The organism is Nonomuraea sp. NPDC050540, from assembly GCF_044457485.1.
Taxonomy (GTDB): Bacteria; Actinomycetota; Actinomycetes; order Streptosporangiales; family Streptosporangiaceae; genus Nonomuraea.
Genome location: NZ_JBITHA010000024.1, coordinates 1 through 57,090, shown reverse-complemented (window position 1 = coordinate 57,090; position 57,090 = coordinate 1). Strand labels below are relative to the sequence as shown.

Genomic DNA, 57,090 nt, shown 5'->3' with positions numbered 1-57,090 from the left:
CACCTCCCGCTGCAACGTGGTCTGCCACAGCACGCCGAACACGTCGAAGCAGATCCCGAGCAAGAAGGCCCCCGCCACCACCACCCACAGCGGCGCGTCCACCCCCAGCAGGAGGTACGGCAGCGCCGACGGGAAGCACAGCAGCGTGGCGACCAGGATGGGCCGCCTCGGCCGCAGCCGCAACGCCACCACCACACCGACCAGCGTGCCCACGGCCTCCCCTGCGAGCACGGCCGACCAGGCGCCCGCGCCGCCGAGATGCTCCTTGGCCAGCAGCGGCCCCAGCACTCCGTGGGCCGCCTGCAGGGCCATGACCATGACGGAGAACTGGGCCACCACCACCCACAGCCACTGCCGGGAGCGGAACTCCGTCCACCCGTCCTTCAGGTCGCGCAGCACCGAGGGCCGCGCGGCGCCGGCCCGCACGTGCGGCGGCAGGCGGAGGAACTGGATCAGCAGCCCGGAGACGCCGAACATCAGCCCGCTCACCGCCAGCGCCCAGGCCCCGCCGACCAGCGTCACAGTGATGCCGCTGAGCACCGCCCCGGCCACGCGGGAGGTGTTGGCGCCCAGGCCGAGCAGCGCGTTGCCGGTCTGCAGCCGGTCGGCGGGCACGACCTCGGGGATGATGCCGGTGAGGGCGGGGAAGAGCACGGCCATCGCGATGCCGCCGAGGGCGGCGGCGGTGGCCAGCGCGGGCAGGGGCGTCCAGCCGGTGAACAACATCGCGGCCAGCGCGGCGTAGGCGGCGCAGTTGACCCACTCGCCGGTCATCATGACGAGCTGCCGGGGGAAGCGGTCCGCGATCACCCCGCCGACCAGCATGAACAGCACCATCGGCAGCGACTGGGCGGTCAGCACCACCGACAGCGTGGACGCGTTCGCCCCGGGCAGCCCGAGCACGCCGAACGCCAGCGCCACCGGCGCGAAGGCGCTGCCGAGGACCGAGATGGTCCTGGCCGACAGCAGGAGGGTGAAACGGTGATCCCGGAGAAGCCCGAGATCCTGGCGAAAGCTCTGCACTCGCGCCATTGTTCCGCCTGCCTGCGGCATTTCTGTCGGCGGGTAACAAGACCGGCTTTGGAATGTGCAGGCGATTGGCAAGAAACGCGGTGCTATCTGCCGTAATTTGCTGGATCGTGAGCGTGCTGATACGGCGAGTCGCCCGATGGGCCAGGGAGATTCCCGACGCGCCCGCCTATACCTTCGTGGACCATCTGGGCGACGGTGCGTGGCACACGCTCACCTGGCGGCAGGTGGACCGCAGGGCCCGCGCGCTGGCCGTACGCGTGCGGGAGCTGGCCGGGCCCGGTGACCGGGTGGCCATCCTCGCGCCCCAGGGGCTCGACTACGTCGTGGCCATGATCGGGACCCTGTACGCCGGGGTCGTCGCGGTGCCGCTGTTCGCCCCCGACCTGCCCGGCCACGCCGAGAGGCTGGCCCGCGCCTACACCGACGCCGAGCCCGCCCTCACGCTCACGACCACGCCCGCGCTGCCCGGCGTGCGGGCCTTCGCGGACGGCGCGGCCGTACTCGCCGTGGACACCGTCTCCGACCTGCTCGCCGAGGAGTGGGACGAGGTGGCGCTCGGGCCTGACGACCTCGCCTACCTGCAGTACACCTCCGGCTCCACCCGGCAGCCCACCGGCGTGGAGATCACCCACGGCAACGTGGAGGCCAACGCCCTGCAGCTCTGGGAGGCCTTCGACGCCAAGCCGCGCTCGTCCGTCGCCGCGCTCTGGCTGCCGCTCTTCCACGACATGGGGCTGATCGCCACCATCGCGCTGCCCATCGTCGGGGGCAACCAGGTGGCGTTCATGGACCCGGTCGCCTTCGTCATGCACCCGGTGCGCTGGCTGCGGTTGCTCAGCGCGTTCGACGACGTCTACACCGGCGGGCCCAACTTCGCCTACGAATACACCGCCGCGCGGGTGAGCGAGGCCGACAAGGACGGGCTGGACCTGTCCGGCGTGCGGGTCATGCTCAACGGCGCCGAACCGGTCAGGCCCGGCACCGGCGCAGCCTTCCACGCCGCGTTCGCGCGCTGCGGGCTGCGGCCGCAGGCTCACACTCCCGCGTACGGCCTGGCCGAGGCCACCGTGTTCGTCTCGGCCGTCGGTTGTGACGAGGTCGCCAAGGTCACCGAGTTCGACCGGGAGGCGCTCGGGGAGGGGCGGGCGGTGGCGTACACGTCGGGTGCCAAGAGCACGCTCGTCTCCTGCGGGCGGCCGACCGGGCAGCTGGTCCGCGTCGACGCGCCGGACGGGCACGTCGGCGAGATCCGCGTCCAGGGGCCGAACGTCGCCCGCGCCTACTGGCGCGACCCCGAGCGCAGCGCCGAGGTGTTCGGGTCGGGCTGGTTGCGCACCGGCGACCTCGGAGTCATCCACGAGGGCGAGCTCTACGTGACCGGGCGGATCAAGGACCTGATCATCGTCGACGGGCGCAACCACTACCCGCAGGACATCGAGGCCACCGTTCAGGAGGCGTGCGAGGCGGTGCGGCGCGATCACGTGGCCGCCTTCGCGGTGCCGGGCGAGCAGGGGGAACGGGTCGTCGTGGTGGCCGAGCGTTCCCGGCGCGGGCTGGAGGCGGAACCGGCCGAGGTGACCAGGCTCGTACGGGCCGCCGTGGCCAGGAAGCACGATCTGGCCGTGCACGACGTGGTGCTGGCGGCGGCGGGAGCCGTACCGAGGACATCCAGCGGGAAGATCGCGCGGCGGGCCTGCCTGCGGGCCTACCTGGAGGACGCCTTTGTTTGAGTCGGCCGGGCGGATCGTCTATCGCGGCAGGTGGACGCTGCTGGTGCTGAGCCTCGCCCTGGCGGTGCTGGCCGCGCCGTTCGGCATGGAGTTGTTCGGGCGGATGGTGGACGGCGGGTTCGAGGACCCCAAGGCCGACTCGACCACGGCCGCGCGCTGGAACGACGCCTGGTACAGCGGCAACTCGCCCGACGTCGTCGTCCTGTACCGGCATCCGAAGGTCAGGGTCGCCGACCCGAGGTTCAAGAAGGCGGTGCACGACTCGCTGCGCCGCCTGCCCGCCGCGCACGTGCGCAAACTCGCCACCTACTGGACCACCGCCTCCCCCCGGATGGTCTCCAAGGACGAGCACGCCACCTACGCGCTGATCACCCTGCGTGGCGGCCCGCAGACCAAGCAGCGCGCCTACGCCGAGATCAGGGACCGCCTCGCCGTCGAGAACCTTCAGGTCAAGGTGGGCGGTTCGGTGCCCCTGGTCAAGGAGCTCAACGACCAGACCGGCCGCGACCTGGCCAGAGCCGAGGCCATCTCGATGCCGGTGCTGCTCGTGCTTCTGGTGATCGTCTTCGGCAGCCTGGTCGCCGCGGGGCTGCCGCTGCTGGTCGGGCTGCTGTCCGTGCTCGGCGCGCTGGTCCTGCTGCGGCTGCTGACCGAGGTGACCGAGGTCTCCGTCTTCTCGCTCAACGTCGTCACCATGCTCGGGCTGGGGCTGGCGATCGACTACTCGCTGTTCGTGCTGAGCGCCTTCAGGGAGGAGGTACGGCGGGGCGCCACCAACGAGCAGGCCGTCGTACGCACGATGGCCACGGCCGGGCGGACCGTGGCGTTCTCCGGGCTCACCGTGGCCACCGCTCTGCTGGGGCTGCTGCTGTTCCCGCAGATGTTCCTGCGCTCGATCGGGCTCGGGGCGGCGGCGGTGGTGCTCGTGGCCATGCTGTCGGCGCTCGTGGTGCTGCCCGCGGTGCTGGGGGTGCTGGGGCGGCGGGTGGACGCGGTGCGGGTGGTCCCGGTCTTCACCGGAAACGGCACCTTCTGGCGAAGTATCGCCGCCAGTGTCATGAAAAGGCCCGTTATCTACCTTGTTGGGGTGATGGCGGTGCTGGTGGCGCTGGCCCTGCCGTTCGCCCACGTGAAGTTCGGCAACGTCGACCACCGCGTCCTGCCCGCCGCCGCCGAGTCCCGCCAGGTCGCCGAGGCCGTCGACCGCGACTTCGCCCGCAACTCCATGGCCGCCATCGACGTGCACGTCCTCATCGAACGCCACTTCGCGGCCGAACCCGTCACCCCCGGGCCGGTGGGTCAGGGGTACACGCCCGTCTCCGCCCTCACCCCGGTCAGCCCCCTGGACGCGAAGCCGTTCGCCGACCGCATCGACGCCCTCGACGGCGTCACCGGCGTCGACCTGGCCGGAGTCTCCCAGGCCAACGGCGCCGTCCGCCTGTCGGTCCGCTACGACGCCGACCCCATGTCCGCGCGCGCCCAGCGGATCGTCACCCTGATCCGGTCCATGGCGCCCGAGCCCAACACGCGCGCCGTCATCGTGGGTGGATCCACCGCGGCCCAGATGGACCTGATGGCCAGCCTCGCCGCCGTCCTGCCGTGGATGGCGCTGGTCGTGGGCGGGGTGACGTTCGTGCTGTTGTTCATGGCGTTCGGCTCGGTGGTGCTGCCGCTGAAGGCCCTGCTCATGAACGTCCTGTCCATCGGCGCCTCCTTCGGCGTCATCGTCTGGGCCTTCCAGGACGGGCACCTGGCCTCCGCGCTCGGCTTCACCCCGACCGGAACCATCGAGGCGACCGCGACCGTGCTGATCCTGGCGGTGGTGTTCGGGCTGTCGATGGACTACGAGGTGTTCTTGTTGTCCCGGGTGCGCACCGAGTGGCTGCGCACGGGGGACAACGCCGCCGCTGTGGCCCTCGGGCTGGAGAAGACCGGCGGGCTCATCACCAGTGCGGCCTTGCTGCTTCTTGTGGTGATCGGGGCGTTCTCCACGGCGGGGATCACGATCGTGAAGCTGCTGGGCGTGGGGATGTTCGTGGCCATCGTCGTGGACGCCACGCTGGTACGGGCGTTGCTGGTGCCCGCGACGATGCGCCTCATGGGCGGGGTCAACTGGTGGATGCCCCGCTGGCTCCAATCCCTCCACACCCGCCTCCCCGACCCCCATGGGGGCGAGTCGGCCGGTGGAGTGTCGGCCCGCTCGCCTGGAGCTTCGGGCGGTTCGCCGGGGGTGCTCGCCGGCGGCTTGGCCGGGGCCGGCCGGGGTGTGATGGCGGGGGTTGAGGGTGGGCCTCCCCGCGCTCTTGGCGCCGGGTCGGCGGGTCGGGACGGCGGTGGAGCTCGGCGCTCTGGTACGGCGGGCGCCGCGGGTCATGCGGGTGCCGCGGGTGATGAGGCACCGGCTCGGGTCATCCGGCCGAATCCCGACGGGCCCGGGTGGTATTGGGAGAGCACGGGCGAACCCGCGGCGGATGGAGCGGAGCGCGCCCCTGGTGACCGGGCTCTGGGTGACCGGGGTTTCGAGGGAGGGGTAAGCGGGCGGGTGGTGTTCGGGGCCGATACCGACCCTGAACCCGTGGCGGCGGAACACGAGCCGGAGCCCGGGGTGGCCGGGGGTGAGGCGGAGCTGCCGGCCGGGCGCGTACCGGGGTCCGGGATGGCCGGGGCCGGGCGCGCGCAGGGGCTTGGGGTGGCCGGGCCCTCGCGGAAGTTGCCCTACTCGCGGAGGGAGGTTCCGGCGCCGGTCAAGGAGGTGGAGGTGGGGTGGGTCAAGGTTGCGGCCGGCCGTACCCGGGTGGTCAGGGCTGTGCCGGGTGGGTGGGTTTGGGTGGAGGTCGAGTCGTGACGGTCGCCGCCACCCGGGTGGAGGGGGCCTGGGCCGGGCTGTTCGGGGTGGTGGGGCTGGCGGGGTTCGTGACGACGCTGGACAACACCGTGGTGACGGTCGCGGTGCCCACGATACGGCGGGAACTGGGGGCGCGGCTGGCGGCCATGGAGTGGGTGGGCACGGGGTACGTGATCACATTCGCCGGGCTGATGCTCGCCGGGGGGCGGTTGGCGGATCTGTGGGGGAGGCGGCGGGTGCTGGTGGCGGGGATGGCGGTGTTCAGCGCCGCTTCGCTGGTCGCGGGATTGGCCGGGACCGTGGAGGTGCTGGTGGGGGCTCGGGTGGTGCAGGGGGTGGGGGCGGCGATGGTGTTGCCTGCCACGTTGGCCGTGCTGGCGGGTTCCGGGGAGCGGCGGCGGTCGGCGGGGATCGCGGTGTGGATGGCCTCCGGGGCGGCGGCGCTGGCGCTCGGGCCGGTGGTCGGCGGGTATCTGAGCGAGTACGCGCACTGGGGATGGGTGTTCCTGATCAACGTGCCGCTGGGGGCGGTGGTGATCGGGCTGGCGCTCGTGGCCCTGCCCCAGGACCCCCAACCCAACTCCGACTCCAGCTCCAGGACCGACGCCGGTCCCAGTCCGGGGTCCGGCTCCGGGAGCGATGGTGGTTCTGGTTCGGGTGGCTCGCGTTCTGGCACCGGGGGTGGGTTCTGGGGTGGGGTGGATGTGCCGGGGGTGGTGTGTTCTGGGGTGTTTCTGGGGGCCGGGACCTTTGTGCTGATCCACGGGGTTGAGTACGGCTGGGCCCGGCCGGTCATCGTCGCGGGCCTGGTGGTGAGCCTGGTCGCCGGGGTGGCGTTCGTGGTGGTGGAGCGGCGGGCGGCGCGGCCGATGGTGGATCTGGCGCTGTTCCGGGTCCGGAGCTTCAGCGGCGGCGTCGTGGCGCAGGTGCTCTGGGGGCTCGGGGTGAACGGGGTGTTCTTCTACACCGCGATCTTTCTGCAGGACGTTCTCGGGTTCACGCCGTCGGCCTCCGGGCTGGCGTTCGTGCCGCTGGCCCTGCTGGTGGTGGCGGCCGCGCCGCTGGTGCCGTGGGTGGAGCGGCAGGCGGGAGCGGGGCGTACCGTCGCGGCGGGTCTTTTGCTGGTGGCGGCGGGGATGGTGGTGGCGGCCTTTCTGCGGCCGGGGGACGGGTGGGGGGATCTGCTGCCCGCGGTCTGCGCGATCGGGGTGGGGTCGGCGTTGACGATGCCGCTGGGTTCGGCCGTGCTCGGTGCGGTGCCGGAGGAGCGGGCCGGGGTGGCGGGCGGGGTGTTCAGCGTGAGCCGGGAGATCTCCGGGCTGTTCGGGATCGCGGGGGTGGGCGGGGTGGTGCACGCCGTGGGGACGTTCGCCGCCGGGTACACCGTCGGGTTGCTCGCCGCTGCCGCGCTGGTCCTGGGCGGGGCGCTGGTCAGCCTGTCGAGCCTGCCGTGAGGGTCCGGTGAGGGTGGCCGTGCTGGGTCTGGGGTCGCGGGGGGACACGCAGCCCTGTGTGGCGCTGGCCCATGGGCTGGCCGGGCGCGGGCATGACGTGGTGGTCGTGGCGGCGCGGCGGTATGCGCCGCTGGTCAAAGACGGGGTGGGGTTCGCGGGGCTCAGCGTGGATCCGGTGGAGGTGGCCGGGAGCGCCGAGGGGCGGGCCTGGCTGGAGAGCGGGCCGCTGGGCTTCGTGCGGGGGTTCAGAGCCGTGGTCGAGCCGCTCGCCGAGACGCTCGTGAGCGAGGTGGACGCGGCCTGCCGGAAGGCCGATCTGGTGCTCGCTCCTGCTCTGGGCGCCTTCGGCAGGCATCTGCACGACCGGTACGGCATGCCGTACCGCATCCTGCATTTCCAGCCCGGCCACCCCACGACGGCCTTCCCGAACCCGCTCGTCCCCGCGCGGACCCTGGGCCGTCTCGGGAACAGGGCCAGCTACGCCCTGGTCGAGCGGCTCGGCTGGCTGGTGCTGGGCCGGATGGTGAACCGGCTGCGGGCGCGGACGCTCGGGCTGGGCAGGTTGCGGGGAAGTCCGTTCGCGGCCGATCGGCGGGATCGGGTGCCGGTTTTGTGTGGGTTCAGCGGGCATGTGGTGCCGCGCCCGGCGGACTGGCCCGACCAGGTGCGGCAGACCGGCTACTGGACGCGGGGCGGCGGGGAGCTCGGGGATGAGCTGACCGCGTTCCTGGAGGCGGGGCCGCCGCCGGTCTACGTGGGGTTCGGGAGCATGGTGCCGGGTGATCCGGCGCGGACGGCCGAGCAGGTTCGGGTGGCGCTCCGGCTGGCCGGGGTGCGGGCCGTGGTTCAGGGGCTGCCGGTGGAGCGGTCGGAGACGGTGCTGCCGGTGGGGGAGGTGGCGCACGAGGCGTTGTTCGCGCGGGTCCGGGCCGTGGTGCACCACGGTGGGGCGGGGACCACGGGCGCGGCGCTGCGGGCGGGGGTGCCGGGCGTGGTGTGCCCGTTCTTCTCCGATCAGCCGTTCTGGGGGCTGCGGGTGGCGGCGCTGGGGGCGGGGCCGCCGCCGTTGCCGATCTCGCGGTTGGTGGCGGGGGAACTGGCTGCGCGGCTGCGGGCCGTACCGCAATATGAGGAAAAATCGCAGCACATCGGGCGGTTACTGCGCGCTGAAAACGGAGTGAAGAACGCTGTGGATCTCATTGAAGAGAGCTGATCGTCCCAGTAGTGTGCTTCATGCCCCCTTGATCCTCCCAGAGTAGGTGCCATGCGACTTCGTCCGCTCATCGTCACCGGACTCGCACTGTCGATGCTGGGGATCGGGATCCCCGCCTGGTCGGCGGACGACCCCCGCAGCTGCAACGACCTCATGTCGAGCGACACGCCCGCCTACGTCATGTGCACGTGGCTGGCCACGCCCGAGGAGGCCGCCGACATCGCGAGGTTCTGGCTGGACAACGACGGCGAGAACATGAAGAACGCCGGGCCCAACAGCGAGGTCGGCGTCGACTGCAGCGAGGCCGAGAACGCCTGCGACCCCAACCTCGAAGGCGACGGCGAGATGCACGACGTCGGCTCGCCCGACGTGGACGGGGCCGAGGACGGCGGTACGCCGGACGCCTGCCCCGACGGCACCAAGTGCCACATCGACCCCGACGAGGTCTCGGCGACCGAGGCCGCCGCCGCCGAGAAGACCGCGGCCGGGCAGAGCGCCAAGACCGCGCGCGCCGACGGCATGCGGGTGTGGATCGACGCCGAGCTCGCCGACGACTGGAAGGCCGGCAAGCTGGCCGAGGCCGCCAAGAAGGTCGCCGCCCTGGCAGCCCAGCCGGGCGTGGTGGGCGTGCGGTTCAGTTCGCAGGTCGGCTACAACAAGACGCTGCAGACCGCCGAGGAACTCGACAAGTTCCTCACCGAGGCCGCCCACGCGCTGCGCCAGGCCGTGCCCGGCAAGAAGCTGGCCATCCACACCGTCGTCCCGGCCCTGGGCTGCGGCGCGAACGAGGCCTGCAAGACGGAGATCGGCAAGAAGTACCCGCTGCTCGACCCCGACAAGGTCGGCGCCTGGCTGAAGGCGGGCCTGGTCGACCAGCTCGCCCTGGACAACGGCCACCTGTCCACCGAGTACGCCACCTGGCGGATCGACGCCGCCGAGGCCCAGCGCAACCAGTGGATCCAGGTACGGGCCCGCGCCTGGGACTCCCTGGCGCACATCGCCGCCGAGGACGCCGTCTTCACCGGTCCCGGCGCCTCCCAGCTGACCGCCGAGCAGGCCACGAAGACCATCACCGACCGCGTCGCCACCCCGCTGCAGGCCGACGCCGCCGAGACCGTCATCCTCTGGACCCGCTGGCAGGACGCCAAGGGCTCGGTCAACCGGGTCCTGGGCGACAAGCTGGCCGACAACGCCGCGTGGGAGCAGCTCAAGAAGCTCGACGCGGTCAAGGCGAGGCTGGCCACGATCTACGACCCGGCGACGCCCGAGGTCGACCAGGCCACCGACCTGAAGAAGCTCGCCGAGGTCTTCTCCACGGTGTACGTACGCGCCGCCTGAACCGCATCAGAATGAGCCCGCGCCCGGCGCGGGCTTTTTCTTTTCCTTTTCGGTGGCAAAGAGCGGACAATGGCCTTGCCTTCCTCGATTTCCTGACAGAAAGTCAGGGCGTCAAATGCACGGCCCGCGACCGAGGAGGTACCCCAATGGTCCGACGCTGGTTATCCGTCGCCTTCGCGATCTGCGCGACGGCGATTCTCGTGGCACCGCCGGCCACGGCGCTGGTGCTGCCCACTCCGCGGGCCTTCGTCTCCAACCTGGATCTGGACTGCTTCAAAACAAACCCGTATCAGCCGCCCGCAACCACCCTGACGCTCAGGCACCTCAATCCGCAACTAGGTGACCTGCCCATTCAGACGGTCACGCTCGGCGCCCGCGAACAATTATGTGTTCCGGTCGCGAAGAACAATGTGATTCCACCGGCCGGCGTACTCGACTTCGTCAGATTCGTCGACCTGTCCTGCTACCGGATCACCGGCCCGTCGATCAACAGGACCATCGTCCTCCACCACCTCAACCCGGTCCTGCAGGACCAGCCGCGCAAGCAGGTCGTGCTGAACCAGCCGCAACAGCTCTGCGTGCCCGTGGCCAAGAACGGCGTGGTCCCGTCCGCCGAGGTCCTTTCGGTGATCCGCCACATCGACCTCGAGTGCTACGGCTTCACCCCCAACCCGGTCATGAACAGGACGCTGAACCTCAGGCAGCTCAACCCGGTGCTGAGCAACATCCCACCGGCGAACGTGCAGGTCCTCGCCGCCCGCCAGCTCTGCGTGCCCGTGCAGAAACGCGGCGACAACATCCCCGCCGCGACGCTGAACATCGTGCGCTGGCTTGACCTGGAGAAGTACGACGTCAACGCCGCCACCACCGCGCCGGTGACGCTGAACCTGCGCCACCTCAACCCCGTGCTCGGGCAGCTTCCCGGCGAGACGGCGACGCTCACCGGCCGCTCCCAGCTGGCCGTGCCGGTGGCCAAGAACGGCCAGGTCCCGCCCGGGTGATCTCCGAAGGGGGATGACGCCGCACGGCGGATGCCCGGAGCCGGGCGGCGTCGGGCGGGGTCAACGACCGCTGGAGAGCTGCCAGCCGTCCTTGGCCCCGCCCTTCCCGATTCTCAGCGCGGCCAGGATCATCGGGAACGACGCCTTGAACTCCCTCGTCCAGTACGGCCATGTGTGCGTCCCGTTGGCGTACAGGTTGAGCGTGTGCCGGATGCCGAGCCCGTTCAGCCGCCGCGAGAGCGCCTTCGCCGTGTACGCCGAGATCGGCTCGCCCAGGTGGGCCGGATGCCAGGGCGAGCCGGGCGGGTCCAGCGGGCCGAGGAAGCTCGTGGTGCCGCTGGAGATGTACAGGCTCGTACCCTTCAGGCCCGGCGCGAGCGCCATCGGGTCGTTCATCGCCCAGATCTTCTTGTCCTTGACCGGGTCGCCCCACAGGGCTTTCGGGTTCTGCTTCTCGCTGGCCTGCGCGTTCATGATGATCTCGGGGATGCCGGGGAGTTCGGTGGCCAGGATGCCGCTGTAGGAGCCGGCGAAGCGGAACATTCCGGGGTAGCGGGCCGCGTACTTCATCGCGCCGTAGGCGCCCATGGACAGGCCCGCGATGGCGCGCCGCGTGCCGCCCCGGTAGCCGATCTCCACCAGGCGGCGTACCTCGTAGGTGTGGAAGGTGGCCCATTTCGGGGTGCCGCCGCGGCCGCCGTTGTACCAGTCCGAGTAGTTTCCCGCCCGTCCCGCCTCCGGCATGACCACGATCGCGTCCACGTTCTCGGTGAACGCCGCGACGTCGGTCATCCGGGTCCAGGAGGTGTAGTCGTCGGCGCCGCCGTGCAGCAGGTACAGCACCGGCCAGGTCCGCTTCGCCGACTTCGACCAGCCTTTGGGCAGCAGCAGGCGTACCGGCGTCATCCGCCCGATCGACGGCGAGGAGATGAGGATGTCCAGCGTGCGCGGCCCGAGCCACCGCTCGCGCACCACCCGGGCGCTGCCGGGCAGCGCCTTCTGCCAGGGCACGCTTCGCTGGGCGCTCTCCGGTACGGCCGGCGCCTTCGTCGGCCCGCCCTCCGGCACGATCGACCAGTCGGGATCGGCCATCGCGGGCGTGGCGCCGGCGGCGAGGACGAACGTGATGGCCAAGGCCGTCAGGGCGCGCGATCGCATGGTGGGTTCCTCCGCCGGTGAGGCTAGGGCTCCGCGCGGGGGCGGGCTATGAACCCGCGGCAACGAATCGGCCCGCCAGTTGTCACCCGCGTGATAAATCGCTCCGGAGGAATGTTCGGCACGGGCCTGCCCCCGGCCCCGGCCTCCTGGGTAGGTTGGCCGATCACCCCGGCAGCATGGGAGCGCACGTGGACGTCCGTGGCTTTCTCCTTGAACGGCTCGCGGCCCGGCTGGCCGGCGAGGACGTGGATCCGGACCGGCCGCTGGAGGAGTACGGACTGTCGTCCAGGGATGCCGTGGCGGTGGCGGGAGAGCTGTCGGAACTGCTCGGCCGGGACCTCAGCCCCACCCTCGTCTGGGCGAGCCCGACCGTGAACCAGCTGGTCCGCGCCCTGTCCGAGCCTCCTCTACGAGAGCGACATGTTCGCGCGGCGGACGAGCCGGTCGCGGTGGTCGGAGTCGGGTGCCGGGTGCCGGGGGCGCACGGGCCGGAGGAGTTCTGGCGGCTGCTCATGGACGGGCGCGACGCGGTCGGGACCGTGCCCGGCTCTCGGTGGGCGCCCTTCGACGACGGCTCCGCCTCGGCCGGGGAGGCGCTGGCAAGGACGACCCGGCATGGCGGGTTCCTGGCGGATGTGGCCGGGTTCGACGCCGCGTTCTTCGGCATCGCGCCCGGTGAGGCGGCTGTCATGGATCCGCAGCACCGGCTGCTGCTGGAGACCGCTTGGGAGGCGCTGGAGCACGCCGGCATCGCGCCTCGGGGTTTGCGCGGGAGCCGTACCGGGACATTTGTTGGTATTTCCGGAAACGAGTATGCCTATCTGACCACCGCCGACCCCGCCAAGGTCGACGCCTGGACGGCGACCGGGGCGGCGTTGAGCATCGCCGCGAACCGCCTGTCCTACCTGCTCGACCTGCACGGACCCTCCCTGGCCGTGGACACCGCCTGCTCGTCCTCACTGGTGGCGACCCATCTGGCGGTACGCAGCCTGCGCGCCGGGGAGAGCGACCTGGCGGTGGCGGCGGGCGTCAACCTGCTGCTGTCGCCGATCATCACCATGGCCTTCGACCAGGGCGGCGGTACCTCGCCCACCGGCCGATGCCGCGCCTTCGACGCCTCGGCCGACGGCATGGTCCGAGCGGAAGGCTGCGGCGTCGTGGTGCTCAAACGGCTCCCCGACGCGCTGCGCGACGGCGACCGCGTGCTGGCCGTGATCACCGGCACCGGCGTCAACCAGGACGGCCGCTCCAACGGCCTGGTCGCCCCCAACCCGCAGGCACAGGAGTCGCTGCTGAGACAGGTGCACGCCGGCCTCCCCGAACCCGCCTACATCGAGGCCCACGGAACCGGCACGTACCTGGGCGACCCGATCGAGGCCGCGGCCGTGGCCGCCGCGTTCCCCGGCGGGCCGGTGCTGCTGGGCTCGGCCAAGTCGAACCTCGGCCACCTGGAGGCGGCGGCGGGCGTGACCGGCCTCATCAAGACCGTCCTGGCGCTGCACCATGGCGTCATCCCGCCCAGCATCCACTTCACGACCCCCAACCCGCACATCCCGTGGGAGCGCCTGTCCGTCGTCACCGAACCCACCCCCTGGCCATGGCCTCGGGCGGGTGTGTCCTCGTTCGGCTTCGGCGGCACCAACGCCCACATAGCCCTCACCGCCGCCCCGCCCGCCACCGTCCTCGCGCCCGACACGGCGAAGCACGTGTTCACCATCAGCGACGTCGGCGCGGACCGGGTGAAGGCCCACGCCGAACTCCTGGCGGAATGGGTCGTCGGCCAGGACCGGGTATGGGAGGACGTGGCGCACACGCTGGCCAGGCGGGCCGGACGCGGCCGGACCGCCGCCGCCGTCGTGGCCGCCACCTCCGGCGAACTCGCCCAGGGCCTGCGCACCGCCCGTCCGTTCGCCCTGCCACCCGTCTGCGCGGGTCCCGTGTGGGTCTTCAGCGGGTACGGCGGGCAGTGGCGCGACATGGGCCGCCACCTCTACGAGACGGAACCCGCCTACCGGGCCGCCCTCGACGACCTGGCGCCGCTCCTGAGAGCCGAGGCGGGCATAGACCCCTGGACCGCCCCCGAGGGCGTCGCCCAGGCCCAGCCCCTGATCTTCGCCACCCAGATCGCCCTCGCGACGCTCTGGCGGGCCTACGGCATCCGGCCCGCCGCCGTGATCGGCCACTCGATGGGCGAGGTGGCCGCCGCGGTGGTGGCCGGTGGCCTGAGCCCGCGCGACGCGATCCGGGTGATCTGCCGCCGCGCCCGGCTCCTGGGCACACTCGGCGGCGGCGGCGCGATGGCGATCGTCGAGGCGGCGGCGGACGAGATCCCGGACACCCTTCACATCGCCGTCCACACCTCACCCCGCCAGACCGTGATCACCGGTGACCCGGGCCTGGTGGCGGAGTTCGCCGCGAAGATCGCCGCCTCGGGCCGCCTGGCCAGGACGCTGACAGCCGAAGGCGCCGGTCATTCGCCGCAGGTCAAGCCGTTGTTGCCGCTGATCAGGGAGGAACTGGCCGGGATCGATCCGGGTAAGCCGGCGCTGCCGTACTACTCGACGGTCTTGGACGACCCGCGGGAGGTGCCGGTCTTCGAGGCCGCGTACTGGGCGGCCGGAGTACGCCGGCCGGTGCGCCTGGCCCAGGCGGTACGCGCCGCCGCCGCCGACGGATTCACCGTCTTCACCGAAATCAGCCCACATCCCCTCCTCACCTCCGCTCTCCACGACACGCTCACCGGCGGCGGTGGGGTGCTGGTCACCCACTCGCTTCGCCGCGAGGACGATGGGGAGTTCTACGCTCAGGTGGCGACGGTGGCCGCCGCCGTCCCGCCGAGGACGGCCGGGCGGATCGTGGACGTCCCGCACGCGCCTTGGCGGCACGAGCGCCACTGGGTCGCGCCGCACCGCCGCGCCGCGGCAGCCGCCGACGGCGTTCACCGCCTGCTGGGCGCGCACGTGGAGACCCCTGACGGCCACGCGTGGAACACCACCCTGGACGACCTGTCCGACGCCCCGTGGCGCCTCGGCCCCGCCACCTGGCACCGCCACGGCCGCCCGGTACTGCCGGTCACCGTGGTCGCCCGCCTCGCCCACGCGGCCGTCCGCGAGGTCTCCGGCGCGGTGCCGTTGCACGACGTGGTGCTGCACGCTCTCCTGCCGCTGCCCGCGCGCGTCACGGTGACGCTGTCCGACGGGGTCGTCCGGGTCAGTGCCAAGGACGCCGCCGGGATCTGGAAGGTGTACGGCACCGCCGCTCTCACGCCAGGCCCGGCGGCAGAGGGCGTGGAGAGGGTCCGGCGGGTGGGGGCGGACGGGACGTTGGAGGGCGTGGAGATCCGCGACATCCCGCCGCACGAGGTTCCGGCGCGGCTGGAGGACAAGCTGGTCGAGCGGGCCTGGGTCGAGGCGCCTCCTGGCGAAGGGGGCTCTGGGGCGCGCTCGGTGTTCGTGGTGCCGCGAGGGCTGGACCCGGCGGGTTCGCGGGAGCTGATCCTGCGCATCGCCCGCGAGGCGTCCCCGGGCGAACGGCTGACGATCGTGACCCGGCGGGCGCAGGCCGTTCTCGAAGGGGAGAAACCCGATCCCGGGCCCGCGTCGTTGCGGGGACTGGTCAGGGTACTGGCTCTGGAGCGTCCGGAACTGCGGGCCGTGCTGGTGGACGTGGACGACCTCGCCGTTCTGGACCGGGAACGGGCCTGTGACGACGCCGAGGACGAGGTGGCCTGGCGGGACGGCACCCGCTACGCCGCCCGGCTCAGGCGTTTGGAACTGCCGCCCGCTCGGCCTGGGCGCGGGGATCCGGTGGTGGGGCCGGGGGCGTATGTGGTGACGGGCGGGTTCGGGCGGCTTGGGCTGGCGGTCGCGCGGTGGCTGGCCGGCCGGGGGGCCACGCGGATCGTGCTGAACGGCCGCTCGGCACCCGAAGCTCGGCTGCCGGCCGGTGCGGTGGCGGTCGTGGGGGATCTGGCTGAGGACGGTACGGCGGAGCGGCTGGTCGAGGCCGCTACCGAGGGCGGACTACGGCTGCGCGGGGTGGTGCACGCGGCAGGGGTGCTCGACGACCGGCTGATGGCCGATCTTGACGCTGACAGTCTCCACCGGGTGTGGAACGGGAAGGTCGCCGGCGGGCTCCGGCTGCACGAGGCCACGCGGGGGGCGGACTGGTGGGTGGCGTTCTCCTCGGCGGCCGCGTTGCTGGGTTCGCCGGGGCAGGGTGCCTACGCCGCCGCCAACGCCTGGCTGGACGCGCTCTGCCAGGTGCGCCGGGCGGAGGGGGCGGTGGCCGTCTCCGTCAACTGGGGGACTTGGGCGGGGGCCTCCGCCTTGCCCGCTGTTGAGGCGCTCACCTTGGACGAGGGGATCGAGGCGCTGGAGGCGCTGCTGCTGCGGGGGTGTTCGGCCGGGGTGGTCAAGCTGGATGCAGGGGCGGCGGTGGCGGCGTTTCCCGAAGTTGGGCGCATGCCGTACTTCTCGGAGGTGGTGGAAGGGGCGGCGGAGGCGGGCGGGGACGTGTCCGCGCGGGTTCGGGAACGGGCGGCGGCGGTGCTGGGAGTTGACTCCGGGCGGCTCGACGACGGGAGCGTGCTCACCGAGCTGGGGCTGGACTCGCTGGCGGCCACGCGGTTGCGGGGGCTGATCGAGTACGACTTCGGGGTGGTGGTGCCGGTGGCGCCGCTGCTCAACGGGGGGACGCTCGGAGAGCTGGTCGCGGCGGTCACCGGGGTGCCCGCCCGGGTGATCGGGCCCCGGGACGCGGCCGAGCGGCAGGTGGTGCGGGTGCTGGCCGGGTTGATGGGGTACGAGCCTTCGGTCACCGACACCGTGCCGCCCGAGGTGGTGCCGGTGGCGTTGGACGTGCTGGGGCGTGAGGTGGGCAGCCGCGTCGTCACCGTCGGGACACCCGAGGCGCGGATCTGCGACCTGGCCGACGCCATCAGGGCGGTGGACTCGGTCGAGGCGGAACGCGCCCTCCTCCGCCCCCTCAACCACCACGCCCGAACCCACCCGGCGACCTCGGAAAACCCTGGGGAGCCCACGATGACGAGGGCGCCCGCGCAGCGGCCCGCGCCGGCCGGCCAGGAGGAGACCCGGGGAAACGCGGGGTGGGAAGAGGCGGCCGGGTGCAGCGCCGGGCAGTTCGGGCAGGTCGTGCCGAGGGGCGAGGTGGTCGGGGGAGGGGCGGGCCTGGGTGGGGCCGGGGTGGTTCGGGGGGCGTTGTTTTTGGGGCATCCGGCCGGGGGGACGACCGGGGTCTACACGTTGCTGGCGTCTCGGCTGGCTCGGCCGGTCTTCGGGCTGGAGCGAATTGACGATCCTGAGCTGGGCATTCCTGAGCGTGCGGCCCGGTATGCCGAGCAGATCCGGCGCACCGGGCCGGGGCCGTACCGGCTGGGAGGGTGGTCGTTCGGGGGGATTCTGGCGTTTGAGACGGGGCGGTTGCTGGGCGCCGACTGCGAGGTCGTGGTGATGATCGACTCCGGGCTGCCCGAGGTGGTGCCGGAGGAGGACAGGCGGCTGCTCCATGCCCGGAGATATGTGGACTTCGCGGGATACCTCGGGAAAACGTATGGGGTGCGGGTTCGGCTGGAGAGGCACGAGCTGACCGCGCTGGACGAGCAGGAGCAGTTGGACCTGGCCGAGGCGCGCATCGCCGAGTCGGGCGTCCTGGGCATGCTCAGCCCGGCCATCCTCCGCCACCAGATCACCTCCCACGAGGACACCCGCGCCATTGAGCGCTACCGCCCGGGAGTCCACACCGGCCGCGTGGTCCTGTACCGCAGCACGGAACCCACCCCCTGGGCCGTGGAGGACCCGCGCTACCTGCACCACGACGACCCGGCCAGGGGATTCGCGCCGTTCAGCCCCGCCCTGGAGATCGTCGAGGTGCCGGGCTCGCACCATCTCAACCTTCTGGACCCGCCCCACGTCGAGTTCGTCGCCGCCCATCTGGAGGACCTGCTATGAACCTGGCACAGGCCGTGGCCGCCGGCGCGCCGCCCGAGGAACTGGCCCGCCTGGACGTGCCCCCCACCTACCGTGCCGCCTACGTCCACCGCGACGAGGTCGGCATGTTCAAGGCGGCAACTCACACCAACGCCGACACCGACAAGGACGTACGGCTGTCGTTGCACGTGGGCCAGGTGCCGATGCCGGAGCTGGCCCCCGACGAGGTGCTGGTCGCGGTCATGGCCAGTGCGATCAACTACAACACGGTGTGGTCGGCGATGTTCGAGCCGGTCCCGACCTTCGCCTTCCTGGAACGGCTGGGCCGCACCGACCCCCGCCATGACCTGTCCACGCACGTCCTCGGCTCCGACGCGGCGGGTGTGGTCGTGCGCACGGGCGCGGCCGTACGCCGGTGGAAGGTCGGCGACCGGGTGGTGACCGGGCCCGCGTACGTGGACGGTGAGGACCCGATCGCCCAGCACGACGGGATGCTGGCCGCGGACCTGCGGGCGTGGGGGTTCGAGACGAATTTCGGCGGGCTGGCTGACTTCGCGGTGGTCAAGGCGACCCAGTTGCTGGCCAAGCCGCGGCATCTGAGCTGGGAGGAGGCGGCCTGCAACCTGCTGTGCGCCGCGACCGCGTACCGGATGCTGGTGGGGGAGCGCGGCGCGCGGATGCGGCAGGGGGACGTCGTGCTGTTGTGGGGGGCGACGGGCGGGCTCGGCGGGTACGGCGTGCAGCTCGTGAAGAACGGGGGCGGCATCCCGGTCGGGGTGGTGAGCTCGCCGGAGAAGGGCGAGTTGCTGCGCGCCATGGGGTGTGAGCATGTGATCGACCGGTCGGGGTTCGAGGATCTGGCCGACGAGAAGGACTGGCGGCGGCTCGGGGCCGAGGTGCGCAGGCTGGTGGGGGAGGATCCGGGGATCGTGTTCGAGCACACGGGCCGGGAGACGTTCGGGGCCTCGGTCTACGTGGCCAGGCGCGGCGGCGCGGTGGTGACCTGCGGGTCGTCCAGCGGCTACGACCACGCCTACGACAACCGGCACCTGTGGATGAAGCTCAAGCGGATCATCGGCTCCCACGGGGCGAACTACCAGGAGTGCCACGAGGTCAACCGGCTGATCTCGCTGGGGATGGTGCATCCGACGCTGTCGCGGGTCTATCCGCTGGAGCGGGCGGGGGAGGCGGCGCGGGCCGTACAGACGAACCGGCATGTCGGGAAGGTCGGGGTGCTCGCCCTCGCGCCCGGGGAGGACCTCGGGGTCGAGGATCACGCGCTGCGGGAGCGGATCGGGGAGGAACGGCTCAGGTTGTTCCGCCGAGCGCCTGCCGCGCCCTGAGCACGATCTCCAGCTCGAAGCGGATGTCGGGGTCGGCGAGCTGGTCGCCGTAGAGCTCCTCCAGCTGGCGCAGCCGGTAGCGGACGGTCTGCGGGTGCACGTGCAGCCGCGCGGCCACCTCGCCGGCGCCCCTGCCATGGCGCAGCCAGGCCAGCAACGTCTCGGCGAGGCGGTCCTGCTGGGTGGGCCGCAGGTGCGCCAGCGGCGCGAGCCGCGTCTCGGCCAGCGCGTCGACCAGCTCCTCGTCCTTGAACACGACCAGCGTCGCCATGTGGTCGGCGCACCTCAGGAGCCCGCGCGGCAGCACGCCGCGCGCGGACAGCTCCAGAGCCTCGCTGGCCCACCGTAGCGACGTCGAAGCCGAAGCAAGAGGTACGGCGGGCCCGATCGCCGCCTTCAACCCCCGCAGCGCGACGTCCATCGCCTGGCCCTGTCCGCGTGGATCGGGCACGAGCAGGCACGGATGGGCACGCTCAAGACCGGTGAGCACGTCGGGCGGCAACGCGGGCCGGCGGTAGGCGCCGTGCTGGTCGCCCAGCGCCACGCAGGCCACGGTCTTGGGCAGCCGCCAGCCGGCCGCCTTGGCCAGGTCGGCGATGGCCTCCTGACCGGCGGGAGGCCGGCTGAGCAGCAGGTCGAGCAGGCGGGTGCGGCGGCGTTCGATCTCTCCGGCGGCGTGCGCCTTCGCCTCGTCGAAGCCCTCCGCGGCGGCGTCGGCGAGTTGGTCGAGGTAGACGAAGATGGCCTCGCCCAGGTCGTAGAGCGACTGGGGGGACAGGCCGAGCGGCTCGGCGATCTCGGTGAGCCGCCGCCAGCCCACCCGGGCGCCGAGGCGCAGCGCGGTCTGCAGGGGTTCGAGGTTGCGGCCTTCGGCGGCCTCGCCCCGGCCGATCATGCGGAACGGCTCGGGGTCCCAGGCGGCGTCGGGGTTCTCGATGCGGTCGAGGAAGCCGTAGATGGCCTGCTCCACGGCCATCCGGATGACCTTGATGTACACCTCGTCCGAGGGGCGGGCGTACTCGGGGATGCGGGCCTGGATCTCCTCGATCACCTCGGTGGAGACCCGGCCGATGCCTTGCCGGAGTGTCGTCACGACGTCCGCGGGCGTCCGGGTGTCGCTCCTGATGGCCATGGTCCCTCCCGACGCCATTGTGACTGATGCGTCAGAAGAGTGGGTAGCAAGTGCTTGTTTTTGTCACCGTTCGAGGAAGGTGCCGAGCTCCCGCACGTTGATCAGCCCGTCGCCGTCGAGGTCCAGCTGCTTGACTGCCTCTTCGGCGCGTTCGAGCGTGACCGGCTGGCCCATGATCTCCATCAGCCGCACGAACTCCTCGGGCGAGATGAGCCCGTCGTTGTCGGCGTCGATCAGCTTGAAGGTCGCCTCGTAGTCGTTCATTGATGTTCCTCCTGTGTCGGGTCAGACCTTAGTGGCGAATCGGCGGAGCGAGTCGATAAATGCCACGACTTGCAGGCGTTTGTCGAGGGACCACGCCTACCCCACCGATCCCCCCTTCGAACACGCCACCACGGACACGATCGGGGGCCCCGGAGGGCGACCAGAGAAGGGCCGCCTCCGGGCTGCCGTGGTCGAGTCCCGGCGCTCATGGAGAATCTCACCGCCGGCCGAGCCCCCCACCCGGACCCACCGGCCGCGCCCCCACCCGTTTCCCGGACTAGAGCGCGTTCCTTGGATCGAGGGTTGATCTAACCTTCGCGATAGGAATCTTTTCTGAACTAAGACTGAGATCGGGCCTTTTCTCCCAGTGCCGCCGATGCGACCCTCTGCAGGGTGTTGAGTCCTCGGCGGCGGTTTGAGCGGTGGTGGCGAAAGCCTGTTCGGGGTTCCGCCAGGCTCAACTTGATCCGGCTCGGAGCGGTACTGATCGGTGCCGTTCTGGTAGCGGCGGTGAGCGCAACGGGCCTGGTCGTACTTGCCCTCTTCTTGTTGGGATTTCCGTACTTGGAGAGGACACAAGGGTTGCCTTTGGCAACACTCCTCGACGTCGTGAAGTTGTCGTTCGCGGTGATCGCTGGGGTGGGCGGAGTCGTTGCCCTGGTGGTTGCCTATCGTCGGCAGCTCGTCGCTGAAGCGGCATCGAAGCTGGAGCATGCCAAGGAGGATCGCGAACGAGATCGGGTCCTTAATGAGCGGTTCGGCTCCGCTGCGTCCCAAATCGGCATTGACCAGCCAACGGTTCAGCTGGCCGGCGTCTATGCCATGGCGGCCCTTGCCGACGACTGGCCTGAACAGCGGCAGACCTGCATCAATGTCCTGTGCGGCTTCCTGCGGATGCCCTATCAGCCGGATCCCGGGCCTGACGCATCCGCCGCTGAGCAGACCGCTTTTGCCCAACATCGCAACGTCCGACACGCGGCGATGGACATCATCCGTGACCATCTGAACCCCGACGCGCGAGGCCCTCTCTGGCATGACTGCTACTTCGATCTCCGCGGCGCGGTGTTTGATGGGGGTGACTTCTCCTGGGCGGTGGTTCCGGAGGGATGCTTCCTGAACTTTCGCGACGCGAAGTTCGTGGCAGGGAAAACCGACTTCCTCGGGCTTCGCTGCCACGGAGGCGGAGCCAATTTCTGGCGCGTGGAGTTCGCGGGCGGCGAGGTCACGTTCTGGGGTGCCGAGCTCCTCAGCGGAGGGTTCGGTGAGTGCACCTTCAGCGGAGGAAAGGTCGACTTCGGTTCGAAGCAGATGGCAGGCGGCGGCCCCTTGCTGAAGACGGTGTTCGGCGCGGACCCAGGCTTCCTGAGATGCAAGTTCATCGGGACCGAGGTGCTGTTCACCGGGACAACCTTCAAAGCCGGGCGAATCAGCTTCGACGACGCAGAATTCTCCGGCGGGAAGGTCGACTTCGCAGACGCCCGGATCGAGGGTGCAGAACTCGATTTCTCGAACGTGTCCGTCTGGACAACGCCACCCGTGAACCTGCCCACCTCGACGCCTGGAGTGAAGCTGCCGCCTTCCCCTGGAGAGTCCTGATGCGCTGCTCATCCTTGACGACCGATCAACGTGGGCATCTCGTCCCAGGTGGTCTCGGTCCACTCAATCTTCGAGGCAGTACTCATTGTCGGGTCTCCACGATGATGGGGAGGCTGATAGCCCCGGGTGGAAGGGTGGGTTGGTGTCCCCGCATCCGGTCCAGGGCGACCAGCTTTCTGGCCGCGGCGTCCCGGCTGGTCTGGAGTCCTTCGACCTCGCCGAGCCAGCCTTCGCGCTCAGCTTCGGCGATGCGGTCGTGCAGGTTGTCGCGGATCTCCTCGAGGCGGGTCCGCTGGGCGGGGTCCGGCCTCAGGAGTGAGCATCTGACACATGCGTGTTCATGGACGCAGGGTGAGGCGAATGCCCGGCCGCAGGTGCCTATCGAGACTTTTCGCTTTTCGAAGTTTCTCTGCACCAGTCAAATGGATCTTGAGCCTTTCCAGCTTCGCACTACGAGGAGACCTCGTAATCGAGTAGCCGGTTCCGGCGACGCTCACTAGCGTTTGCCGCGTGCCGAACTATGACATGCTCATCGAGCAGGCCATCGCGGCGTCTGTCGGTGCGGAAGGGCCGGGCTGGGACTTCAGCTGGCTGCGCGGGCGGACAAGCGGCGGAAGGCCACCGTGGTCCTACTCCCGCCGGGCTTCGAAGCTCCTCGCGGCGGCGCGCCGACCGCTGGACATCGACACGGGTGGAGGCGAGGTCCTGGCCTCGCTTGCTCCGCTGCCCCGGCACATGGTCGCGACGGAGGCGTGGCGGCCCAACATCCCCGTCGCGGCCGAACGGCTGCGGCCGTACGGGGTCGTGGTGCTGGGCGGCGCGGCCAACCGAATCCCGATACGCGACGTCGTCTTCGACCTTGTGCTCAACAGGCACGGCGGGTTGAACGCGGCCGAGGTGGCCCGCGTTCTCGTGCCAAACGGTCGGCTGCTCACGCAGCAGGTGGGCAGCCGGAACAGCCTGGCTCTGAACAATGCCCTGGGAGCGCCACCTCCTGCGGATCCGGACGGCTGGACCCTGGCCATCGCGGTGGAGCGCCTGCAGAGTCACGGGCTGGACGTGGTGGACGCGCGCGAAGAGATGATCGACTATGTCTTTCACGACATCGCTGCTGTCGTCTTTCAGTTGTGCGCTGTTCCCTGGCAGATTCGCGACTTCGACATTGCCCGCTACGACGGCGCGTTGCGCCGGCTTCATGACCGCATCCGCGCCGAGGGCGCCTTCGTAACACGCGATCATCGCTTCCTTATCGAGGCACGCCAGCCACGTCACTGGCGTGCGCAGTGAGTTTGCGTGGGTCGCGTCGTGCCGTGCCGCGCTTGGCTGAGTTCGCCGGCGTGGCCCACTCACAGGGGCCTGTGGAAGTCGTCGGCGGTGTGTCGGCGCTCACGGAATGTTCCCAGAGGGATGTGATCCGCCCACGCAATTGACCCGCTCGCCGCTCGTCGTGCCCGGTTGCGCGCTCGTGATGACCGTGGGCGCGCTGCTCGCGCTCGGCGAGGTGCTGCTGGACGCGGCGGATCACCGCGGCCTGGTCTTCTACCAGGTAGATCTGCGTGGTAGGTGGGCGTGCCCAAGGATCTCCTGGACGTCGCGCAGCGAGAGCTTCTCGTCGCGTGTCATCCGCAGCGCGGCGGTATGACGCAGATCGTTCATCGACCAGTTCGCGCCCAGCATGGCGTTGGCCCGCCGGAACACACCCCGCAGCGCCTCGTAGTTCAGGGGGTGCCGCCGGAGCCCGTCGCCGCGGTCACGGCGGCGCAGCGTCTGCCAGACCTGCTCGTCAGGCCGGAGCTGGACGCCGAGGTCGGCGATATAGAGCAGCAACCACGTAAAGGCGTCCGGGCTCGCCGGAAGCCACTGCTGGGCACCGGAACCCTTGCGAACCACGCGGACGAGCTGGTCGCCCAAGTCCAGGTCGGCCATCCGAACGCCGAGCAGCTCCGACGCGGGCGCTGTTGCTCACCGCGATGGCCAGGATCGCTCTGTCCCGGTTGGAGCCCAGCGTCCGAAACAGGTCACGCCACCGCTGCTCAGGTATCTCCCGCGGCTTGGCCTTGGGGATCTTCGGGTTGGAGCGCAGCCGCCCCTCGGGCCGGAAGGGCTGAAGGGAGTTGTGGTGCGCGTTCGCCCGCTGGTCGCGGCGGGCCAACTGGACCGGGTTGACCAGCGGGCCCTGGCCCGCCTCGATCCAGAACTCGTAGAACGAGCGCACCACCGCGTTCGAGTGCCGGATGGTGTTCGGCGCGTACTGGTCACTGAGGTGCATCTTCTGGGTGAACGGATTGACCGTGCTTGCCGTCGCCGCCGACTTGGTGCGCTTCGCTCGGCGGAGCTTCGCGGCCTGCTTCAGCCACAGCACCAGGTCGCGCGCTTCGGCTGGCGTGGCCTGGTTCCAATCCATTGCCACGGCCTGCAGCCACCACCACCGCAGCAGGGCATAGGCGTAACTCGGCTTGGGTCGCAGGCACAGGTCGGAAGCCTTGGCTTGGGGTCGCGGGCGCAAGCCGGATTTGTCCGCCTGAAAATCGCGGGCGCAGGCCGGAAATATCCGGCTAGGGTCAGATCTCATGGGGGAAAATCTCGTCATCCATTCCGCGCCCAACCTGCGCGACGTCGGCGGCCAGGCCACCAGGGACGGCAGGAAGGTCCGCACCGGCTTGGCCTTCCGTGCCGGGGCCCTCGACCGGCTCGACGAGCAGGACCAGCGCCGCCTGCACGACGCCGGCGTGCGGCTCGTGTGCGACCTGCGTACCTCCACCGAACGCTCCGAGCAGCCCGACCGCCTGGTCGACGGCATCACCTACCTCGTGCTGGACGTGCAGCGCGGGGGCGGCCACGGGGCCGACATCGCCTCCCTGTTCACCTCACCCGACCAGGCGGAGGCGCTGCGCTCACCGCGGGCCGCGGAGAACTTCATCGTCGAGGTCTACCGCTCCTTCATCACCACCCAGGAGGCCCACGAGGCCTACGCCGACCTCCTGCGCGCCCTCGCCAAGCCCGGCACCCTCTTCCACTGCACCGCCGGCAAGGACCGCACCGGCTGGGCCGCCGCCCTGCTCCTCACCCTGCTGGGCGTGGACCGCGAGACCGTCATGGCCGACTACCTGGCCAGCAACGCCCACCTGGAGGCCCTGGCCGTGGGCGTCTACGCCCTGGCGGCCCAACACGGCATCGACCGCGAACTGGTCCGCCCGCTGCTTGAGGTCCGCGAGGATTACCTCAACGCCGCTTTCGACCAGATCGAAGCCACATACGGCGATATTTCGGGCTATGTACGGCAAGGCCTCGGCCTGACCGACACCGACCTCCAAGCCCTCCACGACCTCTACCTCCGCTGAGACTCACCCACCACTGGAGCATGGTGTGGAAGCCGCGTGAGGGCTTGGCGCCGTAGCGGGCAGCTCCCGCAGGAAGATGTCGCCGGCTCGCGGACGGGAGCGTGTCCGGTGCGCCACCCGCTGAGACCGAGGACCCGTAGGGCGGGCAGCCGGCCGGAATCCGGCAGCGGGTCGCGCACCAGGCTGAGGCTGCCGCCGAGGTCGAGGTCTTCGAACCGGGTCAGCCTAGGCAGTGACACGTGAGGAAGAGCGTAGGTCCGCGCACAGACAATCCGGCGCGCGCGACAGGGTGCTGAAGCACGGCCTAGCGGCTCATCCTGGCCGCCAGCGCCGCCCCCACCCGCTGCACATGCGCGTCCCCGGCCGGATCCAGCCCGGTCAGAGCCGCCACCCTGCGCAGCCGGTAGTCCACGGTGTTGGGATGCAGGTGCAGCGCCTCGGCCGTGGCCCGGCGGGACCGCCCGTGACGCAGGTGGACCTCAAGCGTGCGCAGCAACTCCGGGTACGCGTCCAGCGGATCGAGCAGCGCGGCCAGCTCACGGGAGGCGGCGGTCGGCCGGGTGAGCTGGTACTCCAGCAGCACGTCCGTCAGCCGGTAGAGGCCGGGCCCGCGGCCGAACCAGCCCACGACGTCCAGCACCTCCCGGGTCTGCCGCACCTGCTCGGGCACCTCCGGGGGCGTGGCGTGGGCCGCCGCGGCGGTCACCGGCCCGCGGCCCGCCTCCGCCAGCCGTCCCACCAGGAGTTCCAGCCGCTCCCACGGCCCCGACCAGGGCAGCAGCGCGGCGCCCGCGGGCCGGTCGAAGAGCGTGCCGGGCGCGAACGCCTCCAGCTCACGCTCGATCCGGTGCAGCTTGCGCCGCGTGGCGACCGCGCCGCCCTCCCCGGCCGACAGCGACAGGACGGTGTAGGCGGGGGCCAGGCCGTCCACGTGCTCGCCGTTGAGCAGGGCCGACAGCAGGCGGTGCCGTTCGTCGCGCTCCTCGGCCGACAGGCGGCCGCGCTCGTCGAAGTAGGTGGAGGTGACCACCTCGGTGACCCGCCGCGTGTAGGCGAGGATCAGCTCGGTACAGGCCAGGACGTCGGCCAGGTCGCCGGGTTCCGCCCGAGCGGTCAGCGCCCGCCAGGTCTCGGCGAAGGCCAGGTGGTAGGCCTCGATGAGCGCGCCGGGCGGCATGCCCTGCTCGGCTCCCCTGATCGCGGTCTCGGCGACCCGGCCGCCCGGCTCGGCGGGCACCGTGCGCTCGCGCAGCGCCCGCGACAGCGCCAGGAGGTTCTCCTCGACGAGCGTGACGATGTCGTGGGCCACTTCCCCGGCGGGCAGGTCGCGGTAGTGCTCGACGTCGGCCAGCATCCGCGCGACGAGCTCGCGGGCCAGCCGGGCCCGCTCGTGCGCCAGCCGGCGGTGCACGCTCACGCCGCCGATCGTCAGCTCTTTGTCATCGGTCACAATGAACTCTGCGAATCTCTCCAATGGATTCCGGGGTCCACCCATTCAACTATGTAACGCATGACAACGCCCAGGGTAGGCCTCGCGGAGAAGGCCGGCTTCTTCGCCGGCAACGTGGGCAACATCGTGTTCAGCACGACGATCAACTCGTTCCTGCTGATCTACCTGACCGACGAGATCGGGCTGGCCGCCGCCGCGGTGGGCACGCTGTTCCTCGTCGCGCGCATCGTCGACGGCGTCAGCGATCCGGTGATGGGTTACGTGGTCGACCACCTGCCGGTCACCCGGTGGGGCAGGTTCCGTACCTACCTGCTGGTCGGTGGGGCCATCGGCGCCTTCAGCTTCGTCGCGCTGTTCCTGGCTCCGGCGCTGTCGCCGGCGCCGCTGGTGGCGATCTGGGTGGCGTACCTGCTGTGGGGGTTCGCCTTCGACCTCATGGACATCCCGCTCAACTCGCTGATCCCGGCCATGGCCACGCATCCTGGTGATCGCCGCCAGCTCTCGGGCATCAAGGCGTTCTCCTACCTGTTCGGCGGCGCGGTGGTGACCGCGGCGGCGCTGCCCCTGGCCGACCGGATCGGCTGGCCGGCGTTCGTGATCGGCCTGGCGGTGGTCTCGCTCCTGCTCACCTCGCTCGCCGCGACCAGGGTGCGCGAGCGGGTCACACCGGTCCGCCAGGACAGGTACGGCTGGCGCGACCTGGCCAGAATGCTCCTGGCCGACAAAGCGGTGATCATCCTGCTCGGCACGGTCATCGCCCTGACCGCGGCCGGCGGGGCACGCAGCGCCGGGATGGCCTACTACTTCACGTACTTCGTCGGCGACCGCGCTCTGATCGCCGTGGCCGCGCTGGCCACGGTCGTCCCGACGGCCCTCGGCACGATCGTCTTCCCCTGGCTGGCGCGCTTCTCCGGCTACAAGGCCACCTTCGTCGGCGCCCTGGTGCTGGAGGCGGTCGCGATCGGCACCCTGCTGGCCGTGCCCGCCACGGGCTGGCCGCTGGCCCTGGTCGCCCTCGGCGTGACCGCGTTCGGCGGCGGCGGCGCGCTCACCATGATCTACGTGATCGTCGCCGAGCTCGTGGACTACGTCGAATGGCGGCACGGCCACCGCGTCGAGGGCGCGATGGCCTCGCTCGGCTCGTTCGCGGCCAAGGCGGGCGGCGGAATCGGCGCGGCGCTGACCGGCTACACGCTCGCGATGACCGGCTACCTGGCCGGGCAGGAGCAGACCGCCGAGGGTCTGCGCGGCATCGTGCTGGCCCAGTCGCTGCTGCCCGGCGGCCTGGCGCTGCTGGCCGCCGCGCTGTTCGCGCTCTACCCCATCTCCCGGCAGCTGGCCACGCGCGTGGCCGGTGAGCTGGCCCAGCGGAGGGAGTCCGATGCGGTTTCCGCCCGGTAGGTGGCGCGGCCAGTGGATCTGGTCGCCCCGCCCCACGATCCGCCCCGCCGCGCGCGGTTCGCTGCTGCCGCAGGCGTATGACCGGCGGGTGCTGTTCCGGCGCGTGTTCACGCTGGACGAGGTCCCGGAAACCGCGCCCTTCCGGGTGACGGCGGACTCCCGGTACGTGCTCTACGTCAACGGGACGGAACTGGCCCGCGGACCGGTCCGGCACGGCCCGCGCACGCTGTACTACGACACCGGCGACGCCGCGCCCGCGCTACGCCCTGGCCGCAACGCCGTCGCCGTCCTGGCCCGCTTCTACGGCCACGCCACCCCCTGGTGGGAACCGTCGCCGCCGACCTTCACGCTCGGCGGCGGCTGCCTGGTCGCCGAGCTGCGGCTGGGCAAGGAGTGGCTGGTCACCGACGAGACCTGGTCGTGCCACGAACCGGCCGCCTGGACCCCCGCCGAGCCCAGCCACCACCTGCTCTCGCAGTTGCCCGAGGTCTTCGACGCCAGGGAACTCGACCCCGGCTGGACACTGCCCGACCACGACGACGGCCCCTGCCACGACGGCCCTTGGCACGACGGCTCCGGTCGGCCCGCCCACGACGACGGCTCCGGGCGGCCCGCCCACGACGACGACGGCTTCTGGCGGCCCGTCCGGGTCATCGAGGCGCGGGCGGTGGTCGGCGGCAACCCCGACTCCCACCCGCCCTCCGACCCGTTCGGCGCGCTGCGTCCCCGGCCGATCCCGCCGCTCACCTCCTCGGTACGGCAGGCCGACCTCGGTCCCGGCCTGGTGGCGGACTTCGGGCAGGTGGTCAGCGGGACGCTGCGGCTGGCCGTACGCGGGAAGGCGGGGGCGACGGTCGGCGGCGCGGTCGCCGAGGTCGTGACCCCGGCCGGGCTGGAGATCGCCAACCGGTTCGCCTACACGCTGCGCGGCCACGACGACGTCTTCGAGATGACCGACCCGGTCGGCGGCCGGTACGCGGTGCTGGAGGTCACCGGCGGGGCCGAGGTGGCCTCGGTCGAGGTGGTCGAGCGGCTGCGCCCGCGCCCGGCGGGGCCGTACTTCGCGTGCTCCGACCCCGAACTCGACGCCGTGTTCCTGGCGGCGCTGCGTACCGTGGACCTGACCGCCCACGACGCCTACATCGACTGCCCCACCCGCGAGCAGCGGGCCTGGACCGGCGACTCGGTCGTGCACCAGTCCGTGGACCTGGTCGCCAACCCCGACTGGAGCCTCGCCCGCCACCACCCGGCGCTGGCCGCGCAGCCTCGCCCCGACGGGATGCTGCCGATGGTGGTCGCCGGCGACTTCGCGGCCCAGGACCTGCCGACGATCCCCGACTGGTCACTGCACTGGATCAGGTCCGTGCACAACCTCTACCGCTACACCGGCGACCGCTCGCTCGTCGCCGGGCTGCTGGCGAGCGCGGAGGGCGTGCTGCGCTGGTTCCTGCCGTTCCGGGGTGACGACGGGCTGCTGCACGACGTCACCGGCTGGGTGCTGATCGACTGGTCGCCCGTCCAGGTGCGCGGGACCAGCGCCGCGCTGAACGCCCTGTGGGGCCGGGCGCTGGCCGACTTCGCGGAGATGGCCGAGTGGCTCGGCGACCTCGGCCGCGCGTGGTGGGCGCGCGACCTGCACGCCGCGCTGGCCGGCGGCTTCGAGGTCTTCTGGGACGTACGGCGCGGCGCCTACCGCGACCACCTGCTCAGCGGGTCGGTCAGCGAGCACACGGCCGCCGCGGCGGTGTGCGCCGGGCTCGTACCCGCCTCCCGGCGCCCGGCGGTCCGCGAGCTGCTCCTGGACCGGCGGGCCATGTTCACCCGCAGCCCGATGGGCGCGCGCGGCGCCGACCGCGACGGGCCGATCTCCACCGACCCGGTCAGCCTGCGCCCAGCCCCCGACTGGGACGTGGACCGGCGGGTCGTGGGGGCGCAGCCGTTCTTCCGCTACGTCGTGCACGACGCGCTGGCCCTGCTGGGCGCCGCCGACCGGATCGCCGGGCTCTGCCGGGACTGGACCGCTCTGACCGAGGCCGGGACGTTCCGCGAGTGCTGGGACGGCGGCTCCTACTGCCACGGCTGGTCCGCCACGCCCGCGCGCGACCTGCTCGTCCACACCCTGGGGATCACGCCGGCCGAGCCCGGCTACACCAGGGTGCGGGTGGCGCCCAGGCTGGGTGAGCTGGCCTGGGCGCGCGGGGCCGTACCCTCGCCGCACGGTCTGATCGAGGTCGAGGTCCACGGCACGGAGATCAAGGTGGACGCCCCCGTGCCGGTGGAGATCGTGCGCCCTTAGACCACCGCGCCCGAACCCTCGCGGGCACGGCGGGCGCGAGGCCGCGGCGGCTGCGGCGGCGGCTGCTTGCTGCGGCGCTCCAGCGCGATGGCCGTGGGCCCGGCCACGAACGACGACGACAGCGTGCCCACCACGATGCCGATGAGCAGCGCGATCGCGAAGTCGCGCAGTGAGTCGCCGCCGAACACGGCCAGGGCCGCGAGGATGAACAGGGCTCCGAGCCCGGTGTTCACGGTGCGGGGCACGGTCTGCAGGATCGCGCCGTTCACCACCGTGGCGAAGGAGGTCTTCGGCTGGGCGGTCCACATCTCCCTGACCCGGTCGAAGACCACCACCTTGTCGTTGACCGAGTAGCCGACGATGGTGAGCATCGCCGCCAGGAACACGCCGTCGATCGGCTTGCCCATCCAGGCGAAGGCGCCCAGCACAAGGACGGCGTCCACGAACAGCGCGCTCACCGCCGCCGCCCCGAACGTCCAGCGGAAGCGCACCGCCAGGTAGACGAGCTGCGCGGCCAGCGCCACGCCGAGCGCGATCAGCGCGTTGCGCCGCAGCTCCTCGCCGAGCGAGGGCCCGATCAGCTCGTCACGCTGCTTGGTGACCTCGCCCAGCGCCCCTTGGATCTTCGCCGCCTCGTCGGCGGAGATCTGTCCGGTACGCACGGAGATGGCGTCGTTCGACGACTGCACGACGGCGCTGGGGAAGCCGGCGTCGGCGACGAGCTTCCTGGCGGTGTCCGCGCCGACCGGCTTGCTCGTGGCGAACTCCATGATCCGCCCGCCGGTGAACTCCACGCCGAAGTTCAGCCCGCGTACCGCCAGCCCGGCGAACGCCAGCACCAGCAGCCCGCCCGCGACCGCCGTCCAGAGCTTGCGCCGGCCCATCAGGTCGGGGTTGCGCGCGGTGAGCCACAGTCGGATCCGGCCGACCGAGCCGAGCCCGGAGACCTTGGGCGGCACCCGGTCGATGATCCAGTGGGCGAGCACGCGGGTGATCAGCATGGCGGAGACCAGCGAGGCCAGCACGCCGATCGACAACGTCACGCCGAACCCCTTCACCGGGCCCGAGGCCAGCCAGAACAGCAGACCGGCGGCGAGCAGGGTGGTGACGTTGGAGTCGGCGATGGCGCTCCAGGCGTTCTTGAAGCCCCGGTTGAGCGCCTGGCCAAGACCGCGAGCCTTGGGGCCCTTGACGCGGGTCGCGCCGGCGGCGCCGTACTCCTCCCTGGCTCTTTCGAAGACCAGCACGTTGGCGTCGACGGCCATGCCGATCGCCAGCACGAACCCGGCGAGGCCGGGCAGCGTGAGGGTCGCGCCGAGCGCGACGAGGGCCGCGTAGGAGATCAGCGCGTAGGCGGCCAGGGCGAGCGCCGCCAGCAGGCCGACCAGGCGGTATATCACGATGATGAACAGCGCGGTGAGCGCCACGCCGACCACGGCCGCCTTGGCGCTGGCCGCGATGGCGTCGGCGCCCAGCGTGGGGCCGACCGTCCGCTGCTCGACGATCTCCAGCGGCACCGGCAGCGAGCCGCCCTTGATCAGCACGGACAGGTCGGTGGCCTCCTGGGCGGCGAAGTTGCCGGTGATCGAGGTACGCCCGCCGGGCATGCCGGCCCGGCACGGCGTCTCCTGGACCACCTCCGGCGAGGAGATGATCTTGTTGTCGAGCACGATCGCGACCCGGCGCTTGGGGTCGCCCATGGGTTCGCAGGCGGCGGCCCCGGTGAGCTGCTGCCAGGGCCCCGGCTCGCGGAAGTCGACGGTGACGAACCAGCCGGGCCCCTGCTGCGGATCGGTACGGGCACCGGCGTCCGTCACCCCCTCACCGGTGATGACCGCGGGCCCGAGCGTGAGCTTCTGCCCCGACTCGTCCGGCAGCCCCTTGCCGGAGGAGTCGAGGCCCCGCACCGCGTGGAAGGACAGCTGCGCGGTCCGCCCGATCACGTCGGCGGCCTTGCGCGGGTCGAGCACGCCGGGCAGCTCGACGATGATCCGCTTCTCACCCGAGCGGACCAGCGTCGGATCGACCACGCCGAGCGCGTCGGCACGGCGTTGCAACACCTGCAGCGCCCGGTCGGTGGCGGCGGCGTCCGCCTTGACGGTCGGCGAGTCCCTCGCCTCGAACACGAGCTGAGTGCCGCCGCGCAGGTCGAGCCCGAGCCGCGGCGACATGGTGAACGCCAGGAACAAAGAGGTCGCGATGACGGCCAGCGCCGCCACCGCGCGCCACAAGGGCGCACGTGACATGGGAGCCTCCACAGGCTTGACGCCGAGGCGGCACTACGGGCCCCTCGGCCGGGAAAAGGAAAGGTCAGGCGCTGTGGAGTGGCGGTGCGCGGGCGGGATGGGCGCGCGGGCGCTCGGCCGCGGGCACGTGGTGGTCGCCGCCGGTGCGGGCGAGGCCGCGCGCGAGCCGTGCCTCATGCGCTCTCGGCGGAGGTACGGCCAGCCCGCCGAACCCATGATGCGCACCGGTGTCGGCGGCGGCCTTCGGCTTGCCCGGCTGCGGCGCCGCCTGCCGGTGGCCGCTCTGGTCGGCCGGGGCGGCGGTGACCTGGGCGGAGATGGCCAGCGCGTGCTGCGCCGGCAGGCCGCCACCCAGGAAGAGCGTGGACAGCACAAGGAGGACGGCGGCGGACAACCGGCTCCTCATGCGTTCACCGTACCCCGGACCGGGTAGCGGGGAGCCCGTGAGACTGACCTACACGAGTGACCTCTGGTGGAAGAACGCCGTCATCTACTGCCTGGACGTGGAGACGTTCAAGGACGGGAACGACGACGGCGTGGGCGACTTCCGCGGGCTCACCCAGCAGATCGACTACCTGGCCGGGCTCGGGGTGACGTGCCTGTGGCTGATGCCGTTCTTCCCGACGCCGAACCGGGACGACGGCTACGACGTGACCGACTTCTACACCGTGGACCCCCGGCTGGGGACGCTGGGCGACTTCGTGGAGTTCATGCGCACGGCCAAGGACCGCGGCCTGCGGGTCATCGCCGACCTCGTGATCAACCACACCTCGGACCGGCATCCGTGGTTCGCCGACTCGCGCTCGGGCCGGGACGCGCGCCTGCGCGACTGGTACGTCTGGTCGGACGAGCCCGAGCCCGACGACCCGGAGCAGATCGTCTTCCCCGACAAGGAGGACAGCGTCTGGGAGTGGGACGAGGGCTCCGGGCAGTACTACCTGCACAGCTTCTACCGCCACCAGCCGGACCTGAACGTGGCCAACCCGGAGGTGCGTGACGAGATCGTGCGGGTGCTCGGCTTCTGGATGGAGCTCGGGCTGTCGGGGTTCCGGGTGGACGCGGTGCCGTTCGTCATCGAGAACGTCGCGCCCGAGCTGGCCGACCCGCATGACTTCCTGGCCGGCCTGCGGGCGTTCATGACCCGCAGGGAGGGCAGCTCGATCCTGCTCGGCGAGGTAAACGTGCCCTACCCCGAGCTCGTGCGCTACTTCGGGTCGGGCCTGGGCGACCAGCTGACCATGTGCTTCGACTTCATCGGCATGCAGCGGACCTGGCTGGCGCTGGCCAGATCCGAGGCCGCACCGATCGCCGAGGCGTTGCGCGAGCGGCCCAGGCCGCCCAAGGACTGCCAGTGGTCGGTGTTCCTGCGCAACCACGACGAGCTGACGCTCGACAAGCTCACCGAGGACGAGCGGCAGGAGGTCTTCGCGGCGTTCGGCCCTGAGGAGGACATGCAGATCTTCGGCCGCGGCCTGCGGCGGCGGCTGCCGGCCATGCTCGGCGGCGACGCGCGCCGGATCAAGATGGCCTACAGCCTGATGTTCTCCCTGCCCGGCACGCCTGTGCTCTTCTACGGCGAGGAGATCGGCATGGGGGAGGACCTCGCGGCCGAGGGCAGGATGGCGGTGCGCAGCCCGATGCAGTGGTCGGCCGAGGGCGGCTTCTCGCCCGCCGAGCCGGTACGCGAGATCCCGGAGGGCGCCTTCGGGCCGGAGCGCGTCAACGTGGCCGACCAGAAGCGCGACACCGGGTCGCTGCTGCGCTGGATCCAGTTGCTCATCGAGCGCTACCGGGAATGCCCGGAACTGGCCTGGGGCGAGTGCACGGTGCTGGAGTCCGGGCACCCGTCGGTCTTCGCGCACCGCTGCGACGCCGACGACGCCACGGTCGTGGTGGCACACAACCTCTGCGCCGGCGCCACCGACATCCGCCTCCAGCTCGACGGGCTGGAGAACTACCTGCTCACCGACCTGCTGACGGACGGCACGCTGGAGATCTCCGGCGAAGGGCTGGCGGAGATCCCCATGGACCCGCACGGGTGCCGGTGGTTCCGGGCGGCGCCGCCCGAGGTCCCGCCGGAGGACGCCTCGGTCAAGGCGCAATGAGTAGGGGCTACTCATGCGGGGATACCGTTCTGGGCGCAAGCTCCTGCCATGGCAAAGATGTCCGTGAGCAAGGAATTCCTGCGCCTTCTGCGCCGGCGCGAGGAGTACGCGCCCGCACGAAAGATGTTCGCCGAGGCCTATGGCCCCGACCCGAGCCCCATCCTGGCGAAGATGGTCACCGAGGCCAACGCGGCCTACATCCTCAACCGGGTCATGTTCGCCGAGGACCGCAAAGAGGCCATGGCCGAGGTGTCCGGCTACCTGACGGAGATCGTCGACGACTGGTGCGGCACCCCGCCGAAGATCAAGTTCCCGCCGATCCCGTGGCCGATCTCCGGCCTGCCCTCGCTGTCCCGGCCGACGCTCGTCGAGATACGGAAGATGCGGCTGGAGCCGGCCGACTACGTGGAGGCCGCCATCGTGTACCAGGCGGTCAGCGACGATCTGGCGGGTGAGGCTCCCGAGCTCGCCGACCAGGTGTCGGCGATGGCCCAGGAGATGGCCGCCTTCGGCACGTCGCACATCGACATCTGCGTGCACGTGGTGGTCTGACCGATCTGCGGTACGACCGGGCGGCGGAGGAGGGGGCCGCCCGGCCGTACCGGCTAGGAGAGTTCTTCGAAAAGGGTCAGCTGGAGTCCGGCGGGGCCCTCCAGGCGGGAGTTCAGGGAGTCCCAGGGGGTTCTGGTCGGTTCGGCGACGAGGGTGGCGCCGGCGTCGGTCAGCTCGCGGGTGACGGCCGTCGAGTCGTCCACCTCGAAGGCGACCCTGATGTGCCCGGCCACGCGCCTGCCCACCTCGACCGCGTCGATGAAGTCCGCCTGGGCGGGGTCGGCGATCTCCAGGGTGGCCCGGCCGGCCTCCAGGATGGTCACGCGGCCGTCCGGCGAGGAGTAGGCGGCGCGCTCGGGCAGGCCGAGCGCGTCGCGGTAGAAACGGACCGCTTCCTCGTAGTCCTCGGCGGTCACGACAAGTCGCAATTCACGTACCTTCATGGGTCAAAGGTAAGACGGGCCGGTCACCCGGTGGCGGAAGGTCCACCACACCCACGCCTGGGAGGCCACCAGGAACGGGATCAGGACCAGGATCACCGGCGCCAGCCAGGCGTTCGCCGCCTCCAGGTGGAGGCCGGAACCGGCCAGGAGGCCGACCGCCGCCAGCGCGCCCGCGGTCAGCGCGTACGTGCGCAGCTCTCCGTCGCCGGGGGAGAGCACCCTGGCCCGCTCCCGCAGCGTCCCCGTCAGCCGCAGCGAGGCGAAGGCCAGCCCGTGCGTGCCGAACAGCGCCGCCACCGCCAGCGCCGGCAGGACCGCGGCCGGCCAGGAGATGTCCAGCAGCAGCCCGCTCAGCAGCGTGCCCCAGGCCAGCGCCAGCCCCCAGCTCCCCGCCACGATCGCGCCGTCCCAGAACGCCTGCCAGCGGGCTCCCGGCACCCGTCCGCGCAGCCAAAGGCCCATGTCGCGGACGATCCACGCGGCCAGCAGCCCCACCACCGCCAGGAAGCCGGGCCCGCCCATCAGCTCGCCCTCCAAGTGCGGGAACAGCCCCGCCAGCACGCCGCCCGTCGCCACCAGCCACACCTCGTTGCCGAGGAAGAAGGGCGCGATCGCGGCGATCACCTCACGCCGCTCTTCAAGATCCCGGCCGAGGTACGGCAGCAGCATCCCGACCCCGATGTCGGCCCCGGCCAGGATCAGGTATCCGACGGCGAAGAAGCCCAGAATGAAGATCTCCATGATCGCGTCCTCTCAGAAGGTCAGGGCGGGCCGGACCACGGGAGACTGCTCGACGGCCCCGAGCGCGGCGGCGTCCGGGCCCCGGCGGGCCTGGCGGGCGAGCAGCCAGTAGTTGAGCAGGATCAGCACCCCGAACAGGCTCGTGAACACGATCAGCGAGGTCAGCATCTGCCCCGCGCTCGCCGGCGAGACCGCGTCCGAGGTCTTCAGCAGCCCGTAGACGGCCCACGGCTGGCGGCCCATCTCGCGGAAGATCCACCCGGCGATCATCGTGACGAACGGCACCGGGATCATCAGCGTCAGCATCCAGTGCCAGAGCCGGAACCCGCGCACCACCGGCCGGATCAGCATGAACAGGAAGCTCGCCGCCGAGAAGAACAACATCACCGCGAACAGGATCATCATCGTCATGCCCGCCCCCTGCACCCACCCGATCGGCGGCAGGTAGTCGCCGGGCCCGAACCGCGCGACCATGTCGGCCTGCGCGCGGGCCATGTCTTCGGCCGCACCCGACCAGACGGCCGCCTTCGCCGGCTGCAGCGTCTCGAAGCCCATCCCGCCGAAGGTCGCGGTGACCAGCGTCGCGGGCAGCGCCACCGCGACGCCGATCCGCAGCGACTTGCGGAAGAAGTTCTGCTCGGTGGTACGCCGCCGCAGGTGGTAGGCGCTCACCCCGGCCATGAAGAACCCGCCCACGACCATCGCGCCGCCCAGCACGTGCCCGAACGCCACCAGGGCCGCCGGGTTGGACACCAGCGCGCCGAAGTCGACCAGCTCCATCACGCCGCCGGTCATCCGGTAGCCGACCGGGTTCTGCAAGAAGCCGTTGGAGATCAGGATCCAGAACGCCGACGCGTACGCCGTCAGCGTCACCACCCAGATCAGCGCCAGGTGCGCCCAGCGGTTGAGCCGGTTCCAGCCGAAGATCCACAGTCCCAGGAACGTCGACTCGATGAAGAACGCCACCAGCGTCTCGATCGCCAGCGAGGCGCCGAACACGTTGCCCGCGAAGTCCGTCAGCCCGCTCCACGACAGGCCGAACTGGAACTCCATCACGATGCCGGTGACGATGCCCATCGCGTAGTTGATGATGTAGAGCTGGCCCCAGAACCGCGTCATCCGCATGTGGACCGGGCTGCGCGTCAGCGTCGCCCTGGTCTGGATCACCGCCACCAGCGTGGCCAGGCCCAGCGTCAGGGCGACGAACAGGAAATGCGCCCCTGCCGTGAGGGCGAACTGCAGCCGGGCGAGCTCAACGGTGTCCATGCCGAGGAGAATCCCGGTACGGTCACCGTCCCGGCGTCATGCTCCGGCGGGCACCTGGCCCGCAACTTTCGCGGTCCCCGGACGGCCCGGCGTACATCTCAGGGAGTAAGCCACCCCGGCGTGATCATGCCCGCCTCGTACGCCAGCACCACGAGCTGGGCGCGGTCGCGCAGGCGCAGCTTGGTCATGATGCGGCTGACGTGCGTCTTCGCGGTGGCCGGGCTGAGCACCAGTTTCTCGGCGATCTCGTCGTTGGACAGGCCAGCGGCCACCAGCACCATCACCTCGCGCTCCCGCTCGGTCAGCGCGTTGAGCTCGGGACCCGGCTCGGGACGCTTGACCCGCCCGGCGAACTCCGCGATCAACCGGCGCGTGACCGACGGCGCGATGAGCGCGTCACCCCTGGCCACGACCCTGACCGCGTGGATGAGCTCGGCCGGTTCCGTGTCCTTGACCAGGAAGCCGCTGGCGCCCGCCTTGAGCGCGCCGTAGACGTAGTCGTCCAGGTCGAACGTGGTCAGGATGATCACCTTCACCCCGTCCAGCCGGGGGTCGGTGACGATCTGGCTGGTGGCCTCCAGGCCGTCTAGCTCGGGCATGCGGATGTCCATGAGCACGACGTCGGGGCGCAGTTCGCGGGCTTTGGCGACGGCCTGCGCGCCGTTCGCGGCCTCGCCGACCACCTCGATGTCGTCCTCGTCGGTCAGAATCGACCTGAACCCGGCCCTGACCAGGTTCTGGTCATCGGCGAGCAGCGCGCGAATCATCGCTTTCCATCCTGTGCGTGAGCGTCCGTCGGACCCTCTTGGGTGAGGGGGAGAGTGGCGACGACCGTGAAGCCGCGACCGGGGCGGGGGCCGACGTCGAGGGTGCCGCCGAGTGCGGTGGCGCGCTCGCGCATGCCCTGCACGCCGAAGCCGCCGCCGTCGGTGTAGACCGCGCCCGGCCCGTCGTCCTCCACCCTGACCACGATATTTCCGGACGTGCGGGTGATGGTGAGGGTTGCTTGGTCTGTCCCGGAATGTCGGGTGACGTTGGTCAGCGACTCCTGGATGATGCGGGTGGCGGCCAGATCCACCTGCGCGGGCAGTCCCGACACCTCGCCCGCGACCGTCGCCGCCACCTTCAGCCCGGAACGTTTCACCAGCTCGTCGAGGCGATCCAGGCTGTCGGCAGGGGCGGTGGGCGCTTCCTCGTCCACCTGCCGCAGCACGCCTAGCGTGGTCCTGAGCTGTCTGAGCGTCTCCTTGCTGGTGTCCTTGATCGTACGCAGCGCGGTCTCGGCGTCCTCCGGCCGCTTCTTCAACCCGTGCAGTGCCGACCCGGCCTGCACGTTGATCAGGGAGATGTTGTGTCCCAGGACGTCGTGGAGCTCGCGGGCGATGCGCAGGCGTTCCTCGGTCTCGCGGCGCCGGGCCTCTTCCTCCTTGGTGTGCTCGGCGTCGAGGGCGCGTTGCTCGGCCTCGTGCTGGAAGGCCCGCCGGTTCTTGGTCACCCCGCCGAACGCGATGGCGGCCACCACCCAGCCGCCGATCATCACGAACTGTGAGTCGTCCACGTGCCGGGCTTCGCCCAGCTCCCCGATCCCCATCCCGAGCACGGAGGCGGCGCCGGTGGCGATCGCGGCGATCAGGTGCCCCTGGTCGGCCGCGTTGTACAGGGCGACCAGGAAGACCAGCAGCAGCGGGCCGTCGAGGCGGGCGTACGGATAGTAGAGCGCCGTGCAGACCGCGGTCACCAGCAACGCGGCCACCGGAAAGCGGCGCCGTAGCAGCAGCGCGCCGCAGGCGATCGCGGGCAGCGCGAAGTCGAGCGCGTTGGGCGGGACCTCGGGCCGCATGCGACCGGTGAGCACGGTCCCGGCGATCAGTGCCGCGATCACGGCGATCGACGACCACGTGCTCGGCTGCAACCTGGGCATACGCCCATTGTGTACGGCTTCGCCCTCTGGTGGGTAAGTGAGGGGAATGACCATCAAGGATGAACTCCAGCAGGTAGACGATGATCTGGCCAGGTTGCGCCAGTCGACGCTGGAACTGCGGGAGCAGATCGGGGACATGGGAGCGACCGACCAGGTCGAGCGTTCCCAACTGCTGGAGATGGCCGACGGCCAGGACCGGCTGATCGTGGAACTCCAGGGACGGCGCGACGATCTCGCGCGCCGCCTGCGGCAGGAGACAGGCTAGAACGCCCGCCGACAACGTCCGGGGATCAGCCTCTCCGGGGCATCCCCGGACCGGGGGGAGAACAGGTCCGGACCGGAACGGGGGAGCAGGGGCCAGGGCGGTTTCGAGGCCGCGATGGCCGGGATGGCAGGGGGCGGCGCGGGCCGCCGGGGAAGCGTCGGGTCCCCGGTGCGCAGGCAGGAGACCCGGCGGAGGAGCCAGGCCGGGGCAGCGGAGGGGCGGGGGCTCGGCAGCGGAGGGTACGGCTGGGTGGGGCTGGGGGTTGGCCCGCTTGTGGTGAGGCTGGGCGGGCCGAGTTCAGGGGTTCGGGGTCACGGGTGGACGGTGGCCTCGGCGTGGGGCTTGCGGAGCGGGGCGCCGACCTCGTGCAGGTGGCTCAGGGCCTGGCCGTAGGACTCGATGAGGCCTGTCGTCAGGTAATCGACGCCGATCTCGGCGCAGTAGCGCTCGACGATGGGCTGGGCGTGCCGCAGGTTGACCGCCGGCATGTTCGGGAAGAGGTGGTGCTCGATCTGGTAGTTGAGCTGGCCGGTCGCGATGTCGGTGAACCAGCCGCCGTGTACGTTGCGGGAGGTCAGTACCTGCTTGCGCAGGAAGTCGAGCTTGTCGTCGCTGGTCAGGATCGGCATGCCCTTGTGGTTGGGGGCGAAGGTGCAGCCCAGGTAGATGCCGAAGACGCCCTGGTGGATCACGAGGAAGAGCAGGGCCTTGCCGACCGGCAGGATGGTGAAGATCAGGCCGAGGTACCAGGCGCAGTGGGCCAGCAGCAGCGTCAGCTCCAGGGCGCGGTTGCGCATCGTCGGCTTGGTCAGCGCCTTGAAGCTGGCGATGTGGAGGTGCCAGGCCTCCAGCGTGAGCAGCGGAAAGAACCAGAAGGCCTGATACTTCGCGATAAAACGGGGCAAGCCGCGGCTGCGTTCCACCTGCTCCGTCGACCAGACGATCACCGCGGGCGAGACGTCGGGATCGTGGTCCTCGTGGTTGGGGTTGGCGTGGTGCCGGTTGTGCTTGTCGGTCCACCACGCCCAGCCGAGGCCGACGCCGAGGTTACCGATCAGCCGTCCGGCGATCTCGCTGGGCTTCCTGGTCCTGAACACCTGCCGGTGCCCCAGGTCATGGGCCAGGAACCCGATCTGGGTGAAGACCAGCGCGAGCAGGACGGCGACTCCCATCTGCCACCATGAGTCGCCGACCCACACGAACAGGGCCCACCCACCGAAAAAGGCGAGGCCCACCAGGCTGCCCCGTACGGCGTAGTACACGAGCCGACGGTCGAGCAGACCGGCTTCCGTGATCTTGCGAGCCAAGCGCGCGAAGTCGCTTCCTCTGATCTCTGTAGTCACGCCCCAACAGTGGCCTATTCGCGGCACATAGGGAAGATCATCGCCGGTCGGACCGTCTTTCCGCAGCTAGAGAACCGATGCGCGCGCGTTGGCACACGGACGTTTCCCGGGGGTCAGAGGTCGGCGGCGCGGGCCAGGAGGGCGAGGCGTTCCGACTCGCTGTGCGTGCTCTCCGCGGCCCGCCGGAACAGTACGGCCGCGCGCTCCCGGTCACCCGCGCGGGCCGTCAGGTCGGCCTCGGCCGCCACCAGCAACGCGTAGTCGCCCAGCGCCCCGCCCGACCGCAGCGCGGCCAGCAGGGCCAGGCCCGCCTCCGGCCCGAAGGCGTACCCGTGCGCCACCGCCCGGTTCAGCTCGATGACCGGGCTCGGCTGCAGCCGTACCAGATCGTCGTAGCAGCCGGCGATCAGCGGCCAGTCGGTCGCTTCGAGGGTCGGGGCGGTGGCGTGGCAGGCGGCGATCCGGGCCTGCACCGTGTAGGGGCCCCCGTGGCCGAGCCCGGACAGGATGTCGGTGGCCTCGTGGATCGCGAGGTGGTCCCAGCGGGTGCGGTCCTGCCGGTCGAGGGGGACGAGGCGGCCTTCCCGGTCGCGGCGGACGTCGCGCCGCGAGTGCTGCAGGAGGAACAACGCCAGCAGCCCCGCCGCCTCCGGCTGTTCGGGCATCAGGCCGGTCAGCAGCCGGGCCAGCCGGATCGCCTCCTCGGCGAAGGCCGGCTCCCCATCGGCGTTGTACCCCTGCGTGAACAGCAGATACAGCACCGCGAGCACCCCGGGCAGCCGCTCGCCCAGCGCCTCCCCGTCAGGCACCCGATAGGGGATGCCCGCCTCTGAGATCTTGGTCTTCGCCCTGGTCAGCCGCCTGGTCATCGTCGACTCGCTGACCAGGAAAGCCCGCGCGATGTCACCCGTCGGCACCGCGCAGATCGTCCGCAGCGTCAGCGCCACCCGTGCCTCCAGCGCCAGCGCCGGATGGCAGCAGGTGAAGATCAGCCGCAACCGGTCGTCCACGACCTCCTCCTGAGGCTCCTCCTCGGTGGCGGCGGTCAGCGCGAGCACCGCCAGTTCCTTCAGCTTGCGCCGCTCGACGGTGGCCCGCCGCAGCACGTCGAGCGCGCGGTTGCGGGCCACCGTCATCAGCCAGCCGCCGGGATTGTCCGGTACGCCCTCACTGGGCCAGCGCCCCAACGCCACGGCCAGCGCCTCCTGCGCACTGTCTTCGGCCAGCGTCCAGTCGCCGGTGATCCGGATGAGCGCCGCGACGATCCGCGGGTACGCCTCGACGGCGGCCTCGGAAGCGGCACGGGCGGCGGCGTCGTCCATCAGAGGTCGATCAGCGGCCGGAGCTCCAGGCGGCCGTTGCGTGCCATCGGGTGGGCGCGGGCGACCTCGATCGCCTCGTCCAGATCGGCGCACTCCAGCAGGTCGAACCCGACGATGACCTCCTTGGTCTCCGCGAACGGCCCGTCGGAGACCAGCAACTGCCCGTCGCGCACCCGCACGGTGGTCGCGCTGGCCGGAGCCGCGAGGGCGGAGCCGTCCAGCCGCCGTCCGGCCGCGTCGTTCTCCGCCACCCACACCTCGATGTCGGGTTCGGGGGTGGTGTCGGTGTCGGGCTCGGTGTCGCTGCAGACGAACATCATGTACTTCATCGTTGGCCTCCTTGGTGTGACTTCACCATGGTGACGAGCGGCGGCGGCCGTACCGGACAGCGGGCCCGAAGATTTTCCTCACGCCGCCATCTGGAGCCCGCGGTAGTGGCGGGTGTCCCAGACGGCGACCACGACCAGGATCACCAGGGACCCGGTGCTCAGGAGCAGCGGCGGTACGACGGGCACCAGGATCGCCAGCACGGCGAAGACGCACAGCGCGCCGATCGCGGCCAGGCGGGGCGCCGAGAACGTCCCGAAGACGATGTACTTGAACCAGGTGTGACCGGCGAGGTAGAGGGCGGGTCCGCCCAGCGCCATCAGCACGGTCGCCACCTCGGCCCGGCCGCCGGGATGGGCGATGACCAGTTCGTCGCCGACGGCCGAGACGATGATCCCGAGCACCATCGGGATGTGCGCGTAGGTGTACGCGGACCGGCCCAGCCTGCCCGGATCGTCGGAGGACTCGATGCGTTCGGCGGCCAGGTCGGCGGTCAGGTCGAAGTACACCCACCACATGGCGACGCTGCCCAGCAGGCAGATCGTGAACGCCGCCAGCGTCAGCGCGTCCGGTTCGGCCCCGGCCAGCGTGGCGCCGGTGACCAGGATCGACTCGCCGAGGGCGATGATGATGAACAGCTGGCACCGCTCGGCCATGTGCGCGCCGTTGATCTGCCAGTCGTGGGTGGACGTGCGGCCGATGACCGGGGTGGGGAAGCGGATCATCGGCGCGCCGTAGTCGAGCAGCAGCGCGATGATCCACAGCACCACCTGGAGCGACCCGCCCAGCCAGGCGCCGGTGATCCAGAACACCGCGGAGATCAGGAACCAGAAGCCGACCCCGATGAAGACCTTCCGCAGGTCGCTGCCCGAGGTGGCCCAGATGACCACGGCCGTCCTGCCGCACTGGATCGCCACGTAGGCCAGCGCGAACCACATCGCCCGGTCCCCGAACGCCTCGGGCACCGACGCGGCCATGATCAGGCTGGCCAGCATGAGGCCGCCGAGCATGATGCGGATGACCGGGTGGTTGGGGTCGCAGTAGTTGGTGGTCCACGTCGTGTACATCCAGGCCCACCACACGGCGAGCGTCAGGAACAGCGCCTGCGCGGCGCCGCCGACGGTCAGGTGGGCCAGCAGCAGGTGCGACAGCTGGGTGATGGCGAAGACGAAGACGAGGTCGAAGAAGAGCTCGAAGGGGGCGACCCGGGGGCCCTCGGCGCTGTGGTTCCTGATGGCTCTCATCACGGGCCCTCCACAGCGGTGAACAGCGGCGACATGCGGACACCCTAGTGACAGCGGCTGACAGAGCCATGACAGAGGGCCGCGGGAGCGTGTCCGGCATGAGAAACGTACTGATCGTGGGCGCCGGGCCGACGGGACTGACCCTGGCCATCGAGCTGGCCCGCCGCGGGCTGGCCTTCCGCATCATCGAGAAGTCGGCCGCCCATCCGGCCGGGGTGCGGGGCAAGGGATTGCAGCCGCGGACCCTGGAGGTCTTCGACGATCTCGGGGTGGCCGAGGAGATCCTGGCCAGCGGCTCGACCTATCCGCCGATCCGCAGCTGGGCCGATGGGGAGGTGGTCTGGGAGGGGCGGATGAGCGAGATCAGGCGGGCTTCGGCGGCGGTGCCGTACCCGAATCTGATCATGCAGCCGCAGTGGCGGACGGAGCGGATCCTGCGCGAGCGGCTGGCCGGGCTCGGGCACGAGGTCGAGCTGGGCACCGAGCTGGCGGGGTTCGAGCAGGACGAGGAGGGCGTGACGGCCACGCTGCGCGGGGGCGAGCGGGAGCGGTTCGGCCATCTCGTCGGCGCGGACGGGGGCAGGAGCTTCGTGCGCAAGCACCTCGGCGTCGGCTTCGCGGGGGAGACGTTCGACAGCGAGCGGATGCTGGTGGCCGACGTCCGGGCGAAAGGTGTGGATCGCGAGCACTGGCATGTCTGGGGGGACATGGCGAAGAAGACGCTGAACTACAGCCTGTGCCCGATTCCCGGCACCGACGTCTTCCAGTTCACCGCGCCGGGCGCGACCGAGTTCCCGGAGATCGTCGAGGAGGTGCTCTGGCAGTCGGAGTACCGCGTCAACATCAGGATGGCCGAGCGCTTCCGCGTAGGCCGGGTGTTCCTGGCGGGCGACGCGGCGCACGTGCACTCCCCGGCGGGCGGCCAGGGGCTCAACACCGGCGTGCAGGACGCCTACAACCTCGGCTGGAAGCTCGCCGCCGGCGACGACACCCTGCTGGACACCTACGAGTTCGAGCGGATGGCCGTCGCCGAGCACGTCCTCGGGCTCAGCACCAGGCTGCTGCGCACGGCCGACCTCAAGCGCGACGAGGAGACCCAGCAGCTCAACCTCGCCTACCTCGGCTCACCGCTCTCGCGCGGGCCGCGCGGCGGCGAGCGCTTCGGCGCGCTGTTCGAGGAGCGGCGCGGGCCGCACTTCCTGCTGCTCGCCGATACCACGCGGGAGTACGGCGAAGCCGTCCGCGTCCACCCGCCCCAGGAGGGCCAGGAAGGTGTGATCCTGGTCCGCCCCGATGGATACGTCGGCTATCACGGGGACGAGAGCGAGCTCAGCGCGTACCTCTCGGGGTTCGGCATCGCCACCTCATCCTGACAGGCGGACAGGCCGAGCTCGGCCAGCAGCCGCCGCGTGACGGCGGGGACGTCACGCAGCGCACCGGCGGCGCCGGCGATCCTGGCGACGACCGCGGGCTCGGCGCTGCCGGAGAGCGCGCGGGCGGCGGCCTCCAGAACGGTCGCCCGCACGGTCCGGTCGTCGCCGCCCTCCATGAGCTCCAGCGCCCGGCGTAGCGGCGGGCCGGGTTCGTCGGCGACCCGGGCCAGCTCGACGTTGACCAGCGCCTCCAGCTGGGGCGGCACCGGCGTGGTCGCGGCCAGAGCGAGCGCCTCGCGCAGCAGGGCGCGGGCCCGCGCGGGGTCGCCGGACAGCCTGGCCAGCTCGCCGTTGGCGTGCAGGACACGGACGATGCCGAGCGGGTCACCGGTCTTGTGCGCCGCCTCCCACGCCCGGCCGGCCACGGCGGCGGCCCCGTCGAGGTCGCCGGAGCGGGCACGGAGCTGGGCGAGCCGTACCAGGAACATGAGGGGGCCGGGCAGCGCCTCCAGCCCGCCGATCTCGGCGGCGGGCCGCTCGGAGCGCTCGGCGAACTCCAGCGCGGCGGCGTAGTCGCCGCGGTTCTCCGCGGCCAGCGACAGCCAGTAGAGCGCGAACGCCAGCCCCCAGCGGTCGCCCACGGCGCGGAACCCGTCGAGCGCGGGCAGCAGGAGCTCTTCCGCCTGACCCGACCGGCCGTACTCGAAGCGCACGATCCCGGCCATGAGCCGCGCCGCCGCCCGCGTCCACGGGTCGGGATGGCAGGACAGGCGGGCCACGGCCGTCTCGGCCAGCTCGACCACGCCGCTCGGCGGCCCGAGCCGGTCGGCCAGCGCCCACGCGGCCAGCGCCGCCGGATGGTCGGCGGCCAGCACCGCGGCGGAGGGCGGCTCCCCGGCGATCACCGCGGCCAGCCCGTACGCCAGCTCGCCGTCCGCGGGGGTGCTGCGGCGCAGTACCTCGGCGGCGCGTTCGCGGGCCTCGCGCCGCCGCCCGCGCATCACCCACGGCCACACCCGGGCCAGGAACAGCCGCAGCGGCTCACGGGTGTGCTCCAGCGCGGCGTCCAGGTTGGCCTGCTCGGCGTCCAGCACCGCCAGCCTGCTCACCTGCTCACCCGTCCTGAGGTACGGCTCGCAGCGCTCGGCCAGCTCGGTGTAGTAGCGGGCATGCGCGTCGAGGGGAGGCTCGCCGCTCTCCCCGGCGTAGCGCCTGATCGTCTCCAGCATCGTGTACCGCTCACCGGACAGCCCCACCAGCGACTTGTCCACCAGCGACGACAACGTCGCGACGTCCGCGCCGCACACCTGCCGCGCCGCCTCCAGCGTGGCTCCTCCGGCGAACACCGACAGTCCGCGCAGCAGCTCCCGCTCGGCCTCGTCGAGCAGCTCCCAGCTCCAGTCGATCACCGCGCGGAGCGTGCGGTGCCGAGGCTGCGCGGTACGCCCGCCGCGAAAGCTCAGCCGATCGCCCAGCTGCCCGACCAGCACCGAGATCGGCATCGTCCGCAGCCGGGCGGCGGCCAGCTCGATCGCCAGCGGGATGCCGTCCAGCTCGGCGCAGATGCGCGCGACGTCGGCCCGGTCGCCGGGACCGATGGCGCCCGGCCGGGCCGCGGCGGCCCGCTCGGCGAACAGCGCGACCGCCGCTTCGTCGTCCAGCGGCGCGACGGGATGCGTGCTCTCGCCGGAGATGTCCAAGGGCTCGCGGCTGGTGGCGAGGATCCGCAGGTCGGGCACCTCGGTGAGCAGCCACTCCGCGACCCGCGCGGCCTCCTCGACGACGTGCTCGCAGTTGTCCAGCACGAGCACCGATCCCGTGCCGCGCAGCGCGTTGACCGGGTCGGCGGTGTTCAGCGCACGCCCCAGGGCCGCCCGCACATCCGACGCGCGCCCCGGAGCCGCCCGCACATCCGGCGCACCCCCCCGAGCGGCCCGCGCACCGGACGGACCTTCCAGGGCGGCTCGCGTACCGGAGCTGGGGGCGGCGAGTTCGACCAGCCGTACGCGCCGGAACCCCGACGCCGTCTCCAGCGCCAGCCGGGTCTTGCCGACGCCGCCGGGACCGGTCAGCGTCACGAGCCGGTGCCCGCCCGCCAGCAGCGCGCGCAGCCGCGCGAGGTCCTCCGTGCGGCCGACGAAGCTGGTCAGCGGGGTGGGCAGACTCGGCTGCTCGTTGGGCTCGGTGTCCCGTAGCGCCGCCAGGTGCGCTTCCTTGAGCTCGAGTCCGGGATCGGCGCCGAGCGTCTCGTCGAGCAGCGTTCTGACGCGCTCGTAGGCGGCCAGCGCCTCGGCCCGGCGGCCCTGCCCGGCCAGGGCGCGTACCAGCAGCGCGTGGAACGGCTCGCGCAGCGGATGGGCGGCGACCAGTCCTTCCAGCTCGGCCAGCACGTCCGCGGCACCTTCCACCGGGCCGGCGACTCCTGTCAGGTGGGTGGCTTCTGTCAGGTGGGTGGTTTCTGTCAGGTCGGCGGTGATGCGGGTGGCCAGAGCCTGCAGGCGGAGTTCGTCGAGCCGGGCGGCGGGCGGGGCGGCGAACGGCAGGTTCTCGGCGTCGGCGAGAGGCCGTCCGCGCCACAGGCCGAGCGCGGCGCGGGCCCGGCCGGTGCGGACGAGGCGCTCGAAGACCCACACGTCCACCTCGTCGGGGGGCAGGTCGAGCAGGTAGCCGGAAGGGTGGGAGGCGATCAGGCCGGGCACCTCGCGGCGGGCGCGGGAGACCAAGGACTGCAGCGCGGCCTGCGGGTGCGCGGGCGGGTCGTCCGGCCAGAGGTCGGCGGCGAGCCGGTCGGCGCCCACCACACGACCCGGGTCGAGCGCCAGCCTGACGATCAGCGACCGCACCCGCGCGCCGCCGATCTCGGCCCCGGAGACCAGCAGCGGCCCGAGCATCGCGATCCGCACCCGTCCACTTTAGCGATCAGGCGACCTTCCGCCCCATGCGGTAGACGGCCAGCGGGCGGCAGAGCGTGGTGACATCGGCCAGCGGGTCGCCCGCCACGACCAGCAGGTCGGCGTCGAACCCGGGCGCGATCCGGCCCTTCCTGGCGCCGACCCGGCAGACCCCGGCCGCCACCGAGGTGACGGCGCGTAGCACGTCCAGCGGCGCGTACCCGGAGTCGACCAGCATCTGCACGCCGTGCGGCAGCAGGCCGTGCGGCTTGATCGGGGCGATGCCCGCGTCACTGCCGATCACGAACGCCACCCCGGCCGCGTACAGGGTCCTGAGCACCTCGATCATCTTCGGCAGCCGGGCCCTGATCTCGGGCGGCGGCGCCATGCCGGGCACCGGCACGATGCCCGCGGTCAGCGAGACCACGACCGGCGAGTCGGCCAGCGCGGCGATGATGAGCGGATCGGGCTCGACCCCGTCCTCGGTCCAGAAGCCGCAGTGCTCGATCGTGTCGAACCCGGCCCGCAGCGCCTCGGCGATGCCCTCCGGGCTGTGGGCGTGGGCGGCGGCGGGCAGGCCGGCGGCGTGCGCCTCGTCCACGGCGGCTTTCAGCTCGGCCGGGCCGTACTGCATGAGGTGGGGTGCCGAGCCCTCGGTCATCTGGCCACCGGTGACCATCACCTTGATCACATGGGCGCCGCGCGCGGCCCGCTCGCGTACGGCGGCGCGGACCGCCGCCTCGCCGTCGGCCTGGCCGCCGAGCCACCAGCAGTGGCCGCCCGAGGTGGTGATGGGCGGGCCGGAGGCCAGGATCTCCGGGCCTTCCGTGGCGGTCAGGCCGAGGCCGAGCGCCAGGTAGTCGCGGTCGCCGAGGTCGCGCACGGTCGTGACACCGGCGTCCAGGTGCCGGCGGGCGGCCTGGCGCATGCGGGCGGCCAGGTCCGGCCGGTCGAGGTGCGCGACGGCGTCCTCGCTGGCGTCGAAGGCCAGGTGGACGTGGCAGTCGATCAACCCCGGCAGCAGTGTGGCGGTTCCGAGGTCGAGGTCGGCGGGCCCGGGGCCGGAGACCGCGGCGATCCGGCCGTCGTGGATGGTGACCACCCGGTCTTCGTACAGGTCCTGGCCGTCGAACAGGCGGCGTGCCCGCATGGTGAACATGCCCTCACCATGGCACCGCGCACGCCGCCTGACCTGAGTACCCCTTACTCAACCGTCGGCGGCGCCGGTTTCTCGTCGGTCCAGCCGGAGGCGAGCACGGTCTCGATCCGGTCGCCCTTGCCCGGCATGCCGGTGACCTGGTACGACGTCACCATCGAGGTTTCCGGGTCGATGATCACCCGGACCTGGGTGGGCTGGCCTTCCTGCAGGCGGAACTCGATCGCGGTCCCCGCGTTCTCGACGCCTTCCACGATCTTCACGTGCGGCAGGCCGGCCAGCGCCCGGTAGGCGGCGGCGGCGATGGCCGCCGCGAGCGCGGGCCGCAGGCTCTGGGCGCTGACCGAGGCGGTCACGCGCTCCTCATGGCCCGGGGAGTCGGGCGCGGCGCCGTGACGGTTCATCGCGCGAAGGGCTCTGATCTCGGTACGGCGGTGCTTGCCGACCAGGTTGGTGGCGATGCCGTACAGCCAGGAGCGCAGGGCCGCCCGGCCCGGGTCGAAGCGGGCCCGCTTGCGGAAGGCGGTCAGGAAGGTCTCGGCGACCACGTCGTCGGCGTGGTCGGGGCCGAGCCGCTGGGCCACGTAGCGGTGTATCCCGGGGAAGTAGGCGTCGAAGACCGCGTCGAAGTCGTCGAGTGACGCCTCGGGAGGTTTTTCGACGTGAGTGGCTGCCATGCTGAGTATCACCCGATGTGCGGGAAAGCTTTCCCTTCCGGGCTCAGGAGAATACGCGTGACTTCAGCGACGGGAAGCGCTGGACCGTGCGCAGGAAGGTCTTGAATCCCGTCCTGGCCAGCCGGTTGTCACCCACGAACTGCTTGGCGGCCCTGAGGGAGTCGCGGACGGCGGCGAAGCCGTACCCGCGCATCTGCTCCTCGTATGCGGCGATGGCGGTGATCTCGTCGCCGTCGCCGGTCAGCGCGTGGCAGAGCAGGCGGGCGTCGCGCAGCGCGGTGTTGGCGCCGATGCCGCGCATCGGGGTCATGCTGTGGATGGCGTCGCCGAGCAGGGTGATGTTGCTCGCCGGCCAGGCCTCGATCGGGATCGAGGTGCGGATCGGCAGCAGGGAGACGGTGTCGGGGTGGGAACGTTCGACCATGGCGCGCAGGTCGGGGTGCCAGCCGGAGATCATGTCGCCGACCGCGGCCCGGAGCTCCGTGCCCGGCAGGTCGGCGACGTCGGCGGGGAAGCGGCCTTCGGCGGCGCCGACGGCCCACAGGATGTAGCTCGCGGCGTTGTCCATGAGCGCGCCGTCCCGCTCGGTGGCGCCGATGCCGTCTACCGGGGCGGCGCCGCCGAGGTCGTGCGGGGCGCAGAACAGGCCGATGCCCCGGGGCGGGATGACGTTGTTCGGGCCGTCGGTGAGCCGGCGGGCGAGCAGGCCGCGGGTCTCGTCGGTCAGCAGGAACTTCCCGGCCACCGTGGTGATGCCGGTGTCGATGCGTTCGGCGTGCGGGAGGTACTGCTTGCGCACCCGTGAGTTGCCGCCGTCGGCCGCGACCACGATGTCGGCCACGGCGCTGTCGCCGTCGGCGAAGTGCAGGCGGACCCGGCCGTCCGGCAGCCGTTCGTAGCGCTCGAAGGACTTGCCGAAGCGCACCACGTCCTCCAGGCCGGCCAGCAGGACCTGCCGGAGCGTGATGCGGCTGACCGAGTGGTGGTCGGCGGCGGGGTCGGCGGCCTTGGGCGTCTCGATCAGGGCCAGCACGTCGAGTCGCTCGGTCAGGAAGCCGAAGTCCTGGCCACTGGTGCCGGTGGTGTCGAGGAAGGCCCGCCACAGTTCGGGCGGCAGGCAGTCGCGCAGGGCGCGGGCTCCGTGCGGGTCGATGTGCACCCGGTAGCCCTGCAGGCGGTCGGCGGGTGTGCGGTCGCGTTCGTAGACGGTGACCCGGACTCCGGCCTTGTGCAGTCCTTGGGCCAGGCAGAGCCCGCCGATGCCGCCGCCGATGATCGCTACATGCTTCTTCGTCGTCATGCGCTCCACTATCAACCGATTGGATGATTCTGTCAACCAAACGGATGGATGATAGTGTGCGATGTATGAGACGTGCACCGGAGGAGAAGCAGCGCGACCCCGAGCGCACCAGGGCGCGCATCCTCGACGCGGCCCTGGCGGAGTTCGCCGCCAAGGGGTTCGCCGGGGCCAGAGTGAGTGAGATCGCCGCGCGCGCCGGAGTCAACAAGCAGCTGATCTCTTACTACTTCGGGGGGAAGGAGGGGCTCTACAAGGAGCTCACCGGGCGGTGGCAGGCGGAGGAGAGCGCGTTCGCCGATCAGGCGGCTTCGCTGGCGACTCTCGTCGCCGGGTATGCCAGGGCCAACTCCGCGCATCGCGAGCTGGGGAAGCTCATGGTCTGGGGAGGGCTCACCGAGGGGGTGCCGGCCGACCCCGCCTTCGTCGAGAACGTACGCCGCGATGTGGCCGAACTGGGCAGGCGGCGAGGCGACGGGGAGTTTCCCCAGGATGTGGATCCGGGGATGTTGCTGGTGGCCTGCTTCGCCATGGCGGCGGCGGGGGTGTCCTTTCCGCAGCTCGTCCAGGCGGCCACCGGGCTCGACCCGGCCTCGGCTGAGTTCGGGGAGCGTTACGCCGAGCAGGTCGCGCTGATCGTCGGGCGGCTCGGGTCCTGATCCTCCGCCTTTGGCTGGTCTGTCCGTGTGCGGGGTCTGTCCGCGTGTAGCGGGCTGTTCGCCCGGTCTGTGGCCGGCTGTCAGCGTGTGGCGGCCTGCCCGTCCCGGTCCGCGGGCGGCCTTACCGTGTGGCGGCCGGATCCGGCGCGTGTAGGGCGGTCTTTCCGCCTGTGGCGGGCTTTTCGCGTTCTTTCGGGTTCCGCGTTCTGCTGGTTCTGCGGTCTCTCTGGTTGTGCGGTCTCTGGTTGTGCGGTCTCTCTGGTTGTGGCGGGCCCCTTTTCGGGGTCCCCGGGAGCCCCCTGATCCCGGGGCGACCGACGGGGGCTATCTGGTGACGAGGCGTTCGAAGAGGTCCAGGGCGGCCTGCCGTACCTCTGCGGGGGCGAGGCCGTCGAGGGTGTTCCTGGCGTGGTTCGTGTCGCGGGTCGTGGCCAGCGTGATGGCCACGGACGAGGCCGCCGCGCGGCTCACCGAACCGGCCGGCGCGTTGTCGGCGAGTTCCTGGGCACTGGCGGCGAGGTCGAGGTTGTCAGTCAACGGGGCTCCTCGGCATGGTGGCGGCAGAGGCTCATTGCATCATCTGGGGTGGTGTTCCATCCACCATTCGGTGAATTCCCGGCATCGGCCGTCCTGGCCGAATCTGATCACCCAGAGGTTGCTGAACGTCCGGTCCGGATACACCGTCGTGCCCTGCACGATCGCCAGATCTCCGGTCACCGTCAGCGGTTGCCAGGTGAAGGAGGTTTGGCCGGGCTCGTCCTGGTTGGCGAGCCAGCCGGCCACGATCGCGTCGCGGCCGTGCCATGGCTGTGCGTGGGGCTCGGTGTAGTAGGACGCGTCCTCGGTGAAGAGCGCGGCTATGCCGGCCGGGTCGTTGGTGTTCCACGCCCGGACATAGTCGGCGATCCACTGTTCGAGGTTCATGTCCTACCAGGGTAGACCGCCTCAGGCCGCGAGGATGTGGCGGCCCTGGAGCGGCGTGGCGGCCGTGCGCGCCAGGGGGATGAACGACACCAGCAGGCACAGGGCGCCGAGCGGCATGAGGTCCTTGTTCATCAGGGGCAGCATGAAGTCGAGCATGACCAGCACGGGGGTCCAGTACTTGACCTGCTTGACGACGGCCAGGTGGGTGACCAGCACGAACTGGGCGATGTAGAAGAGGAACGGCCCGCCCTGGTAGACCAGCAGATCGACGCCGGGCACCTCCTGGACCCGGTCGAACAGCACGCCCATCCCGGCGTGGTCGGCGGCCATGAAGCCGACGATCACGTCGATGACGAACTGGGCCATGGCGCAGGCGATGCCGGCGATCCCGGCGACGACGGTGACGGTGGGCAGGACGCCGCCGCCCAGCCTGCGCCTCATGTCCAGAAAAATCGGGATAAAGAGGGCGAGGGCGGCGATGAAGGCCAGGTGGCCGGTCGTCCAGGCGATCCCGGGGCCCCGTGAGCCGTCGAGGCCGTCCAGGATGCGGATGACGCCGTAGGCGAGGACGAGGAGCGGGGTGGCGAGGTACGCGGTGCGCAGGTTCATGCCTCAATCCTGGGATTTCGCGCCACGAAAGTGATCGCCGGTGCGAGCGATCTCGCCCCTCCCTCGCACGGGGGATCCGGCCCCCTCGAAGGGACCGGACCGCCTCGAAGGGACCGGACCGCCTCGAAGGGACCGGACCGCCTCGAAGGGATCGGACCGCCTCGAAGGGATCGGACCGTCCCGAAGGGGATCCGACCGAGCGGGGGATCGGACCTCGCGGGGGGATCCGGACCCCTCTTTCGTGGGTCCGGATCCCCGGACTCCCCTTAAGGTACGGTCCTTTGGCTATCCTGGTCGGATGCTCGGGCGGATAGACCTCGACGAGGACGGCGGCGCCCTCTACATGCAGATCGTCGACGCCGTGGTGGCAGCCGTCGCCCAGGGCCGGCTGAGCTCCGGTGACCGGCTGCCGGCGGAGCGCGACCTGGCCGCGGAGATCGGCGTCAGCCGCGACACCCTGCGCCAGGCCCTGCGGGAACTGCAGAGGCACGGCCACGTGGTGCGTACCGTGGGAAGGGGTGGCGGCACGTTCGTGGCCGAGCCCAAGGTGCGGCGGAACCTGTCGCGCTACTCCGGTCTGGCCGACGAGCTGCGCGAGCAGGACATGAAGCCCGCGGCCCGGGTGCTGTCGGCCCGGGGCCGCTCGGCCAGCCCGGCCATCGCCGCCGCTCTCGGCGTCGAGCCGGGCGAGCCGGTCCACGAGATCGTCCGCGTACGGCTGGCCGACGACCGCCCGGTCGCCCTGGAGCACACCTACTACGCGCTCGCCCTGTTCCCCGGCCTGCTCGACCACCCCCTCGACGGCTCCATCTACGAGCTGCTCAGAGCGGTCTACGGGCACACCCCGGTCCGGGCGGTGGAGTACCTGGAGCCGATCCTGGCCGGCCCGGAGGAGACGGCGGCGCTGGACGTCGAGGAGGGCGCCCCGCTGATGTACATCGAGCGGATCGCCTACGACGACGCCGACCGGCCGGTGGAGTTCGGCAGAGACGTCTATCGCGGCGATAGAACACGCATGGTGGTGTGGGGATTGTCCGAAAGGTAGGCAACCATTAGCGTCGGACGCCGTGACCCACCACGAGATCGTGATCATCGGCGGCGGCGTGATCGGCTGCAGCATCGCCTACCACCTGGCCCTGCGCGGCAGGACCGACGTCATCCTGATCGAACGGCTCGGCCTGACCCACGGCGCCACCTGGCACGCCGCCGGCCTCGTCGGCCAGTTGCGCGGCTCCGGCAACCTCACCCGGCTGATGCGCCACGGCGCCGAGCTCTGGACCTCTGGCCGTTCGACGTGCGGCGGTTCGGGCGGGCGCACACGGTGTACGGCGCGCTGCACGAAAGAGCGGTCGAGTCCTATGCCCGCTACTACGCCATCGGCTATCCGGGGCACGAGGCGCGAGCGGCGCGCGGGCAGCGGCGCGGCCCGCTCTACGACCGGCTGCTCGAACGCGGGGTCGCCTACGAGGCCAAGGCCGGGTACGAGCGGCCCGGCTACTTCGGCCCGCCGGAGACGCCGGGCTTCGGGCGGACGGAGGCGTGGCCGTACGTGGCGGCCGAGCACCGGGCGGTTCGCGAGGGGGTGGGCATCGTGGACATGAGCTCACTCGCGAAGTATGAAATTTCCGGACCTGGGGCACTCCCGCTTCTCCAGAAGCTGGCCGGAGCCGAGATGGACGTCCCGGCCGGGACGATCGTCCACACCCAGCTGCTCAACGTCCGCGGGGGCATCGAGGCCGACGTCACCGTCACGCGGCTCGCCGGTGACCGCTTCTACCTGGTGACCGGGGGCGCGTTCGGGGAGCACGACACCGCCTTTCTGCGGCGGCATGCCGTACCGGAAATGACGATCACGGATGTCGGATCCGCCTACGCGGTCGTCAATGTGTGCGGGCCGCGCTCGCGCGACCTGCTCGGCGCGCTCAGCCCCGCCGACCTCGGCGACGCGGCCTTCCCCTACCTGAGCGCGCGGCACATCGACGTCGCGCACGCGCCCGTGCTCGCGCTGCGCACCACATGCGTGGGCGAGCTCGGGTGGGAACTGCACGTGCCCGCCGAGTACGCCCTCGACCTCTACGAACGCCTCGTCGGGGCCGGGTTCGGCGCGGTCGACGTGGGCTACAGGGCGCTTCGATCGCTGCGGCTGGAGAAGCACTACCCGGCCTGGGCGGCCGACATCAGCGCCGACGACAACCCCTACGAGGCGGGCCTCGCCGTCCACGCCAAGCCCGAACTGCTGGCCGGACCCGCCCTGCGCACCATCCGTGACCGGGGGCCCGCGCGGCGGCTGACGTGGTTCACCGCCAGTGGCGAGGTCGTCATGCACGGTGGCGAATCGCTCGTCCTTCCTGACGGCAGGTTGACTCCTGTGAAAAGTGCCGGTTTTGGACACACGGTGGGAGAGAACATCTTCTGTGCCTACGTTCCGGCGCAGGTGGCCGCATCTTCCGAGTTCGTGGTGGAAATTATGGGAAACCGGCACCCTGTCCGGCATCACACCGCGCCTCTTGACGACCCGCCAGGTGTAACAATCCGTGCCTAGGCGGGTCGATCATCACCTGTTACGTTCCGAGGGCGACGCGCACCATCGGGGAAATTCTCAGACAAAACCTAGGAGTCCCGTATGCGTACCTCCCTGCGCAGAGGGATCACCGCGATCATCGCGGTGATCACCCTGCCGGTGGCCCTGGCCACCCCGGCCCAAGCCGGGGGTGGTTTGGACGACATCATCGCCAAAGTGATGGTGAAAAAGGTCAAGGGCACGAACGTCAAGAAGCACCTCGACGCACTCCAGGCCATCGCCACCGCCAACGGCGGCACCCGCGCCACCGGCACACCCGGTTACCCGGCATCGCGCGACTACGTGGCCAGCAAACTGCGCAAGGCCGGCTACAAGGTCACCCTCCAGCCGACCGACTTCGTCGAAGGCTGGGTGGAGAACAGCCCGCCCACCCTCAACCTGACCGCGCCCGGCCAGAAGACCTACGTGCCCAACGAGGACTTCTTCACGTTCCAGCCGTCGCCCCCCGGCGACGTGACCGCGCAGGTCCAGGGCGTCGACCTCACGCTCCCGCCGACGCCCACCCCCACCTCCACCAGCGGTTGCGAAGCGGCTGACTTCAACGGCTTCGTCGCCGGCCGGATCGCCCTCATCCAGCGCGGCACCTGCGCCTTCGCCCAGAAGATC

The 57,090-nt window shown here is 71.3% G+C and carries 47 protein-coding genes and 1 pseudogene (1 of these 48 only partly in view); 23 read left to right on the top strand and 25 right to left on the bottom strand.

What is annotated here, in order from left to right; all coding sequences use genetic code 11:
* A protein-coding gene (locus ACIBI5_RS48385; protein WP_397257638.1) for an MFS transporter crosses the window boundary here: on the bottom strand, nucleotides 1-1,032 show its 5' portion. The gene continues 216 nt to the left of window position 1, outside the view; only the first 1,032 of its 1,248 coding nucleotides appear in the window; its start codon is at nucleotides 1,030-1,032; its stop codon lies off the left edge, out of view.
* 107 nt (nucleotides 1,033-1,139) lie between these two features.
* Between ACIBI5_RS48385 and ACIBI5_RS48380 the strand changes: the two genes are divergently transcribed.
* The 6 genes from ACIBI5_RS48380 (at nucleotide 1,140) to ACIBI5_RS48355 (ending at nucleotide 10,613) form a co-directional block, all read left to right on the top strand.
* Nucleotides 1,140-2,762, top strand: coding sequence for a fatty acyl-AMP ligase (locus ACIBI5_RS48380; protein WP_397257636.1), 1,623 nt, complete (start codon nucleotides 1,140-1,142; stop codon nucleotides 2,760-2,762).
* Nucleotides 2,755-5,607, top strand: a complete 2,853-nt coding sequence (locus ACIBI5_RS48375; RefSeq protein WP_397257634.1) for an MMPL family transporter — start codon at nucleotides 2,755-2,757, stop codon at nucleotides 5,605-5,607. The genes ACIBI5_RS48380 and ACIBI5_RS48375 overlap by 8 nt, the downstream gene beginning before the upstream one ends.
* Nucleotides 5,604-7,061, top strand: coding sequence for an MFS transporter (locus tag ACIBI5_RS48370; RefSeq protein WP_397257632.1), 1,458 nt, complete (start codon nucleotides 5,604-5,606; stop codon nucleotides 7,059-7,061). The genes ACIBI5_RS48375 and ACIBI5_RS48370 overlap by 4 nt, the downstream gene beginning before the upstream one ends.
* Nucleotides 7,062-7,068: 7 nt before the next feature.
* On the top strand, nucleotides 7,069-8,274 hold the full coding sequence (locus ACIBI5_RS48365) for a glycosyltransferase (protein ID WP_397257630.1): 1,206 nt from the start codon (nucleotides 7,069-7,071) through the stop codon (nucleotides 8,272-8,274).
* 51 nt (nucleotides 8,275-8,325) lie between these two features.
* Nucleotides 8,326-9,612 carry a hypothetical protein gene (locus tag ACIBI5_RS48360; RefSeq protein WP_397257628.1) on the top strand — a complete coding sequence of 429 codons (1,287 nt, stop codon included), beginning with the start codon at nucleotides 8,326-8,328 and terminating at the stop codon, nucleotides 9,610-9,612.
* A 146-nt stretch (nucleotides 9,613-9,758) separates the two neighbouring features.
* Nucleotides 9,759-10,613 (top strand): hypothetical protein, encoded by an 855-nt coding sequence (locus ACIBI5_RS48355; RefSeq protein ID WP_397257627.1) that lies wholly within the window; start codon nucleotides 9,759-9,761, stop codon nucleotides 10,611-10,613.
* Nucleotides 10,614-10,673: 60 nt separating this feature from the next.
* Here the strand turns inward: ACIBI5_RS48355 and ACIBI5_RS48350 are convergent, their stop codons facing one another.
* Entirely contained in the window at nucleotides 10,674-11,771 is a 1,098-nt protein-coding gene (locus ACIBI5_RS48350; RefSeq protein WP_397257625.1) for an alpha/beta hydrolase, read from the bottom strand.
* Nucleotides 11,772-11,959: 188 nt separating this feature from the next.
* On the opposite strand from ACIBI5_RS48350, the gene ACIBI5_RS48345 reads away from it, so the two are divergent.
* Complete coding sequence (locus ACIBI5_RS48345) at nucleotides 11,960-17,740, top strand: SDR family NAD(P)-dependent oxidoreductase (RefSeq protein ID WP_397257624.1); 5,781 nt, start codon at nucleotides 11,960-11,962, stop codon at nucleotides 17,738-17,740.
* Nucleotides 17,737-19,062, top strand: a complete 1,326-nt coding sequence (gene ccrA, locus ACIBI5_RS48340; RefSeq protein WP_397257622.1) for a crotonyl-CoA carboxylase/reductase — start codon at nucleotides 17,737-17,739, stop codon at nucleotides 19,060-19,062. Before ACIBI5_RS48345 ends, ccrA begins: the two co-directional genes overlap by 4 nt.
* Here ccrA and ACIBI5_RS48335 read toward each other — a convergent pair.
* Nucleotides 19,028-20,194, bottom strand: a complete 1,167-nt coding sequence (locus ACIBI5_RS48335; protein ID WP_397257620.1) for a helix-turn-helix domain-containing protein — start codon at nucleotides 20,192-20,194, stop codon at nucleotides 19,028-19,030. The two genes, ccrA and ACIBI5_RS48335, sit on opposite strands and share 35 nt — an antisense overlap.
* 63 nt (nucleotides 20,195-20,257) lie before the next feature.
* Nucleotides 20,258-20,458, bottom strand: coding sequence for an EF-hand domain-containing protein (locus ACIBI5_RS48330; protein ID WP_379618390.1), 201 nt, complete (start codon nucleotides 20,456-20,458; stop codon nucleotides 20,258-20,260).
* 588 nt (nucleotides 20,459-21,046) lie between these two features.
* On the opposite strand from ACIBI5_RS48330, the gene ACIBI5_RS48325 reads away from it, so the two are divergent.
* The 3 genes from ACIBI5_RS48325 (at nucleotide 21,047) to ACIBI5_RS48315 (ending at nucleotide 23,341) form a co-directional block, all read left to right on the top strand.
* Nucleotides 21,047-22,054, top strand: coding sequence for a hypothetical protein (locus ACIBI5_RS48325; RefSeq protein WP_397257618.1), 1,008 nt, complete (start codon nucleotides 21,047-21,049; stop codon nucleotides 22,052-22,054).
* Nucleotides 22,055-22,196: 142 nt separating this feature from the next.
* Nucleotides 22,197-22,373, top strand: coding sequence for a hypothetical protein (locus tag ACIBI5_RS48320; protein ID WP_397257616.1), 177 nt, complete (start codon nucleotides 22,197-22,199; stop codon nucleotides 22,371-22,373).
* Nucleotides 22,374-22,564: 191 nt separating this feature from the next.
* Nucleotides 22,565-23,341 carry a methyltransferase domain-containing protein gene (locus tag ACIBI5_RS48315; protein ID WP_397257614.1) on the top strand — a complete coding sequence of 259 codons (777 nt, stop codon included), beginning with the start codon at nucleotides 22,565-22,567 and terminating at the stop codon, nucleotides 23,339-23,341.
* Nucleotides 23,342-23,593: 252 nt separating this feature from the next.
* Here ACIBI5_RS48315 and ACIBI5_RS48310 read toward each other — a convergent pair whose 3' ends face one another.
* Nucleotides 23,594-23,944 (bottom strand): tyrosine-type recombinase/integrase, encoded by a 351-nt coding sequence (locus ACIBI5_RS48310; RefSeq protein ID WP_397257773.1) that lies wholly within the window; start codon nucleotides 23,942-23,944, stop codon nucleotides 23,594-23,596.
* The gene (locus ACIBI5_RS48305) at nucleotides 23,838-24,626 is read right to left on the bottom strand and encodes a hypothetical protein (protein ID WP_397257776.1); all 789 of its coding nucleotides are present in this window, start codon (nucleotides 24,624-24,626) and stop codon (nucleotides 23,838-23,840) included. Before ACIBI5_RS48305 ends, ACIBI5_RS48310 begins: the two co-directional genes overlap by 107 nt.
* On the opposite strand from ACIBI5_RS48305, the gene ACIBI5_RS48300 reads away from it, so the two are divergent.
* Complete coding sequence (locus tag ACIBI5_RS48300) at nucleotides 24,625-25,395, top strand: tyrosine-protein phosphatase (RefSeq protein ID WP_397257612.1); 771 nt, start codon at nucleotides 24,625-24,627, stop codon at nucleotides 25,393-25,395. The genes ACIBI5_RS48305 and ACIBI5_RS48300 overlap by 2 nt on opposite strands.
* Before the next feature lie 304 nt (nucleotides 25,396-25,699).
* Here the strand turns inward: ACIBI5_RS48300 and ACIBI5_RS48295 are convergent, their stop codons facing one another.
* On the bottom strand, nucleotides 25,700-26,845 hold the full coding sequence (locus ACIBI5_RS48295) for a PucR family transcriptional regulator (protein WP_397257611.1): 1,146 nt from the start codon (nucleotides 26,843-26,845) through the stop codon (nucleotides 25,700-25,702).
* Between the two features lie 60 nt (nucleotides 26,846-26,905).
* Between ACIBI5_RS48295 and ACIBI5_RS48290 the strand changes: the two genes are divergently transcribed.
* Together ACIBI5_RS48290 and ACIBI5_RS48285 are read left to right on the top strand one after the other, a co-directional pair.
* A complete protein-coding gene (locus ACIBI5_RS48290; protein WP_397257610.1) occupies nucleotides 26,906-28,246 on the top strand; it encodes an MFS transporter in 1,341 nt (446 codons plus the stop codon).
* Nucleotides 28,227-30,542, top strand: coding sequence for an alpha-L-rhamnosidase C-terminal domain-containing protein (locus ACIBI5_RS48285; protein WP_397257609.1), 2,316 nt, complete (start codon nucleotides 28,227-28,229; stop codon nucleotides 30,540-30,542). The genes ACIBI5_RS48290 and ACIBI5_RS48285 overlap by 20 nt, the downstream gene beginning before the upstream one ends.
* Here the strand turns inward: ACIBI5_RS48285 and secD are convergent.
* Together secD and ACIBI5_RS48275 are read right to left on the bottom strand one after the other, a co-directional pair.
* Nucleotides 30,539-32,788, bottom strand: coding sequence for a protein translocase subunit SecD (gene secD / locus ACIBI5_RS48280; protein WP_397257607.1), 2,250 nt, complete (start codon nucleotides 32,786-32,788; stop codon nucleotides 30,539-30,541). The two genes, ACIBI5_RS48285 and secD, sit on opposite strands and share 4 nt — an antisense overlap.
* 64 nt (nucleotides 32,789-32,852) lie before the next feature.
* On the bottom strand, nucleotides 32,853-33,194 hold the full coding sequence (locus ACIBI5_RS48275) for a hypothetical protein (RefSeq protein WP_397257606.1): 342 nt from the start codon (nucleotides 33,192-33,194) through the stop codon (nucleotides 32,853-32,855).
* 37 nt (nucleotides 33,195-33,231) lie between these two features.
* Here ACIBI5_RS48275 and ACIBI5_RS48270 point away from each other — a divergent pair, with 37 nt between their 5' ends.
* Entirely contained in the window at nucleotides 33,232-34,893 is a 1,662-nt protein-coding gene (locus ACIBI5_RS48270) for an alpha-amylase family protein (RefSeq protein WP_397257605.1), read from the top strand.
* A 48-nt stretch (nucleotides 34,894-34,941) separates the two neighbouring features.
* On the top strand, nucleotides 34,942-35,445 hold the full coding sequence (locus tag ACIBI5_RS48265; RefSeq protein ID WP_397257604.1) for a hypothetical protein: 504 nt from the start codon (nucleotides 34,942-34,944) through the stop codon (nucleotides 35,443-35,445).
* Between the two features lie 53 nt (nucleotides 35,446-35,498).
* Here ACIBI5_RS48265 and ACIBI5_RS48260 read toward each other — a convergent pair whose 3' ends face one another.
* From ACIBI5_RS48260 to ACIBI5_RS48240, 5 genes are all read right to left on the bottom strand, one after another.
* A complete protein-coding gene (locus ACIBI5_RS48260; protein WP_379618408.1) occupies nucleotides 35,499-35,888 on the bottom strand; it encodes a VOC family protein in 390 nt (129 codons plus the stop codon).
* A gap of 3 nt (nucleotides 35,889-35,891) precedes the next feature.
* Nucleotides 35,892-36,629 carry a cytochrome d ubiquinol oxidase subunit II gene (locus tag ACIBI5_RS48255; protein WP_397257603.1) on the bottom strand — a complete coding sequence of 246 codons (738 nt, stop codon included), beginning with the start codon at nucleotides 36,627-36,629 and terminating at the stop codon, nucleotides 35,892-35,894.
* A 12-nt stretch (nucleotides 36,630-36,641) separates the two neighbouring features.
* Nucleotides 36,642-37,895 (bottom strand): cytochrome ubiquinol oxidase subunit I, encoded by a 1,254-nt coding sequence (locus ACIBI5_RS48250; protein WP_397257602.1) that lies wholly within the window; start codon nucleotides 37,893-37,895, stop codon nucleotides 36,642-36,644.
* 98 nt (nucleotides 37,896-37,993) lie between these two features.
* Nucleotides 37,994-38,662, bottom strand: a complete 669-nt coding sequence (locus ACIBI5_RS48245; RefSeq protein ID WP_397257601.1) for a response regulator — start codon at nucleotides 38,660-38,662, stop codon at nucleotides 37,994-37,996.
* Entirely contained in the window at nucleotides 38,659-39,816 is a 1,158-nt protein-coding gene (locus ACIBI5_RS48240) for a sensor histidine kinase (RefSeq protein WP_397257599.1), read from the bottom strand. Before ACIBI5_RS48240 ends, ACIBI5_RS48245 begins: the two co-directional genes overlap by 4 nt.
* 46 nt (nucleotides 39,817-39,862) lie before the next feature.
* Here ACIBI5_RS48240 and ACIBI5_RS48235 point away from each other — a divergent pair, with 46 nt between their 5' ends.
* Nucleotides 39,863-40,081, top strand: a complete 219-nt coding sequence (locus ACIBI5_RS48235) for a hypothetical protein (protein WP_379618418.1) — start codon at nucleotides 39,863-39,865, stop codon at nucleotides 40,079-40,081.
* Nucleotides 40,082-40,392: 311 nt separating this feature from the next.
* Here the strand turns inward: ACIBI5_RS48235 and ACIBI5_RS48230 are convergent, their stop codons facing one another.
* From ACIBI5_RS48230 to ACIBI5_RS48215, 4 genes are all read right to left on the bottom strand, one after another.
* A complete protein-coding gene (locus ACIBI5_RS48230) occupies nucleotides 40,393-41,424 on the bottom strand; it encodes a fatty acid desaturase family protein (RefSeq protein ID WP_397257597.1) in 1,032 nt (343 codons plus the stop codon).
* A 113-nt stretch (nucleotides 41,425-41,537) separates the two neighbouring features.
* The gene (locus ACIBI5_RS48225; protein WP_397257595.1) at nucleotides 41,538-42,746 is read right to left on the bottom strand and encodes an RNA polymerase sigma factor; all 1,209 of its coding nucleotides are present in this window, start codon (nucleotides 42,744-42,746) and stop codon (nucleotides 41,538-41,540) included.
* Complete coding sequence (locus ACIBI5_RS48220) at nucleotides 42,746-43,075, bottom strand: YciI family protein (protein WP_397098625.1); 330 nt, start codon at nucleotides 43,073-43,075, stop codon at nucleotides 42,746-42,748. The genes ACIBI5_RS48225 and ACIBI5_RS48220 overlap by 1 nt, the downstream gene beginning before the upstream one ends.
* 78 nt (nucleotides 43,076-43,153) lie before the next feature.
* Nucleotides 43,154-44,317, bottom strand: coding sequence for a low temperature requirement protein A (locus ACIBI5_RS48215; protein ID WP_397257593.1), 1,164 nt, complete (start codon nucleotides 44,315-44,317; stop codon nucleotides 43,154-43,156).
* Nucleotides 44,318-44,415: 98 nt separating this feature from the next.
* Between ACIBI5_RS48215 and ACIBI5_RS48210 the strand changes: the two genes are divergently transcribed.
* The gene (locus ACIBI5_RS48210; protein WP_397257591.1) at nucleotides 44,416-45,690 is read left to right on the top strand and encodes an FAD-dependent monooxygenase; all 1,275 of its coding nucleotides are present in this window, start codon (nucleotides 44,416-44,418) and stop codon (nucleotides 45,688-45,690) included.
* On the opposite strand, the gene ACIBI5_RS48205 is transcribed toward ACIBI5_RS48210, so the two are convergent.
* Genes ACIBI5_RS48205 through ACIBI5_RS48190 form a run of 4 tightly spaced genes read right to left on the bottom strand, consistent with a single transcriptional unit; the run spans nucleotide 45,627 to nucleotide 51,714 of the window.
* Entirely contained in the window at nucleotides 45,627-48,593 is a 2,967-nt protein-coding gene (locus ACIBI5_RS48205; RefSeq protein ID WP_397257589.1) for an ATP-binding protein, read from the bottom strand. The genes ACIBI5_RS48210 and ACIBI5_RS48205 overlap by 64 nt on opposite strands.
* Nucleotides 48,594-48,609: 16 nt before the next feature.
* Complete coding sequence (locus ACIBI5_RS48200) at nucleotides 48,610-49,740, bottom strand: amidohydrolase family protein (protein ID WP_397257587.1); 1,131 nt, start codon at nucleotides 49,738-49,740, stop codon at nucleotides 48,610-48,612.
* Nucleotides 49,741-49,784: 44 nt separating this feature from the next.
* Entirely contained in the window at nucleotides 49,785-50,414 is a 630-nt protein-coding gene (locus ACIBI5_RS48195; RefSeq protein ID WP_397257585.1) for an RNA polymerase sigma factor, read from the bottom strand.
* 43 nt (nucleotides 50,415-50,457) lie between these two features.
* Complete coding sequence (locus ACIBI5_RS48190; RefSeq protein WP_397257583.1) at nucleotides 50,458-51,714, bottom strand: FAD-dependent oxidoreductase; 1,257 nt, start codon at nucleotides 51,712-51,714, stop codon at nucleotides 50,458-50,460.
* A 65-nt stretch (nucleotides 51,715-51,779) separates the two neighbouring features.
* Between ACIBI5_RS48190 and ACIBI5_RS48185 the strand changes: the two genes are divergently transcribed.
* The gene (locus ACIBI5_RS48185) at nucleotides 51,780-52,370 is read left to right on the top strand and encodes a TetR/AcrR family transcriptional regulator (protein ID WP_397257581.1); all 591 of its coding nucleotides are present in this window, start codon (nucleotides 51,780-51,782) and stop codon (nucleotides 52,368-52,370) included.
* Nucleotides 52,371-52,694: 324 nt separating this feature from the next.
* Here ACIBI5_RS48185 and ACIBI5_RS48180 read toward each other — a convergent pair whose 3' ends face one another.
* From ACIBI5_RS48180 to ACIBI5_RS48170, 3 genes are read right to left on the bottom strand one after another with little or no spacing between them, the layout of a single operon-like run.
* Nucleotides 52,695-52,907 (bottom strand): hypothetical protein, encoded by a 213-nt coding sequence (locus ACIBI5_RS48180; RefSeq protein WP_379618437.1) that lies wholly within the window; start codon nucleotides 52,905-52,907, stop codon nucleotides 52,695-52,697.
* Nucleotides 52,908-52,946: 39 nt separating this feature from the next.
* A complete protein-coding gene (locus ACIBI5_RS48175; RefSeq protein WP_397257579.1) occupies nucleotides 52,947-53,294 on the bottom strand; it encodes a YybH family protein in 348 nt (115 codons plus the stop codon).
* Nucleotides 53,295-53,315: 21 nt separating this feature from the next.
* Nucleotides 53,316-53,903, bottom strand: coding sequence for a hypothetical protein (locus tag ACIBI5_RS48170; protein WP_397257577.1), 588 nt, complete (start codon nucleotides 53,901-53,903; stop codon nucleotides 53,316-53,318).
* Between the two features lie 298 nt (nucleotides 53,904-54,201).
* Between ACIBI5_RS48170 and ACIBI5_RS48165 the strand changes: the two genes are divergently transcribed.
* The 4 genes and pseudogenes from ACIBI5_RS48165 to ACIBI5_RS48150 form a co-directional block, all read left to right on the top strand.
* Nucleotides 54,202-54,948: a GntR family transcriptional regulator gene (locus tag ACIBI5_RS48165; RefSeq protein ID WP_397257576.1), complete on the top strand. Its 747-nt coding sequence runs from the start codon at nucleotides 54,202-54,204 to the stop codon at nucleotides 54,946-54,948.
* A 22-nt stretch (nucleotides 54,949-54,970) separates the two neighbouring features.
* Nucleotides 54,971-55,126 (top strand): annotated as a pseudogene (locus tag ACIBI5_RS48160) (FAD-dependent oxidoreductase); the annotation flags it as partial.
* Entirely contained in the window at nucleotides 55,099-56,445 is a 1,347-nt protein-coding gene (locus ACIBI5_RS48155) for a glycine cleavage T C-terminal barrel domain-containing protein (protein ID WP_397257771.1), read from the top strand. The pseudogene ACIBI5_RS48160 and the gene ACIBI5_RS48155, both read left to right, overlap by 28 nt.
* Nucleotides 56,446-56,526: 81 nt before the next feature.
* A partial coding sequence (locus tag ACIBI5_RS48150; protein WP_397257574.1) for a PA domain-containing protein occupies nucleotides 56,527-57,090 on the top strand: 564 nt, incomplete at its 3' end.

Bases quoted from the DNA above. Each gene is read 5' to 3' on its own strand.
- ACIBI5_RS48305 (WP_397257776.1), bottom strand. From the start codon at position 24,626: ATGAGATCTGACCCTAGCCGGATATTTCCGGCCTGCGCCCGCGATTTT.
- ACIBI5_RS48360 (WP_397257628.1), top strand. From the start codon at position 8,326: ATGCGACTTCGTCCGCTCATCGTCACCGGACTCGCACTGTCGATGCTG.
- ACIBI5_RS48240 (WP_397257599.1), bottom strand. From the start codon at position 39,816: ATGCCCAGGTTGCAGCCGAGCACGTGGTCGTCGATCGCCGTGATCGCG.
- ACIBI5_RS48265 (WP_397257604.1), top strand. From the start codon at position 34,942: ATGGCAAAGATGTCCGTGAGCAAGGAATTCCTGCGCCTTCTGCGCCGG.
- ACIBI5_RS48245 (WP_397257601.1), bottom strand. From the start codon at position 38,662: ATGATTCGCGCGCTGCTCGCCGATGACCAGAACCTGGTCAGGGCCGGG.
- ACIBI5_RS48210 (WP_397257591.1), top strand. From the start codon at position 44,416: ATGAGAAACGTACTGATCGTGGGCGCCGGGCCGACGGGACTGACCCTG.
- ACIBI5_RS48175 (WP_397257579.1), bottom strand. From the start codon at position 53,294: ATGAACCTCGAACAGTGGATCGCCGACTATGTCCGGGCGTGGAACACC.
- ACIBI5_RS48275 (WP_397257606.1), bottom strand. From the start codon at position 33,194: ATGAGGAGCCGGTTGTCCGCCGCCGTCCTCCTTGTGCTGTCCACGCTC.
- secD (WP_397257607.1), bottom strand. From the start codon at position 32,788: ATGTCACGTGCGCCCTTGTGGCGCGCGGTGGCGGCGCTGGCCGTCATC.
- ACIBI5_RS48250 (WP_397257602.1), bottom strand. From the start codon at position 37,895: ATGGACACCGTTGAGCTCGCCCGGCTGCAGTTCGCCCTCACGGCAGGG.
- ACIBI5_RS48355 (WP_397257627.1), top strand. From the start codon at position 9,759: ATGGTCCGACGCTGGTTATCCGTCGCCTTCGCGATCTGCGCGACGGCG.
- ACIBI5_RS48185 (WP_397257581.1), top strand. From the start codon at position 51,780: ATGAGACGTGCACCGGAGGAGAAGCAGCGCGACCCCGAGCGCACCAGG.
- ACIBI5_RS48200 (WP_397257587.1), bottom strand. From the start codon at position 49,740: ATGTTCACCATGCGGGCACGCCGCCTGTTCGACGGCCAGGACCTGTAC.
- ACIBI5_RS48220 (WP_397098625.1), bottom strand. From the start codon at position 43,075: ATGAAGTACATGATGTTCGTCTGCAGCGACACCGAGCCCGACACCGAC.
- ACIBI5_RS48190 (WP_397257583.1), bottom strand. From the start codon at position 51,714: ATGACGACGAAGAAGCATGTAGCGATCATCGGCGGCGGCATCGGCGGG.
- ACIBI5_RS48225 (WP_397257595.1), bottom strand. From the start codon at position 42,746: ATGGACGACGCCGCCGCCCGTGCCGCTTCCGAGGCCGCCGTCGAGGCG.
- ACIBI5_RS48235 (WP_379618418.1), top strand. From the start codon at position 39,863: ATGACCATCAAGGATGAACTCCAGCAGGTAGACGATGATCTGGCCAGG.
- ACIBI5_RS48165 (WP_397257576.1), top strand. From the start codon at position 54,202: ATGCTCGGGCGGATAGACCTCGACGAGGACGGCGGCGCCCTCTACATG.
- ACIBI5_RS48255 (WP_397257603.1), bottom strand. From the start codon at position 36,629: ATGGAGATCTTCATTCTGGGCTTCTTCGCCGTCGGATACCTGATCCTG.
- ACIBI5_RS48290 (WP_397257610.1), top strand. From the start codon at position 26,906: ATGACAACGCCCAGGGTAGGCCTCGCGGAGAAGGCCGGCTTCTTCGCC.
- ACIBI5_RS48335 (WP_397257620.1), bottom strand. From the start codon at position 20,194: ATGGCCATCAGGAGCGACACCCGGACGCCCGCGGACGTCGTGACGACA.
- ACIBI5_RS48170 (WP_397257577.1), bottom strand. From the start codon at position 53,903: ATGAACCTGCGCACCGCGTACCTCGCCACCCCGCTCCTCGTCCTCGCC.
- ACIBI5_RS48195 (WP_397257585.1), bottom strand. From the start codon at position 50,414: ATGGCAGCCACTCACGTCGAAAAACCTCCCGAGGCGTCACTCGACGAC.
- ACIBI5_RS48300 (WP_397257612.1), top strand. From the start codon at position 24,625: ATGGGGGAAAATCTCGTCATCCATTCCGCGCCCAACCTGCGCGACGTC.
- ccrA (WP_397257622.1), top strand. From the start codon at position 17,737: ATGAACCTGGCACAGGCCGTGGCCGCCGGCGCGCCGCCCGAGGAACTG.
- ACIBI5_RS48215 (WP_397257593.1), bottom strand. From the start codon at position 44,317: ATGAGAGCCATCAGGAACCACAGCGCCGAGGGCCCCCGGGTCGCCCCC.
- ACIBI5_RS48260 (WP_379618408.1), bottom strand. From the start codon at position 35,888: ATGAAGGTACGTGAATTGCGACTTGTCGTGACCGCCGAGGACTACGAG.
- ACIBI5_RS48330 (WP_379618390.1), bottom strand. From the start codon at position 20,458: ATGAACGACTACGAGGCGACCTTCAAGCTGATCGACGCCGACAACGAC.
- ACIBI5_RS48350 (WP_397257625.1), bottom strand. From the start codon at position 11,771: ATGCGATCGCGCGCCCTGACGGCCTTGGCCATCACGTTCGTCCTCGCC.
- ACIBI5_RS48285 (WP_397257609.1), top strand. From the start codon at position 28,227: ATGCGGTTTCCGCCCGGTAGGTGGCGCGGCCAGTGGATCTGGTCGCCC.